This window comes from Rhizobium sp. 05N49, assembly GCF_056396805.1.
In genome coordinates, this window is record NZ_JBFTME010000004.1 from 398421 (window position 1) to 455673 (window position 57253).

Below are 57253 nucleotides of genomic sequence, written 5' to 3' on the forward strand. Positions count from 1 at the left end.
ATGAAAAAGCCGGCCAGATGTATTTCGATGCAGGCCATTTCATCCCGCTCGTCGATGTCGACGACGTTGTAGTTCATCGCGTGGGGCTGAAGGATTTGGGTCTGCGGCCGGTCTTTCCAAGAGGCAGCATCGATTTTTCGAGCGTGAGACGCTGATGGCCGGGGTGACGGCCTCAGACGGAGTTCGTGGCTCTAACTCAGCCTGTGAGGCATGATGGCTGTGAGCAAGGCAGTCCTCTCCATCGCCAATCTCAGTGTCGTCCTGCGGCGAAGCGATCGTGACCACCTTGTGCTCGATGGGATCAATTTCGAGGCGCTCCCGGGCGAGATCATTGCGGTCGTCGGAGAGAGCGGCTCGGGCAAATCTACGCTTGGAGCAACAATTCAGGGTCTTCTGCCGGCCTCTAGCGAGCCGAAGGTCAGCGGCTCGATCGATCTTGCCGGTTTGGAGATAGTTGGAGCAGAGCCGCGGGTTCTTCGTGCGGCACGTCACTCGCTTGTGCGTGCCATTCCCCAGGATCCGATGGGTGCCCTCAACCCGACGATGACGATCCGCCATCAACTCAGGGAATCGGCCGATGGAGACGACAGCTTCATCGGGGATTGGCTTGGCAGGGTCGGACTCGAGAACACGAAAGCCATACTCGACACATTTCCGCATCGCCTGTCTGGTGGACAGCGCCAGCGCGTCCTGATCGCGATGGCATTGATGGCACAGCCAAAAGTTCTGATTGCCGATGAGTCAATTACCTCACTCGACTTACCCTTGCGAAGTAAGGTTCTCGAACTGCTACACAAGATCGCTCGGGAGCAGCAGACTGCAATTCTTTTCATCACCCATAATCTTGTCGCAGCTGCATCGCTCGCGGATCGCGTGCTTGTAATCTATGGCGGGCGGATTCTGGAATTGGGTAGAACGGCAGATGTTTTGACAAATCCCGGCCATCCTTATCTCGCCGGTCTGCTTGCCACTCGATTCGATTTTGACACGGATCGCATGCACCTTCTGCCTACTCTGCCGGTCGAGCGGATGAGGCTTGCCGATCCGGAAAACGTTTGTTGTTATGCCTCCCGTTGCCTCATCGTCCGGGACAAGTGCTTAAACAGCCGGCCCCAACCAACACAGCTTTCTGTCAGCGACCACACGGCGGCGTGCTTCTTCACCGACCTGGTCAAATCCAGTGCAGATCAACTTCGTTCTACGGAAGTCTGGCCGATGGTCACAGCGGCGACGCCCGTGGAAGCGCTGCGGTTGTCCAATGTCAGGAAGAGCTTTACGTCCATCGGCCCCTTTGGTCGCCGCAGATCTCAGCAGGTGCTGGAATCGGTCAATCTTTCGGTCGCGCTTGGTGAGTGCTTGGCCCTCCTTGGGAAAAGCGGCGCCGGCAAATCGACGATTATCAGGCTCGCGGCCGGACTTCTGCTCCCTGATGGTGGAGAGATTTTCCGTATCGACAATGCGCCACAAATTGTCTTTCAGGATGCTGCGGCATCCCTCACGCCTTGGCTTTCCATCGGCGAACAGATCGGCGATCGGTTACGGTATCTGGGTCTTAGCAAGGCAGAGCGCCTTCAAAAGGTTGGCAGGGCGCTAGAAATGGTCGGCCTCGACGAGAGCTTGATGTCTTCACTGCCGGCCGGTCTGTCCATTGGTCAATGCCAGCGTGCCGTCATCGCCCGCGCGATCATCGTGCCGCCGAAACTTCTGCTCTGCGACGAACCGATCAGCGCGCTCGATGTATCGCTTGCTGCGACCACGTTGAACCTTCTCGGCGAGATCAGACGCCGCCTAGACATGGCGGTGCTTTTCGTGACCCATGATCTGGCCGCCGCAAGAATAATCGCCGATCGTATCGCTGTGCTGGATGAAGGTCGGGTGGTGCAGCAGGGTGATCCAGATAAGATCACTGACGGTTTTAATGTACCATCGATGGGCTCCGTTCTCGCAGCGATGCCGAGAACCCAAGCGAGCACAAGCGGACCGGACCTATGAACATTCCCGAGTTCCTTCCCGAGGAACGCTTCGTGCGCTGGCCCGTTGTTCTCGGCCGCACCAGCTGGATCGACCGGATTGGGCTTTTTGGCGTAGTTGCCGTAACGATCATCGCGTTGTTCGCCGCATGGCTCACGCCATTCGACCCGCAGCTCCGTGTCGCGGCGGCCTATCTGCCGCCTTCCGCCGAGCACTGGTTCGGGACAGACGAGATTGGGCGTGATCTCTTCTCGCGTATCGTCATCGGTATCCAATATACATGGCTGCCCGCGCTTGCCCTTGTGCTCATCAGCCTCGTCGTCGGCACATGCGTCGGCATGATACCCCGTCTCATCAGCCGCAGGCTCGACATGCTGGCGCAATGGGTAGCCGAGTTCTTCCTGGTCATGCCATCGACGCTGGTGGCGCTTGCGATAATCGCCACCCTGGGTGGAGGGCTTACTAATACGATGATTGCGATGGGTATCGCGTGGTGGCCCTGGTATGCGCGCATATCCCGCGACGAGCTTCGGCGGCTGAACGGTCGTCCGCATGTCGAGGCTGCAAGAATTGCCGGTATCAGCGGCCCGCGTCTGCTGCTGCGCTACCTTCTCCCGGGCGCACTTCCGGCCCTGCTCGTGGCGGCGACACTGGATGTCGCAACGGCCATTATGACGATGTCGCTCATGTCCTTCATCGGGCTCGGCCAACCGGCCCCGGCGCCTGAGCTCGGGGCGATGACATCGAGGGCGCTTGATAGTCTGTCCATTTATTGGTGGCTGCCAATATTGCCGGCGGCGGCCATTTTTATCATCTGTCTTCTCGCCAATCTTGCGGGAGACGGCCTTCGCACGGCGTTGCGAGGAACCTAGGATATGCTGGTCTACTTTATAAGGCGCCTATCGGGTCTCGTGGTCGTTCTCTTGGCAATGAGCTTTGCCGTGTTCTGCCTGCAGAGCATCATTCCGGCAGATCCCGCGCGCGCTATCGCCGGACCGCTCACGCCGCTTTCGAGTGTGAACGCTCTTCGCCAGCAACTTGGCCTCGATGATCCTATTATCGTCCAGTATGGCCGGTTTCTCTCGCGACTCGCTGAAGGTGATCTCGGGACGTCGACCAGAACCCGTCAGCCCGTGGCCGCCGACATAAGAGAATATCTGCCCGCTTCACTCGAACTGTCACTAGCTGCTCTCTGCATCGGCCTTGTACTGGCAGCTGTCATTGCGGTGATGCCCCGTATCCTGGGCGGCTCTGGAGGGTTGAGATTCCTCTTGATCGCGGCCGGCTCGGTTCCGACGTTCATGTCGGCCTTGCTTTTGGTCTATTTTCTCTGGTTCCGTCTTGGCTGGTTGCCGGGTTCGGGCCGGATGAGCGAGGACGATATAGGCGGCCCGACTGGCTTCAACATGATCGACGCGCTTGTCGGCGGCAGGGGCGACCTCAGCCTGGATGCCGCCAGACATCTGCTCCTGCCGGCCCTGGCTCTGGCGCTGCCGATTGCCGTGGCGGTGGGACGAAGCCTCGACAGTGCGCTGCGCGAAGTGATGCATCAGCCCTACATCGGAACTGCACGGGGAAAGGGTCTTCGGGAGGCGGCGGTCGTCTTGCGCCATGGTCTTCGCAACGCTGCATCTCCGGCATTGGCGATGGTTGGTCTGCAGATCCGGCTTCTGTTCGGCAACCTGCTGATCGTCGAACTCGTGTTCGGGTGGCCGGGCCTTGGGCTTTATATGGTTCAGTCCCTGAGCAGCGCCGATCTTCCAGCCGTGCTAGGAGTCACAGTTGTTCTTGGAACCTTCTACATCCTCGTGAACATCGTCGTCGAAATTTTGCAGACGCTCGCCGATCCGCGTATCGAGCTGTAGCATTCTTGAAACCTATCCCTCCGGCCTAGTTCGCTAGTCCTCAACCCTATGGATTTCCGGGGCGATCAGAGTTCATCTGGATATGGCGATCCCGCTGTTGCATGGGGCGGTCTGATGGATGACGAGATCAGGTTGAAGGAAGGCGTTTTGGCGGTGCCCCGTCACGGTGGTTCCTCCGAGTCCCGTGATCGGTCGCAGGTCTCAGAGACAAATGTCCGCCGCAGGACCGGGCTCAGCAACTGGCAGGTCAAACGCGTCACCGACTATGTCGATGCGAGACTGGAAGGGCCGGTTCGTGTTGAGGATCTGGCGGCTGCGGCAAAGCTGAGCCCTGGCCATTTCCGCCGCGCCTTTTCGATCAGCTTCGGCATGTCACCCTATGCTTTTGTCATGCAGCAGCGGATCGAGCGTGCCCGGACATTGCTGCTCGCCTCCGAGCATGAAATGGGTGATATCGCCTTTGCTTGCGGCTTGTCGGATCATGCGCATTTCAGCCGGTTGTTCCGGCGTTTCGTCGGAACGACACCCAGCCAATGGCGCCAAGATCTTGCGGCGCAAAGCGCCGTTCAAGATGGTATCCGTTAAGCCGGATTACTCCCCCGCCATGATCAACTGATGGCGAGAGCCAGCGTGGTGCGTTTGTCGCCGTTAGTCATGCTGACAGGGCCTCGAGTTCTTTGACTGACGGCCTGATGTGGATTTCGCGCGGCGCCGGCTTGGCGAGAAGGTCGCGCACCGGCAGGCTGAATGTGATCGATGCACCGCCGCGAAGCCCATTCTCGGCCCACAGTCGTCCGCCATGGGATTCGATGATCGATCGGCAAATCGCAAGGCCCATGCCCATCCCATCCTGCTTCGTCGTGTAGAACGCCTCGAAAATCTTCTCGGTGTCGCTGATCCCGGTGCCCAGGTCGCTCACTTCCACTTCGACGGTGTCGCCGTCCCGCAACCTGGACTCGATCTTTAGTGTACGGGCTCTGGGCTCGATATCGTGCATCGCTTCGATGCCATTGCGGATGAGGTTGAGGATCACCTGTTCCATTTGCACATGGTCCGCGCTGGTCGAAGGCAGATAAGGATCGAGATTGACATCGAGCTTCACCTTGTTGGAGGCGAGCCTGTCGGCGATCAGTTCGCAGGCATCGTTGATCAGATTGTTCAGATCGACCGTGGTTCTGGGGTAGGCGGTCTTGCCGAACAGCGCCCTGATGCGGCTGACCACTTCGGCGGCCGCATCGGCATCGCGCACAATCCAGTCGGCGGACCGCAGGGCGCGTTCGAGATTCGGCGGTTCCGCGCTCAGCCAACGGCGGAAGGCATTCGCATTGGCCACCACCGCCTGCAGCGGTTGATTGAGTTCATGCGCAATCGAGACGGAAAGTTCCGACATGCTGGCGGCGCGCAGCGCCCTTGCCAATCTCTCGTCGGATTGGCGCAGCGCCTCCTGCGCACGGACCTCGTCGTCGATGTCGAGATTGACGCCGTACCAGCGAATGATCTTGCCATTCTCGTCGCGCAGGGGTTCGACGCGTGAATCCATCCATCGATACTGCCCGTCCTTATGGCGAAGCCGGCCCTTGTGATTGATGGGCTGACCCGTCGCAATGGCATGTCTGAACGCCTCGGTCACTGCGGCGCGATCCTCGGGATGGACGAGTTCTGCTTCGGCAGCGACCTCTTCCGTCGTCCTCGAATGAATATCGCCTTCGTTGAGCCCTGCCCATTCGGAGAAGCGCTTGTTGAGATAGCAGGGAAGTCCTTCGGGGGTCATGAGCCAGATCAGAGACGGTACCGTATCGACGATGAGGCGTAGTTCCGCCTCCCGCTGGCGCGCTGCTTCATGCGCTTCCATCTCGTCATGGATGTCGAGGCAGACGCCGTACCACTGAATGATCTGGCCATCGGCATCGCGAAGCGGCTCGGCTTTGCCGTCGATCCAGCGATAGACGCCATCGCAGCGCCGCTGCCGATATTTCAGGGCGAAGCGCTCGCCGGTTTTGAAAGCCCGCGAAAGGCTCTCCTGAAACAGCGTCTGGTCTTCGGGGTGGATCGTGTCGATGATCGCTGTCGCGAACCTCCTTGTATCCACGGGATCATTGCCCTCCAGCGAAATCCCGGTCCAGTGCATAAGGGGCTTGTTGATATAGGAGGTTTCGCCGGCCGGGCTGGCGCACCAGATGAGGGCAGGGACTGTGTCGATCATCTGCTGCAGCTGCTCCCGGCTTTCCCGCAGAGCAGCCTCCGCCTTTCGTTGATCGTCGATATCGACCGATGTCGCGAACCACGCCGTAATGTGGCCGTTTTCGTCACGCGATGCGATGGCGGAATCGCGAAGCCATCGGTATGTCCCGTCGGCGCGCCGCACACGCTGCTCTTCGAAGATCGGCTCGCCTGTCCTGAGGCTGTGTTCCCATCGCTGCTTGCATCCCTCGACATCGTCGGGATGCACGAAGAGGCTCCACCATGAATGATTGTCTAGCTTGGCGATCCTGCTCATTTCCTCGGCAGTTACGCCGACAAAGTCGAGCGCCTTCGGATTCAGGAAGCGCAGGCGGCCGTCAGGATAGGCCGACCAGCCAAAGCCCGGAATGTCTTCGATATTGGGCTGGATGTTCTTGTAAACGCGGTCGAAGAGGCTCTGCGGCTTGAAGACGTTGATGAAAAACCAGAGCGCAGTGGCCGAGCAGGCGAACATGACGACCCGCGCGGGTTCATCATTGCCGAAATTGGCGGGGGAGAGAATGACAGTCGCCGTCAACAAGCAGCCGATGAGCAGCACGGCCAGACCTGTGCGCCAGCTTGTATAGAGCCAGATGGCGACCATTGCGACGAGAATGCCGGAGGTGTCTGCGAAAAGCCCTGCCAGCAGGATGCCGCTGCCGCCAATAGCCATGGCCGTGACGATCCGTTCTTTTGACGATGTCAACTGCATGGGAGTCCTCTTTGCTTTGCTGTCGTTGTCTTTTCCCCGACCTGACGCTGGTTGGTAATTTCAGCCATCGTTCATTCGGACATGCGACGGCAGCGCCTGCCAGACATTGAAAAGCTGCGCCACCGAACTGACCTGCATTTTTTTCATCATATTGCTGCGGTGAAGCTTCACCGTAAATTCGCTGATCCCGAGGGAGAAGGCTATCTGTTTGTTGACTTCGCCGGATACGACCAGCTTCAGAACCTGGCGTTCGCGTACCGTGAGGGTTTCAAAAAGGGAAACGTATCGATCGGCTGCAGACAAGGCGTTCCTGCGGCTGATATCTGTTGCGATGGCGCTGGACACGGCATCGAGAAAGGTCTGGTCCCGTACGGGTTTGGTCAGGAAATCCTGCGCCCCAGCCTTCATTGCCTGCACGCTCATCGCAATATCCCCGTGTGCCGTCAGAAAAAGCACCGGTGTGGTGACGCCATTGCGGGTCAAATGATGCTGCAGGTCCAGACCGCTGATGCCGGGCATACGAACATCCAGGACGACGCAACTCGGGCGGTCGGGCAGCTTCGCTTCGAGAAATTCCCGGCCCGATAAAAACGTCATTGCGTCGATGCCGACCGAATTCAGCAGGTTCTCCAGAGCCGCGCAAACGGTCTCATCGTCGTCAACCAAAATCGCGACCGGACTTTTCGACCCCTTGGAGGTGGCCACCCCCATGCATGATCCTCCAACTGCCAGCAGACATGCCGCTTCCCCGAACTGCGTGAGAATACCGTCATCGACGAGAAAATTGAAGGAGGGGGCAACTAAACCAAGTATATATTGCGGAGCACATTTTTATATGTCTGGGTTCTTGCGGCCCAGCATGATGCTATGCAGAGATGCGCCCGGCTTCGGCTAGCGGGACGCAACCTTGAGCGCCGTCGGACGATGCTCGAGTGGCATGGCGAGCGTTTCGCCATTCACGATGAAATATGCGACATTCGGTTCGGCTTGCGACGACGAGGATGTCGCGAGCGGCACATAGATTTTTGCGGACGCCTTGGGCGCCGATGTAGCTCCATAGCCGAGATATGCAAGTATTGCGATTATCAGACCGCCGATGATCACGAGCGGAAGCCTGGGCGTCTCGAGAGGCCTGTACCGAGAGCTTGGGTCATATCTCATCATAACCGCCTTTGATCGATCTTGGTCGTGATCAGCTTACAGGCGGCTCGCGGGCTAAGCAGTTATACGAAGGTGTGCGACGGGGGCAACGAAGGTGTGCCTTGCGATGGTTCTGCGCGGGTGCATCCGCGCGGCTCACCTGACGCAATGGGCGGACTACCTGTTTGCAATGATGAGGGAATTTGACCGACTTGCGGATCAATCTTGCAGCCGAACCTAGCCCCCTGGCGTATTTTGGCGAAGCGGGCCGCATGGTAGTATTGCGGCCACATGACCACGTCGCCAGGTGAAATTTCGGCGTGGCTCTCAGCTGACGGGAACCCCCTCATGAACGCGGCACACCGGAGCAGTGTCTGGCTTGATCGCTGTCCGGCGGTAGGGGAGTTCTGCAAAGCAGTCGTTTGGAGGCGCGGAAAGCCATGATGATCGATCAAGTCAGCACGAGCGACGAGCCGGTTGTCTGTATCGTCGACGACGAAGGCCCTGTCAGGGCTTCTCTCGTGGACCTTTTCGAGTCGGTGGCGATGAAGGCCATCGCATTCGAGAGCGCTTCGGATTTTCTGGAGCGCTGCGATATGAGGCAGGCCGGCTGCATTCTCCTCGACGTGCGGATGCCCGGCATCAGTGGCCTGGACTTTCAGGACCAGCTCGCCGCCGCCGGCAACACCATGCCCATTATCTTCATGTCAGGTCACGGAAGTGTTCCGCTGACCGTAAAGGCAATGAAGGCAGGAGCGACGGATTTCCTGATCAAGCCGTTTGCAGGCAGCGCCGTGATCGCCGCAGTCGGCGAAGCAATCAGGCGAGATGCCGAGAACCGGAAAGAGGCCGCTATCCGCGCCGAGTTGCAAATTTGCGAGGCCAGGCTTACTCCGCGCGAGCGGGAAGTCTTGCATTATGTCGCAGCCGGATTGATGAACAAGCAGATTGCACATGAAATGCAGATCAGCGAAATCATGGTGAAACTGCACCGGGGACGAATGATGAAAAAGATGCAGGCCGGCTCCCTCGCGGAGCTCGTTCGCAAATTTGACATGTTGAAACCGGATCTCAAACTGTATCAGTAACCTGCGTGGCGCCTGGCTCATTGCCCGAAAAAGAAGAATTGTACTTACGCAATGGCAAGTTCCCCCAACAAGACAGTCGCCGTCATTGATGACCATCGCTATCTCAGGGAATCCCTCAAGGATTTGCTCGAGGCGGCCGGCTATGAATGCGAGCTCTATGAGTCAGCCGAGACATTCCTGAGCGAAAAAGGCTATTCGCTTGCTGATTGCATTCTTGCCGATGTCAGAATGCCGGGAATGTCAGGCGTAGAGATGCTCCAGGCATTAGGCAGAATGCCATCCCATCCGCCTGTCATCATCATGACGGCACATGGGGACAAGGAGGTCGAAGCCGCCGTCTCTCAGGCAGGCGCTGTTGCCTTTCTCAAGAAACCCGTCAATGCCGATTTGCTGATGTCGTGGCTGGAGCGCGCGATCAAGGATTATCGCGGAGGCTAGAACACCCCGCAGAAGTGCGCAGGTCCTGCATTCGGAATTGCGTTGTCACGCGTGAGCCGCCTGTTCCATCTCAAACGGCAGGGTAAAAACGAACTTCGCTCCGTGTGGATCGGCCTGCTCCACGCTCAACCGTCCGCCGTGAGATTCGATGATGGAGCGGCTGATCGCCAGCCCCATTCCCATCCCCTGTCCTTTCGTCGTGAAAAAGGGTTCGAATATTCTATCGGGGAATTCGACGCCCGGGCCGCGATCGCTGATCTCGATCTGCACTGCATCCATGGCGCGGCAGGCGCGAATGCGCAGGACGCGGTCGTTGCCGGCAGAATCCATGGCCTCCAGGCCGTTGCGGATCAGATTGATCAGGACCTGTTGAACCTGAACCCGATCGAAGGCGATCGGCGGAAGGTCTCGCTCGAACTCGAGATCCATGCGCACCCGCCGCCGCATCGCCTCCTCGGCCATGAGGTCGCGCGCTTCTCTGACCACGCTATCGAGTGCGGTATAATCTCTCGATGTTTCCGAGCGTTTGAATAAAGCACGGATGCGGCCGACGACTTCGACGGCGGAATGAGCGCTTGCCGAGATACGTTCGACCGCTTTCTGCGCCCGTTCTATATTGGGTGGTTCCGCTGAGAGCCAGCGCTGGCCGACATCCGAGCTTGATATGACGGCCGCGAGAGGCTGGCTGATCTCATGAGCGATCGAAGCGGAAAGCTCGGCCAGGCTTGCTGCCTGGCTTGCACGCGCAAGGTTCAGCTGGGCAAGGCTCAAGGCCTCCTGCACGCGAACCTGATCCTCGACATCGATCGATAGGCCGTACCATTCCACGACTGCGCCGTTCTTATCGCGAAGGGGCTCGAAGCGGCCTTCCGTCCAATGGAACGTACCGTCCGGCCCGCGCCGTCTGTATCGCATCATGAAAGCCTCGCCAGCCTGGATGCAATGCCTGATCCTGCGCTTCACTTCCGGCCCATCCTCGGGATGGAGAAGCTCCTGCGCTGCCCGTGCAAACTCCTCGAAATTTGCTTTGAAAAGTCCGAGTTCCTGCATGTAGCGTCTGCTGACATAGGAGAGCTCTCCCGCAGGCGTCCAGCTGCAGATGTGTACCGGCAAGGCATCGATGAGCCGTTGAAGATGCCGTTCACTTCGCTGCAGCGCCTCTTCGGCGTGGACCTGATCGTCGATATCATGGCAGAGGCCATACCACTGGCTGATGCGCCCATGCCGGTCATGTATCGAATCCGCGCGGCTCGACATCCAGTGATAGACGCCATCATGGCGGCGCAGGCGGTATCGCGTGGAAAAGCTTTTGCCGGTGGCGAAGCAATATCGGAGCGCATCCCTGAAGCCCGCGGCATCATCGGGATGGATCGCCATCTCGATCATTGCTTCGAGCCGGCTCATGCCTGGCTTATGGATATCGGCGATATCCCGGCCGAGGTAATCGATCATCTGCTTGTTAAAAAAGATTGGCTCGCCGTCTGCCGTTAGCCGCCAGATGTGAGATGGCACCCTATCGACGAGTTCGGCAAGCGCCCGTTCTCGTTTGCGCAATGCCCTGGCGCTCCGGCTGACGATCATCCCCCGCTCCCGGCGACACATTCGCGTCTCAACAGGCTGAAATGCCCTGCACAGGATTTATCCCACGATACAGTGGAAGACGGAAGCAATTCATACGGGAACGTATCTTGGCATCAGATCGCTTCGATCCGCCCAATGGTTGTCCCGTCGATGACGAGTGGGCGCTCTCATCTGCAGCCGGGTTTCAAGGCAGATGACCGCCCGCGCTGTTCATTTGTCTGTTCTGGGCACAGTTCCTTGTCCTTGCGCACGGCTAATGGAGACCGATGCGACAGCTTATTTCCTGGGTCTCAACAAGGAGAATTAGGATGCTAGATCTAAAGGATAAAGTGGCTGTCATCACCGGTGGCAATAGCGGGATTGGCAAGGCGACGGCGCTCCTTTTCGCCAAGGAGGGAGCGAAAGTCGTCATCACCGGACGTCGTCAGGATGTTATTGACGACGCGGTTCGCGAGATTGGCCACGGAGCGATCGGAATTTGTGGCGATGTTGCCAGCATCGATTTCCATCGCCGGCTCGCGGCTGAGGTTACGGAGCGCTTTGGCGCAATCGATATCTATATGGCCAATGCCGGCATTATCAATCTCGCGGCGTCAGAGGCGGTCAGTGAGGCCGAATACGACCAGCACTTTGCGGTCAATACGCGCGGCGTCTTCTTCGGTGTTCAGACCATCGCTCCGCATATGCGCGATGGCGGAAATATTATCGTCACGAGTTCTCTGGCCGGGACAAAGGTTCTGCCGAACCACACTGTCTATGCCGGCACCAAGGCTGCGCTCGCCGCATTTGCCCGCAATTGGGCGATTGAATTCAAATCGCGCCGGATCCGTGTCAACATTCTTAGCCCCGGTCCGGTCGAAACCGAGATCCTGGGAAAACTCGGCGTCAGTGAAAGCAACCGCCCGCAATTCGAGCAGCAGATGGCTGACCTGATACCGGCAGGACGTCTCGGGCGCCCCGAAGAACTGGCTCAGGCCGCGCTCTTCCTCGCTTCGGCTGGTACCTTCGTGAACGGAATCGAACTTCACGTCGATGGAGGCATGTGCGTGGCCTGACACTGGCGCGTGAGATTTCGTGTGGCCGGATCGCGTGCCGGCCGCGCGAGCGTTCGCTCGGATTAGTCCCATTACGCCTGCGGCCCGCGGTGGAGGACAACGTGCGCTCCGACGCAAAATCAGACATTGGTCGGATTTATCGAACGACGGCTGTATGGCCGACGCGGTCAGGATCGGGCCTCACAATGCCGGTAGCTCCCAGGCAAACCGGTTTTGAGGGCGACCCGTGGGCGACTCTTCAGTCGTTACCGCACGAAAAGCCCTAGAACGGAGGTTTGGATTGCTACGGAGCGCGGCCAATACAATGATAGCGCCGCTCACGTCGGCTATCGCAGCGCCCGGTGGTCCGAAACATTCTCCCATCCATTTGCTCGCGATTAGTTGAACAAAAAAGACTCGACACCTGAATAATTGCGCCATATTAACTTGTGCACAATCAAAAAGAGGAAGCCACTTATGCATAAAATCCTGAAATCCGTATTCGCACTCGGCGCACTGGCAGCTCTTGCCGTCCCTGCTGCCGCTGAATCTGCAAAGCCGACGGTGGTACTCGTGCACGGCGCGTTTGCCGATGCTTCGAGCTGGAACGATGTTATCGCTCGCCTCGAAAAGGACGGTTATCCGGTTGTCGCGGTCGCCAATCCGCTGCGCAGCGTGAAGTCGGATGGTGATTATGTCGGTCGTGTCGTCGCAGGGATAAAGACGCCGGTGGTTCTCGTCGGTCATTCCTATGGCGGTTCGGTCATCAGCGAGGCCGCGACAGAGGCGAAAAATGTCGAGGCACTGGTCTATGTCGCTGCCTTCGCCCCCCAGAAGGGCGAGTCTGCTGCCGATCTCTCGGGCAAGTTCCCAGGCAGCACCCTGGCACCGACGCTTGCCGAGCCCGTTGCATTGGAAAATGGCGGAAAGGATCTGTATATCCAGCAGGACAAGTTTCATGAGCAGTTCGCTGCCGATGTGCCGGCAAAGACCGCCAAGCTGATGGCAGCAACTCAGCGTCCGATCACCGAGGCGGCCTTGACGGAGGCAGCCCCCGGCGCGGCGTGGCAGACCATTCCGTCCTGGTTCATCTACGGCGACGCGGACAAGAACATTCCCGCCAAGGCTCTTGGCTGGATGGCTGAGCGTGCCCATTCCAAGGAAACCGTCGTCGTGAAGGGTGCATCCCACGTCGTAATGGTTTCTCATCCTGACAAGGTTGCGAAGATCATCGAAGACGCGGCTTCCGCCAAGTAAGGCTCAATCTTCGAGTTGTTCCCGAATGGGCTCCGTCCTCGTTGGCGGAGCCCAAATGTTATTGCGGTAGGGGCACAGCTCTAAACAATCTGAAATTGTGCATCGCCGGCAGATGATGAATGGCCTTTTTCTGCAAGCTGATTGCCAGCAGGTAGTTTCTCGCCTGTCTCAAGAGGTGGTCGGCTGCGTTCCAGTCGCTCTCACGTTCGGCTCCCCAACCTTGGTTTGGGAGGTAAGCCTCGGACTTGGATGGTAATTTTGAGGCCCGCTTATCCAAGGAGGTTGCGATGCAGGTCACGAAATTCATTGTCTACGCAATGGTCGGCTTCAACATATTGCTTGCCGGCTGGCTGGCGCTGTACATGCTCTACGATCCCGAAAGCTGGTATTATTTTATTCCCGGCGTCACCGATACAGGGATGTACAACCAGCACTTCATTCGCGATATCGGCATCATCCAGGGCTTTATAGCGCTTGCATTTGCCTTTGGGGCCTGGAAGCCTGGCCGGCGGGTCGAGATGTGGGCCGGGGCGACCCTCTGGCTCATCGCCCATGCAACGTTTCATCTTTGGGAAGTCGCTGTCGGCATCTGCTCTTCGTCGGTGATCCTGCGCGACTTCCCGGCGGTGAGCCTGCCCGCGATCTTCGGGATCATTGCAACACTTTGGGCAATTCAGCAGGCCACAGGCTCCGCGAGCCGGCAAGGAGTTGCAGGCATTCGGGCATAGAGCGGGTGCTCAACCCATAAAAGGAGGCGCTTTGCGGCGCCTCCTTCTTTCGTCTGCGACGGCTAGCATCTGCGTAAGCGCTAAGCCGCCATCATCGATCGGGAAAGCCAGTCGTGGAACGTCACGGTTCCGGCAAGGGCATCGGCTCTCGGAAGGAGTGTCGTTTCGGCAAGTTCCACACCGAAGAACGGCGCTGTCGGATCGATCGCAATCGAGCGTGGATCTTCCGTCGCCGTCAGGATCTCGCGCGCCATTTGGTCCAGTTGTACAGGGTCCGGGCCGGCGATCTCGATGATGTCATTGCGGGGCGTGCCGATCATGATCCTTGATATCAAGGTCGAAGCCTCGTCCGCCGCAATCGGTCTGACCAGAGAGGGGGGCAGCCGGAAACCATTCCCATCGGCTGCCAAATCGATGATGCCGTTGAAGAATTCGAAGAACTGGGCGGACCTGATAATGGTATGAGGTAGCCCAGAGGCCCGTATGAGATTTTCCTGCACCATCTTTGCGCGGAAATAGTCGTTTTCCACCAGCCGGTCCGTGGCGACTACGGACAGGGCAAGATAGTGCCCGATGCCAGCATCCTTCGCTGCCGCCAGCAGATTTTTGCCTGCCTGCTTGAAGAAGCCGAGCGCGTTTGAATCACCGAATGATCCGTAATTGGTGACATCGATCAGCACGTCCGCGTCGACAAGCGCCGCCCTCAGCCCTTGGCCGGTATAGGCGTCGACGCCGGTACTGGTCGACACGCCACTGACGGTTTGACCCGCTCGTTCCAATTCACGAACGATCTTGGATCCCATCATCCCGCTCGCACCAACAACCAAAATCTTCATCTCACACCCTCGGGATAGTGACCGACATGCTGAAAGGATAGCCGTTTCCGGGGGCGGATCGATAAAACGAAGTTTTGGGTTGACCGGAAGCAGGGGCGACGGGTGTTCGCTCGAACCTCATGTTCCCGCGATTAATGTCATTTACCCAGCGTAAGATCCGAACCCGAACCAAGGTTTGGCAAACCAATGTTAGGGATGCCTGGCATGGCATCGGCCAGTATCTGAGTATCCGTGAGCCGTGTTAACCGGGCACGATGGGGATGATGAACGCAGGGCTTTTTCCGGTTTCTTCCTGCGGCTAACGAAATGGCAGCCGAGCGTCCAACCCATCCGGCTTATGTCCTCGAGCAGGCAAAACCGGCAGCGTTTGCTGCCGGTTTTGTTCCGCTTTGACGACGACGCATACCCGCAACAGGCGATGGTAAACCAAGGTGTATCGTCCGCCGGCGCATATCCTATGCTATCGATTGGCGTCTCATTGAGCAGGCTCGCATCATGCCGGCCGGCTGTAGCCTGTTTTGATCTGGCGGCTGGCGTGTTTGGTGACTGAGAGCCGACAAGGGGCAAAGCAGAGGGATACGGGCGCATTCAAGGGTCGGAATCTCTCAGATGCCAGAGAGGTAATTCGATGCAAAACGCTCAGGTGAAAACGGACAAGAGCGCCGAGCCGGTCGTTTACGTCATCGACGATGACGCGGAGATGCGCAGTGCCCTCGTGGATCTTTTCACGGTCACGAACAAGCGCGCATCAGCTTTCCCAAACGGTCTGGAATTTCTCAAAGGGGCTGATGTCAATGCGCCAGGCTGTATCGTCGTCGACATGCGAATGCCAGGGGGCTCGGGGCTTGATCTTCAAAGCCAGCTTCTGGCGCTCGGCAGTAAACTGCCGCTCATATTCCTCACGGCCCACGCGGATGTTCCGACCAGTGTAAGGGCAATGAAGGCGGGGGCGACCGACTTCATCACGAAACCCTTCATCAACCAGGTTCTTCTCGACGCCGTGGATCACGCCATCAGGATAGATGACGAACGCCGCAAGTCGAATGAGGAATTGAAACGCGTCCAGGCGCTTGCCGACAGCCTGACACCCAGGGAGCAGGAGGTCATGCATGCGGTGGCAAGCGGTTTGATGAACAAGCAGGTCGCCTATCAGCTTGGTATCAGCGAAATGACGGTCAAGCTTCACCGCATGAGCCTCATGCGCAAGATGCAGTGCCGCTCTCTGGCAGATCTCGTGCGCAAGGTCGAACAGCTTCAGCGGGGTTAATGCCTGAGCCGTTCCGCGCCCGAAGCAATCGAACTCCGGAAAGACCGGCTTGCCTCGATCTCTGTGTAAACTCGCGATGGCCGCATAGCGCTGCCCGTCTGGCCGGGTATTCCCGGCTGAACTTCTGGTCGGTTACATGGGGCGCGGTCCGATCCCCAACGTATGTTTGGGTATGCGCCCAACCACAATCGCTTAGGCTTAGATCCTGGCAGCCGGCTCAAGGCTGCCGTCTCTTCCACAGGAATCCAGGACCGAAGCGATGACGCAACCCATTCATTCTACGGAGAGATCGTCAGAGCCTCCCACCGTGCTCACGGGGTTGTGGCAGCTGGCGCAGTGGCCGGTCCGGACAAAGTCGATCTGACCTGGCTACCGCCCCGCCTCGCTTGCGCGGCGGGAGGTTCATTCAACTCTTTGGTACAGCAAAAAAGGAGCAGATTATGAAAATCGTCGTTATCGGCGGAACCGGCTTGATCGGTTCGAAGCTCGTCAAACGCCTGCAGGCCAAGGGCCACGAGACTATTGCCGCCTCTCCCGCATCCGGCGTCAATACGATTACCGGCGAGGGGCTTGCCGACGTTCTCAAGGGAGCACAGGTCGTGGTCGACCTCTCCAACTCCCCGTCCTTCGAAGACAAGGCAGTGATGGAATTCTTCCAGACCGCGGGTCGCAACATTGCGTCTGCCGAAGCGGCTGCAGGCGTGAAGCATCATGTCGCACTGTCCGTCGTCGGCACGGAACGCCTTCCGGAGAGCGGATACATGCGCGCCAAGCTTGCCCAGGAGAAGATCATCAAGGAATCCGGGATTCCTTATTCCCTGGTTCACTCGACGCAGTTTTTCGAATTCATGTTCGGCATCGCTCAATCCGGCGTGCAGGGCGACAAGGTTCACCTTTCACCGGCGATGATGCAGCCGATCTTCTCGGACGATGTTGCCGACGCGCTTGTCGATGTCGTTCTCGGTAATCCGTTGAACGCCACCGTCGAAATCGCCGGTCCGGAACCGATCAAGATTGCGGATGCCGTCACCCGCTATATGCGGCAGATCGGCGACAAGCGCGAAGTGGTTGCCGATGATCAGACCCGTTATTTCGGTGCTCTGCTGAAGGAAGGCTCCCTTATGCCCGGTAATCAGGTACGGATCGGCAAGACGCGGTACTCCGAATGGGTCAAGACGGCTACCCCACCTCCGGGTCACTGACCGGGCATCAAAATCTGCGTTGAAATAATCAAAGCCCCGGAAGGGGCTTTGATCGTTTTGGGTGGTGAATTGCCGATCGACAATTCCCGAAGCTCATCGCAATGCTATTCGAAAAAGGGGGCGCCTCAGCAGCGCCCCAAATCATCAGGCCTTGAAGAAGCTGAGCAGATCGGCATTGACGATGTCGGCATGCGTCGTCGCCATGCCATGGGGCAGGCCCTTGTAAATCTTCAAGGTCGCGTTCTTCAGCAACTTTGCGGAGAGCGGAGCGGAATCGGCGACAGGGACGATCTGGTCATCGTCGCCGTGCATGACGAGGACAGGCACTTCGATCGATTTCAGGTCTTCGGTAAAGTCCGTTTCCGAGAACGCCTTGATGCCGTCGTAATGGGCCCTTGCTCCACCGGCCATGCCCTGCCGCCACCAATTCTGGACGATGGGCTGCGAGACTTGAGCACCTGGGCGATTGAAGCCGTAGAACGGGCCGCTGGCCAGATCGATATAGAACTGCGACCTGTTGGCTGCCAGTGCCGTGCGAAGGCCGTCAAAGACCTCAATCGGCAGGCCGCCCGGATTGGCGGCCGTCTTGACCATAATCGGCGGGACGGCCCCGATGAGAACGAGCTTGGCGACACGCCCCTTTCCGTGACGTGCGACATAGTGGGTTGCTTCGCCGCCGCCCGTCGAATGGCCGACGTGGATTGCGTTGCGGAGGTCGAGATGCTGGACAACGGCCGCAGCGTCGGCGGCATAATGGTCCATGTCGTGACCGTCGCTGACCTGGGTCGAGCGGCCGTGTCCGCGGCGGTCATGCGCAATGACGCGATAACCCTTGCCGAGGAAGAAAAGCATCTGGTTGTCCCAGTCATCAGCGCTCAGCGGCCAGCCGTGGTGGAAGACGATCGGCTGAGCGTCCTTCGGACCCCAGTCCTTATAGAAGATCTGGACGCCGTCTTTGGTCGTGACGTATTCGGTGCTCATGGTGTGTTCTTCCTTTGAGTTCTTTGGCTCATCAGCCATTGCGGATGCAGAAAATCTCAAGGTTGCGGCAGCGACTGCAAATGTAATCGCCCCCGCCATCGTATCTCGGCGCGTTGGCCGAAAGTGTTGCGGATCCATATAGTTCTCCTTGTTTCGAGATGCTTGGTAGGTGCCGCGAACTGGTTGCTTTGGGAGGAGTAGTGTCGCCGAACCAAGCTTGGAGAAGCTATATTTTATGGGGATTGTGAGAAGCTATACTTCCGTTTCATCAATGGCCATTCGGACGCCCGAATGTCTGCCTTGGGCACCAAGGGATCTGAAGAGCGGCGATTCAGGAACACCGTAAACCCGCAGATTTTCGGGTGAAACCCAAACGGACGTTTGATCGTCCGACAGGCGCGCTTCGACTATGAGCGGGGAGGGGCGCCATTGAAGACAACTCATCGCAAGTCATTGTCATATTCGGCTGGGCTGTGCTCCGTTCCCGTGCCGGACGGAGAAGCCCATGCAGCATGTTCTCGTTGCCGATAGCGATCACTCTGCGCGCAGTCTCATCCGTGATTTTCTCATGCAACAGTCGTTTCGCGTTACTGCCGTCAGCGCTGGCGATGAATTGCAAAGTGCGCTTTCCAGGGACGTGATCGATGCGTTCGTCGTCGATCTTAACCTTAAGGGAGAGGACGCCCTCGAGATCGTGCAGCAATTGGCAACACTCTCGGCGGCGCCTGTCATCATCACCAGTGCCGATCGCACCGAGGAAGCCGACAAGGTCTTGGGATTTGAGCTTGGCGCAAGCGATTACATCACCAAGCCATTCGGCCTGCGAGAGTTCCTGGCACGGCTGAAGGCGGCCATGAGGGTGAGGTCCGCGCCCGATGCCGGGCGGGAACGCCGTACTTACATGTTTGGCGACTGGATGCTCTCCATGCGTCAGCGAATACTTACGCGGCCGGGCGTTGGCGAGACGCAACTGACCGCCGCCGAATTCAATCTTTTGGTCGCGTTCCTGAACGCACCGAAACAAGTCCTGTCCCGTGAGCGGCTGCTTGCGGCAAGTCGCGTCCACTCGGAAGAGGTCTTCGATCGAAGTATCGACGCGCTGGTTCTGCGCCTGCGACGCAAACTGGAAACGGAGCCGTCAAAACCAAGCCTGATCAAGACGGCGCGTGGAGCCGGCTATATTCTGGATTGCAATGTGATGGTGGACGAGGGGCTGCGGCTCAAACGATAGACCCTGATCTTTACCGACGGGCGTCAGCCTCCGACCGGCGGAAGGCGAAGAGCGTGAACCTCGACCGGTTCTTCGAAACCTCTGAGGTTGTAGAAACCCAGGCATTCCGTCTGGTCCGAACATCCCGCCATCCGAACGAAATCGGCCGACATCAGGGCCGGGCGCTGCAGTTCTTTCGTCAAGGCTTCAAGGCGAGAGGCGATATTCACGGCGGGGCCGATCACGGTGAAATCCAACCTCTTTTTCGAGCCGATATTGCCGTACATCACCTCTCCGAGATGAATGCCCGTGCCGTAGCGGACTTCGTATCCGAATGCCGCTCCCTGGAAGCGTTTGATCGCCTCTTGCGCCTCGATGACAGCCTGAAGGAGACCGGTGCAGGCATCGGCCTTCTCCAGCGGAAATACAGCCAGCAATCCATCCCCCATGAACTTGAGGATTTCTCCGCCGTGTCTTTCGATCGGATCGGCGATGGCATCGAAATATTGATTCAGAATGGAAATGACCTCATCGCGTGGCCGGCGATTGGAGAGCTTGGTGAAGTTTCGGAGATCGCAGATCATGATGGCGGCATTCACCGAGGTCCCGCTACCCCGCGTCGTCGCTCCATCCAGGATCTGTTCCCCGGCATGCGGGCCGACATAGGTCTGCAGAAGTGTCAGCGCCAGTTGGTTCTTGAGGCGAATTTCGCTGACCAGTGAAAACAGCGGAAGGATCTCGCGGAAGAGCGCCATTTCCTCATCGGTAAATCCGCCCGGTTCGCTCGTCGAAAACGTCGCAAGGTGTCGTTTGCCCTGCGTATGGTCGATCGGCCAGGCGATGTAATCGGTGTGGCCCTCCTGCTTCAGCTCTTCGAAGACGGAAAATTGATGCGGCCCGTGGATCTGGAGCCGCTGGCGGATCTCGACGCCGCTTTTGATGACGGCGCGAAACGGACTTCTGAGAAAAGCGTCGGTCGCCTCGACATCGTAACCGATCGTCGTGATATCCGCTTCGCGGTGATTCTTGACCCAAACGACTCGCGTTCCGAGCCACTGGGGATGATGAACGCGAAGATGGAGGCTGGCGCGGCTGAGAGCAACGCCGCAGGAAGCAAGACGGTCGCAGAGTTGCAGAAATATGGGCTCGATCTGCAACTCGTCTCTAACGCCTGAAATCAGCCAGTTCGCGAGGGAATGACGGTTGGCACTGTCGAGATTATGCATTTTTCGTCTCGTTAACCGCGGACTCTATGTTTGGCCAGAAGCACGGCGCTCCGACCCGGCATTGTGCTCAACGCGATGGCTCTTATTGCGGTGCAAGCGGTCAGCATATCAGGTTTGGTGTCAAGCCCACTCTTGTTTTAATAGTCAGATGGGCTGACGGGCGACTATGCTATGCGCCGAGGACTTATTGCCAAAGGCCCGATCATGCTTCGCCTTTATGACAGCGGATTTTACGAAAGCGCGTTGAAAGTCCGGATTCTGCTAAACGGCGGGAATGACCGCCCGAACTCAGAGGCGTCGATCTTGAGGCGGGTTCCAAGATGCCTTTAGCCGTCTTTCTGAGAAGCTGCCGTCGGCCATAGACCGACAGGAGCGAGTTCAAAACCTATCTTTCCCGATCAGCCTGTCTCTGCCCGCAAGCGACGGCTGGTGGCTGTATTCCCTTGTATATTTTGCCGATGAGAAAACCGGATGCCGCAGGAAATCGCTTCGTTCGTCGTCTTGCTGAATGTCCTGGGCATAGCAGGCATCGTCGTATGGCATCTGCAGGGACGGTCCCGGCCATACGCGCGCCTGATCGTGCAGATCGCCTTCTTTACCGCGATGACGATTGTTCTTCTGCTGGCAGGGATTGTCCCGTTTCGCTTCGACCCACCGCATCTGGAAAGCATGAGTGCGCTCGTTGTCTCTGCGAAGATATTCTGGTGGGTGCATCTCTCATGGGCCGTCATCGGCTTTCTGCGCATCTACATCGTGCTGGATGGGAGGCCACGGGAGGCGAGGCTCATTCAGGACCTTTTGATTGCGGTCGTTTATCTCGGTGTCGCCTTGTCGGTCATGGCTTTCGTCTTTGGCGTTCCGATCGGGACGTTGCTGGCGACATCAGGCGTCATTGCCGTCATCCTTGGTCTTGCCTTGCAGAATACGCTGGGGGATGTGTTCTCCGGGATCGCGCTGACGCTGGGGCGCCCCTATGTCATCGGCGATTGGATCGTTCTCAGCGACGGCACGGAAGGACGGATCGTTGCCAGCAACTGGCGCTCGACGCATCTGCTGACAGCCGCTCACAATATCGTCGTCTTGCCGAACAGCGTGCTTGCCAAGCTTGGGCTGACCAATATCAGCAGGCCGGATGAAAATCATCAGATTACGCTGTCGATCCGGATTGTGCCGACACGCATGCCGCACGTCATCCGCGGCGTCATGCAAACGGTGCTGGATAGCTGCAACTCCATCATCAAGGATCCGCCGCCGGCCGTTTCACTTGTCGGCATCGACGCCAGTGCGGTTGATGTGGAACTGTATTTTCAAGTCACCAGTCCACTGAAGCGAGGTGTCGCCCGCAGTGAGGTCATCGACCTCGTATACCGACACTGCAAGTCCAGCGGACTTCAGCTTGCGATGCCGCTCAGCAAGGTCATCACGGCGACTGAGGTCATTGCACAGAATGCATCGGCCTCCAGCACGGGCCCGGCGCAAAGCCTCATCGAAGCGATCCCCATTTTCTCGGTGCTTACAGAGGAGGAGACAACAGCGCTCGCGGTATCAGCGACCAGGCGCATTTTTTCTCCCGGTGATGAGATCGCAAAAGAAGGGGACTCTCTTGCGAGCCTGATGATCATCCGGGCCGGGATCGTTTCGATGAGAAGAGACGGCGAGGAGGCGGCGCGCCTGGCGCCCGGCGATTTTTTTGGCGAAGGTGGCTTCCTCGCCGGAATTGGCGAGAGCCATGCGCTTCAGGCGGTAACACGGGTGACCGTTTATGAAATCAGCAAGGAAGCTTTTGCACCACTTCTGGGCGGTCGCCCCGAGCTCGCGGAGGATCTTGCAGCAAATCTCGCCTATCGGGAGGCGTTGAGCGGGAACATGGGCAATCATGCCATGCAGCATGATCGCCGGCGGTCCTACCTGCTGCAAGCCATTCGATCGGTATTCCGCAATCATGCACATGGGTGACCATCGCGCCGTGGGTAATTTGCTAGGTGAGGCAGCGGGATTGGTAGCGTTTGTCCGAACCGTCGAAACCGGATCCTTCAGCGCGGCGGCGCGCAGCCTGCGGACAACGCCGTCGGGCGTATCGAAAAGCGTTTCCCGGCTGGAAAGCCTGCTCGGGCTCAAGCTCTTTCGTCGCTCGACACGTCTCCTTACGCTGACACCGGATGGAGAGACCTTCTTCGGAAACATTGCGCCACTTCTCCGGCAGATCGAGGAATCTTCGGATGTCTTTCAAGCGGATCGCGGCGCGACCGGTCATTTGCGTGTGAGCCTGCCAAGCGAGCTTGCGAGGCTTCTCATGCCGCCCATCTTCACACGCTTCCTGCCGCAGCATCCCGGCATAACGCTCGATCTCGGGACGACGGATCGGCATGTGGACTTGATCCGCGAAAACTACGACATCGCGTTTCGCGTCGGTAAGGTCACGGGAAGCGACTTGATGATGCGCACGCTGGTGCATCTGGAGATGGTACTGGTCGCATCGCCTGCGTTTATCGAGACATGGGGACAGGTGAGTTCGGTGGAGAGGTTGCGTGAAATACCCTTCGCGCGCTACGCGATCGACGGCCGTACATATCCCGTTCGCCTTGGCGATGGCTCGACAATGATGCCGACAGGAGAGGTGGATCTCGACACAGCGACAGCGATCCGGATCGCGGCCTTGAGCGGTGTGGGCGTCGCTTATCTGATGAAATGCATCGTTCAGGAGGAGCTGGATAGAGGGGAATTGATCCAGCTTCTGCCCGAGCTCGAACTGGAGATGATGCCGTTCCAGGCTGTCCACGCATTTGGCAGGATGCCGACTTACCGCCTGCAGCTCTTTTCGGATTTCATCGAGACCGAAATGCGTAAGCACGCACCCTGATAAGCACGGTCGTGCGACCAATGCAGATCCGGCAGCCACGCCCGAAATCTCGGACAGGGTTGGGTTACCAACAAGGCCGCTCATACCGTTGGATCTATCCCCAACCGATGGTTAGCTACCGTTTTTCCTCGCGCTTGGTACTCATTCCGTGACCGCCTGCCTCGGCGGTCTGTTCCCCAAATGAACGATTTTGAAGGACGAGGATGACATGACGCAAAGACTGAATTACGCCCAGCTTTCACCAGAGCTCGTCAAAAAGCTCTCCGCCTTCAGCATGGAATTGAAGGAGAGCTCCATCGAGCAGACGACCAGGGATCTGGTCGAAATCCGCGCGTCCCAGATCAATGGCTGCAGCTTCTGCGTGGACATGCATTCCAAGGAAGCAAAGATCCATGGCGAACGTGAACTCCGTCTCTATCACGTCGCCGCCTGGCGTGAATCGACGCTGTTCAGCCCGCGCGAGCGCGCCGCCCTTGCGTGGACGGAAGCGGTCACCAAGCTTTCCGACACCGGCGTTCCGGACGAGCTTTATGAGAAGGTCCGCGGCCAGCTTTCCGAGAAGGAAGTATCCGACCTGACCTTCCAGATCATGGCCATCAACGCATGGAACCGGATCAGCATTGCGGTCAAGGCCGTTCCGGGCACCGCGGACAAGCTTTACGGCCTGGACAAGGCCGGTCTGCAATAAAAACGATGACCGATATTACGGCCGCATGGGAATGCGGCTGCAGCGAGCGGCTTCCTTTGGTCACAAAGAGCCGACAATTTTTGCAGCGTAGTGCGTTGCGTGGAGGCCATGCCGGTGCTGCCTAAAGCTGGTTATTCATGTCGCTGTCGTGCGATACTCGAACCGGGTCACACGGAAGCTTTTTTCCAGCGATGCAGCAACTTGATCCGCGCTTGGAACACCTCGGACGGACTTCCACCTGATCTCGTAGATCAGTTGGCGATGCCCGCCCTCGATATCCCTCAGCCCCGTGAAGATCGCCTCGGAAAGTTCAGGAGTTGCCGCCTTCACATCGGGAAATCCTGAAACGTTTTCCAGTCTGATCGATACGGTGCCCTTCTGGTCGCCTGATATCCATCGGTCGACATGCTTCAGCGGCGAAAGGATGAGGACGGCAAGGATGGTGACAACGGAGCCCACGGCAATCTGACCGCCGCCGAAACACAGGCCAATTGCCGTTATCAGCCACAGAGTCGCCGCGGTGGTGACACCGGTTGCGATGTCGCCGCGTCGAAGGATTGCGCCTCCGCCGATGAAGCCCACGCCGGTGAGGACGCCGAGTGGGAAGCGCAGGATATCCATCGATCCGTTTGCGCTTTGGCTCGTTGCCAGGAGGATATTTGCCTGGATCATCGAAAGGCAGGCGGCAAGACCAACGAGAATGGTGGTGCGCAATCCGGCGGCATGTCCGCCTCGCTCCCTGTCGAGACCGATAAATGCGCCAGCGACGATCGTTGCTGCCAGACGAAGTGCGATATCCGTCCAGTTCGGCGTTACGGGCATCAGGTCGATGAGATCCAATTCAGCCGCTCCCGTGCTCTATTTCCGAAGGTTTCAAGCGTGGGAAGCTAGAGCGCGGCCGGGGGCGGGCCAGTGGAGCAGCGGAAATCAGCCTTTGACTCCTGCTCGTGCCGGATCGACATGCTGATGCAGGCTTGCGGCCGAGTGACGAATGACCTCTGAAATCTGCAGCAGTTGTTTGACCAAGGGTGTCGAATTGCGCCAGATGATGCCGATCGTTCTCAACGGCTGAGGCGTGCGAAATCGGGAAATGGAGACATCCGCCGAGCGTGTCTCCACGGGCACGGCCATTTCAGGGATCAGGGTGACGCCGATGCCGGCGCTGACCATCTGTACGAGCGTCGAAAGCGAGCTGCCCTCCATGATCTCCCGAGGGCGAGTCGATTCGATGCCGCAAAAGGACAAGGCCTGATCCCGGAAGCAATGTCCCTCTTCCAGGAGAAGCAGGCGCATTTCGCGCAGCGCCTCGGGTTCCGGCACCGGCTTGCCCTCGTCTTCGCGGTGGCGAACCAGCACGAATTCTTCCTCGAATAGTTTGATCTCGGTAAGAGACGGCTGGGACACTGGCAATGCGACGACTGCCAGATCCAGCTCGCCTTGCGCCACTTCGTGAACCAGTCTGGTCGTCAAGGTTTCGCGCACCTGTATTTCGATATTGTCGAAGGTCCTGTTCAGATCGCTGATGATCGCCGGCAGCAAATAGGGGGCGATGGTCGGGATGATGCCGATTCTCAGCCGCGTCAGCAGTCTGTCCTGCGAGGCGCGGGCAAGATCTCCGAGCTCGTCGACAGCTCTCAGAATGTCGCGCACACGCATCGCAAAGAGCTGTCCGAAGGCGGTCAGCCTGACTTCACGCGCGCCGCGCTCGAAGAGATCTCCGCCGAGTTCTTCCTCCAGCTCCTTGATCTGCATGGACAAAGCGGGTTGCGAAATGGCGCAGGCGTCGGCCGCATGCCGGAAGCGGCCATGGCGTGCCAGCGCTTCAAAATAACGTAGCTGTTTGAGCGTCAGGTTGGTCATAAGATGAACTTATCGCAGCTATCAGTAAATCCAACTTAAAATTATCACACGCTTCCGATAAAAGGGAGGAGAGGGAGGATGCATGCTCGCCCGCTCGATCAGCAGCAAGGCGTCAAGCATGCAATCAGGCCCAATAGTTTAACGGACAGGCTGTCTCTGGATGGCTGCCTGGAGCAACAGGAGAAAACTATGGACCACAAACCTGACAGCGCGGGCAAATGTCCCGTCGATCATTCGGGAGCAAGCGCCAGACGCAATCGCGACTGGTGGCCGAGCCAGCTCGACCTGCAGATGCTTCACCATCACTCCGGTCTTTCGGATCCGATGGGCAAGGATTTTGACTATGCCGAAGAGTTCAAGAAGCTCGATCTCGATGCGGTGAAGAAGGATCTTCACGCGCTGATGACCGACTCACAGGACTGGTGGCCGGCAGACTTCGGCCACTACGGCGGTCTCTTCATCCGCATGGCCTGGCACAGCGCCGGCACCTATCGCATCACCGACGGCCGCGGTGGCGCCGGTCAGGGTCAGCAGCGCTTTGCGCCGCTCAACTCCTGGCCTGATAACGTCAATCTCGACAAGGCCCGCCGCCTGCTCTGGCCGATCAAGCAGAAATACGGCAACAGCATTTCCTGGGCCGACCTCTTGATCCTCACCGGCAACGTCGCGCTCGAATCCATGGGCTTCAAGACCTTTGGTTTTGCTGGCGGCCGTGCCGACGTCTGGGAGCCGGAAGAGCTCTACTGGGGTCCGGAAGGCACCTGGCTTGGCGACGAGCGCTACAGCGGCGAACGCGAGCTCGCGGAGCCACTCGGCGCCGTGCAGATGGGCCTGATCTACGTCAACCCGGAAGGCCCGAACGGCACGCCCGATCCGCTCGCATCGGCTCGCGACATCCGCGAGACCTTCGCCCGCATGGCGATGAACGACGAAGAGACGGTGGCACTGATCGCCGGCGGTCATACCTTCGGCAAGACCCACGGCGCGGGCGACCCGTCGTTTGTCGGCGTCGATCCTGAAGGTGGCGAACTCGAGGCGCAGGGCCTCGGGTGGGCGAGCAAGTTCAACAGCGGTGTCGGCCGCGATGCCATCGGCAGCGGCCTGGAAGTCACCTGGACGACGACCCCCACCAGGTGGAGCAATAATTTCTTCTGGAACCTGTTCGGTTATGAATGGGAATTGGAAAAAAGCCCGGGCGGTGCTCATCAGTGGGTCGCAAAGGGCGCTGGCGCCACCATCCCGGATGCCTTCGATTCTTCGAAGAAGCACCTGCCGCGAATGCTTACCTCCGACCTCGCGCTGCGCGTCGACCCGATCTACGAGGCGATCTCGCGCCGCTTCCTCGAAAACCCGGATCAGTTCGCAGACGCCTTTGCCCGCGCCTGGTTCAAGCTTACCCACCGCGATATGGGCCCGAAGGTTCGTTATCTCGGCAAGGAAGTTCCGGCAGAAAACCTGATCTGGCAGGACGTCATCCCGGCCGTCGATCACGCGCTCATCGACGACAAGGACATTGCTGAACTCAAGGCCAAGGTCGTTGCGTCCGGCCTGTCCGTTCAGGAACTCGTCTCGACCGCATGGGCATCCGCTTCGAGCTTCCGCGGTTCCGACAAGCGTGGCGGCGCCAATGGCGCGCGCATTCGTCTTGCCCCGCAGAAGGACTGGGAAGTCAACGAGCCGGCACAGCTCGCCAAGGTTCTCGGCACCCTCGAAGGCATCCAAAAGGACTTCAATGCAGCTCAGACCAGCGGCAAGAAGGTCTCTCTCGCCGACCTGATCGTGCTTGCCGGTGCGGCCGGTGTCGAAAAGGCTGCCAAGGCAGGTGGCCAGGACATCGTCGTGCCGTTTGCGCCGGGTCGCATGGATGCATCGCAGGAGCAGACCGATGCCGCTTCCTTCGCGGCTCTCGAACCGCGTGCCGACGGTTTCCGCAACTATGTGAACAGCAAGCGCCTGCAGTTCATGAAGCCGGAAGAAGCCCTTGTCGACCGTGCCCAGCTGCTGACGCTGACCGCGCCTGAAATGACGGTTCTCGTCGGCGGCCTGCGTGTGCTGACGGCCGGAAAGCCGGAGCATGGTGTCTTCACCGCGCATCCGGAAGCGCTGACGAACGACTTCTTCGTCAACCTGCTCGACATGGGCACCGTCTGGGCACCGCTCGCCGGCAAGGACGGCGTTTATGAAGGCCGCGACCGCAAGACCAACGTGGTCAAGTGGACCGGTACCCGCATCGACCTGATCTTCGGCTCGCATTCGCAGCTGCGCGCGCTCGCTGAAGTCTATGGCCAGTCCGATGCCAAGGCGAAGTTCGTCAAGGATTTCGTTGCTGCATGGAACAAGGTCATGAACGCTGATCGCTTCGATCTCGTCTGATCATGAATCTACCCCGGACGCGGCGACCGCCGCGTCCGGGGTAATGCGTGGGCAGTCTTCGCCCGCCATGCGCTGCATTCTTAGCAGGTTTCCTTTCGACATTTCCTTGCCTTGACGGACCGCGCTGTGATTTCGCAGCCGCGTGCTATCGGATCATGCTGTACGAACCAAACCCGTCATTGAAGCGTTCCTGCAAGACAACTTGTTTCGCTGGAAGGAAAGACGATGGGTGAGAAGCTCAGGAAGGGCGACAAGGTATCCTGGAATACGAGCCAGGGCGAAACGGTCGGCAGCGTGGTCAAGAAGCAGACGGCGCCAACGAAAATCAAAGGGCACGAGGTAAAAGCCTCGAAGTCGGATCCGCAATATATTGTCGAGAGCGAAAAGTCCGGCAAAAGAGCGGCTCACAAACCCGAGCAATTGCGCAGAAAGTGATTGAACCTGCCGTTCTGCTTTTGGCACGATGCGTTTGCGGCCGCGAAGTCGAAACCAATGAAAGAGGCCCGAGCGGAAACGCTGCGGGCCTATTAATTTTTTCTGAACTCGATCTGTGAAATAATAGGCTTCTCACTTTTTTGTAACATTGAGATTTTCGGACGCGGTAAGTCTCTGTAAATAAAGTGGAAGTTATGCGCATCAGCACCATCACCAACTGGGCCTATGGCATTACCGTGATCCTCACGGCGCTTTCGGCTGCCGCCTTTATCATGTCGTCGCGTAGTGCAGAGGATGAGCGGCGTGCGGTTGAGGAGCATCTTGTTCTCGATACGCTGACCGAACAGCTCGAGGTGGGTGCCGAACTCTCCAGCGATGAGGCTAGGCTCTATGTCATGCGCGGCGAACAGCGCCACCTCGATGCCTTCAAGGCGGACGCGGAAACCGAACGGCGGCGCGAGACGGCGGCCGAGCAGATCGCGGCGAGAGACATATCCGCCGTGGAGCGGAATATTATCGAGGGCATGAACAAGCAGGCTGAGGCACTTGACGCCGTGGAAGCCGCCGCGATCGATGCTTTCCAGAAGGGTGACAGACAGGCAGCGCAGCAAACGCTTTTCGGTTCCGAGCATGAGCGGTTGCAGACGGCACTGATGGAGTCGGCCGGGCATCTGCGCGACGTCACGGCGACACGCACGGGAGCGGCGCTCGATGACGCGCGCCGGCGCAGCGACCAATGGAACCTTGTCGCCAAGATCATGCTGGCGATGACAGGCCTGCTTTTTCTTGCCGTGCTCTACTTTATCCTTCGCCGTCGCGTGGCTATGCCTCTGGTGCGCATGACCGGCATCGTCAGCCGACTTGCCAAGCAGGATTATGCGGTCGAGGTCCCTGACGATCATCGCCGTGATGAGATCGGCGAAATGAACGAAGCGATCCAGATCTTTCGTGAAAACGGGCTTGAGCGTGAGCGTCTGGACGCGGAGCGACGCGCTGATCAGCATACCAAGGATCTCATCCTGCAGATGATGCACCGCCTTCAGGCCTGTGAAAATCAATATGAACTGGCCGATGTCGTCGCGCGCTTCGCGCCGCAGATCTTTCCGGGTATTGCCGGAAGTCTTTATATCCTCGACGAGGACAAATCCGTTCTTGCGCAAACCGGCACATGGCTGGAGCCTGTGAATGCGCAGGCGGCTTTTCCCGCCAGTGCGTGCTGGGGCCTGCGGCGCGGCCGCCCGCACATGAGCGGCACCGGCGATGGAGATGTGCCCTGCCAGCATGTGGAAGGAAGCGGTGTTGCCTCCTCCTGTTTCCCGTTGACGGCGCAGGGTGACATGATTGGTCTTCTCTATCTGGAGGAGCGCCACGGGCAAATACCGGCGCTGGACAGTGTTCGCCTCTATCTGGAACTGATCGCCGAAAATGTGGGCTTGGCGGTCGCCAACCTGCAGTTTCGTGAAAAGCTGACAGATCTCGCCATCCGCGACCCGCTAACGGCGCTTTTCAACCGCCGTTTCCTGGACGAAACGTTGCACCGACATGGGCGCGACAAGGGCCAGGAGCCGCTCGCATGCCTGATGATCGACATCGATCACTTCAAGCGTTTCAACGACCAGTTCGGCCACGATGCGGGCGACATGGTCATGCAGTATGTCGGGCAGGTTCTGCGCAGCGCTGTGGCCGATATCGGCAACGCATTCCGCTTCGGTGGCGAGGAATTCACAATTCTGCTGCCGGACTGTAGCGAGGAGGATGGTTTCGACTTAGCTGAAAAGCTGCGCGCGCAGATCGGTGGAGCGGCACTTTCACATTCAGGTCAGATCATCGGTGCGGTGTCGGTATCCATCGGAGTGGCGGCATCACCTGCAGAAGGCGTGGTCGATACGCTGGTCAGCCGCGCCGACGCGGCCCTTCTCGACGCCAAGGCCAAGGGCCGCAACAAAACTGTTCTTGCAAGCAGTTTGCGCAGGCCAACGCAGGAAACGTTGCGCGCCTGATATCAACAAAGAAGCGAGAGGCGATCAGCCGCCGACGACGCCGTGTGGCGCCAATTCGACGATCTCGCGGGCTGCGCCGTAATCGCGCTCATGGGCCGAGCGGTAGCGGTGTTCGGTGCGGCCGGTCAGATCACGATAGTAACGGTCGGTCATGCCGTCGGCATAGGTGCCGGTGTCAGCATCGAAGTCTTCGGTCGACGGCTTCATCGAGAAAAATTTGAACATCTTCACGGTCCTCCACAGCGTGCTATCAACATCCGGACGTATCGTTCGGTTCCTTCTCCCAGATCATTATAACGAAAAAATTAACCATGTTTAAACAAACGGCATGTGTTTGAGCCCATGCCGCATGATTGCTTAAGATTTTCATGCCTGGTGAAGGAGCAGCGCCAGCAGTTCCTGCAATGAAACGCCGCCGAGCGATTGACCTTCCTGTGATATGACAGTGGCGGACGAGACGTCGGCGCGGGACATTTCGCGCAATGCCCCTTCGATATCCATATCTTCGCAAAGCTGCAGCTGGCTTTCGACCGGAATTTGCTTCGCGACGGCACCGATCTTGATGACCCGGCCCCGATTGACCTCCTTTACGAAGGCGGCGATGTAATCATTGGCGGGGTTGAGGACGATTTCAGCCGCCGAACCCTGCTGGATCACCTCGCCGTCACGCAGGATGGCGATTTTCTCCCCGAGCCGGAGCGCTTCATCGAGATCGTGGGTAATGAAGACGACCGTTTTCTTCAGGTCCTTCTGCAGATCGAGAAGGACGGTCTGCATATCGACGCGGATCAGCGGGTCGAGGGCCGAATAGGCCTCGTCCATCAGGAGAATTTCGGCATCGTTGGTTAGGGCCCGCGCCAGGCCGACACGCTGCTGCATGCCGCCCGAGAGCTGGTTCGGATAGTGGCCACCGAAGCCCTCCAGGCCGACGCGCTTGATCCAGGCATTGGCCCGCTCCTCGCGCTCCGCCTTGGCGACACCCTGGATCTCCAGGCCATAGACAGTGTTCTGCAGCACGTTGCGGTGCGGCAGCAGACCGAAACGCTGGAAGACCATGGCCGTCCTACGGCGGCGGAATTCGCGAAGCTGCAAGGCGTCCATGCGGCAGACATCTTCGCCGCCATAGAGGACTTCGCCCGAAGTCGGGTCGATCAGTCGGTTGATGTGACGGATCAGCGTCGATTTGCCGGAGCCGGAAAGCCCCATGATCACGGTGATCTTGCCGCCGGGAATGGTGATGTTGATGTCCTTCAGCCCGAGCACATGACCGTGCTCCCTGTTGAGCTCGGTCTTCGACATGCCCTTGCTGACGGCGTCCACATAGTCACGGCCGCGCGGACCGAAGATCTTGAAGAGGCTCCGGATCTCGATCGAATTACTACCCATGCACGATCTCCCGGTGCTTCTGGAGCCGTAGGCCATAGGCCTGGCTGATTCGGTCGAAAATGATGGCAATGCCGACGATTGCGAGGCCGTTGAAGACGCCGAGGGTGAAGTACTGGTTGGAGATGGCTTTGAGAACCGGCTGCCCAAGCCCCTGAACACCGATCATGGAGGCAATGACCACCATGGCGAGCGCCATCATGATCGTCTGGTTGATGCCGGCCATGATGGTTGGCAGCGCCAGCGGCAGCTGGACGTTGCGAAGCTTCTGCCAGCTCGACGAACCGAAGGCGTCGGCGGCCTCCAGCACATTCTCGTCCACCATGCGGATGCCGAGATTGGTGAGGCGGATCATCGGCGGCAGCGCGTAGATGACAACGGCGATGACGCCAGGTACGCGACCGATGCCGAGAAGCATGACGACGGGAATCAGGTAGACGAAGCTCGGCATGGTCTGCATGACGTCGAGGATCGGATTGACGATTTTCTGCATCGCATTCGAGCGCGCCATCATGATGCCAAGCGGGAGACCGATGACGATCGAAAGCACGGTGCAGACGAAGATCATCGACACGGTCTTCATCGTATCCTGCCACATGTCGAAATAGCCGATGACAAGAAGCGTTAGAACACAGCCAATGACGACCTTCCAGCTGCGGCTGGCAAACCAGGCAATTGCGGCAAAAGCGATGAGAATGATTGGCCAGGGTGTGCCGGTCAGCAGCCGCTCTGCCCAGATGAGAAAGCTTTGCAGCGGGCTGAACGCAGCCTCGATGCTGTCGCCATAGGCGCGGGTGAAGGCGCGAAATCCTTCGTCGACGCTCTTCTTCAGCTCGCGCAGCACGTCGTCATTCATTGTCGGAAATTTCCAGAGCCAATCCATACCGGTCCCCAAATAGATAGTGGCGGCGGCCGATTGTTGTTTTGGCCGTCGCGCCGAAGGATTGTCTGGGCAGCGCCGAGGCTGCCCATGTCATGTCCGAGTGCTTAGAGCGAAGCCTTGATCTTTTCGGCGGCTTCCGGCGAGACCCAGTCTTTCCAGAGGGGCTCGTTGTTCTTCAAGAAGTATTTGGCGCCGTCTTCGCCTGTCGCCTGGTTATCGGTCATCCAGGCGATCAGCTTGTTGACGGTGTCATTGGTCCAGGCGCGCTTCTTCAGGTAATCGATGGCAGGTCCGCCGCGATCGGCAAAGCTCTTGCTGATCAGCGTCTGCACATCGTCGGACGGCCAGGCATTCGGCTTGGGATCGGCGCAATCGGCAATAGAAGTACAACGCTTCCATTCGGCCGCATCATATTCCGTTCCGTATCCAAGCTTGACCATCTCGTATTTGCCAAGCAGCGAGGTCGGTGCCCAGTAATAGCCGACCCAGGCCTGCTTGCCTTCGTAGGCCTTGGCGATAGAGCCATCGAGACCTGCGGCAGAACCGGTGTCAACGAGCGTAAAGCCTGCCTTCTCCGCATCATAGGCCTTGAAGAGCTGCGCGGTAACGACAGTGCCGCCCCAGCCCTGCGGGCCGTTGAAGACGGCGCCCTTGCTCTTGTCTTCCGGCGCCGGGAAGAGTTCGGGATGTTTCAGGAGATCAGGAATGGTCTTGATGTCCGGATGGGCGTCGGCGATGTATTTGGGAATCCACCAGCCCTGTATCGCGCCGTCAGAGAGGATCTTGGCGCCCTGGACGACCTTGCCACCTTCAAGGCCGCGCTTGACCAGCTCCGGCTGCAGGCTGACCCAGGCTTCCGGCGCAACGTCCGGCTCTCCCTTTTCCGCCATGGAGGTGAGCGTCGGGACGGTGTCGCCGCTGACGATTTCTGCCGAACAGCCATAACCTTCCTCGAGGATCAACTTATCGAGGCTTGCAGCCACTTCTGCCGACTGCCAGTTCATGCTTGCGATGGTGATATTGCCGCAATCGGCGGCAAAGGCGCTGCCGCCCGCGAGCATGGCGCCAGCTGCGAGAATGGTGGATGCCAAAAGTACTTTCATTTTTTTGTTCCCTCTGGTCGCGGTGCATCCTGAACCCGGGCGCCGGCGGCACCGCACGCCGACCCCTGCATTGAGCCTGCTTTAGGGCTGCAACAGCCATTCTGGTTACGTCAAAAAATGGCGCATTAGAGCCGTCTTTCAATGCTGTCTTAAATACGGCGTCGCTTACGGAATGTCGGGTTGACGCGATCGCGCTATGGTTGTTGCCGTAGCAGCGGCATACCATCGGGCTGCATAATGAGTTGTGGCTTTCGAGCATCCAGGATGGGCAGCATTGGTGGCTGCCCTCATCCCGCGCCAACCCTTCCACGACGCAATTTTCGAAAACGAAGGATGCGCTTGTCAGAAGTTGGATACTAATATATTACTTCCTTCATCAGGCCGAAGGGAGGCGGTTATCGATGGCTTTAGATACCCAATGTTCAAATCTTGCCGGTGAAGGGACGCGATGAATTCGCCCACCGGAATCACGCGCAAGAAACGCTCCCTTCAAGGCGTCACGGTGCTCTCGCATCAGCGCGCAGCTGCACCGCGAGCGGCGACGCTGGTCTACAATGCGCTTCTCGATGACATCGTGTCGTTGCGCCGCAAGCCGATGGAGCTGTTGAACGAGAAGGAGCTCGAAGCGCAGTTCGGCGTCAGCCGCACGCCGATCCGCGAGGCGATCATCCGTCTTGCCGATGACGGTCTGGTGGACGTCTTCCCGCAGTCGGGCACGTTCGTTTCCCGTATTCCGCGGCGGGCGCTTTACGAGGCGATGCTCGTGCGCAAGGCGCTGGAGGATACAACGGTTTCGATCGCGGTCGAGAAGATGACGCCGGCGGGTCTAAGGGCGCTGGAGCGCAATCTTGCTGATCTCGATGCCTGTCACCGTGAAGGTGATGTCGCAGCCTTCCATATCATCGACAATGATTTCCACCAGCTCATCAGCACTATCGCCGGCTTCCCCGGCATCTGGGCAATTATCCAGCAGGTCAAGGTTCACAGCGATCGTTACCGCCTGCTGACGCTGCCGCAGCAAGGCCGCCTGACGCGCGTCATCGACGAACATGCAGCCGTGATCGATTGCATGCGGACGGGTGACAAGGATGGCGCAAAGGCCGCCATGGAGTTCCATCTCGGCAAGCTGCTGCACGAGGTCGAACAGGCCGAGATGCTCGACCCAGCCTATTTCATTGAGGATGCCCCGCAGATGGTGGCCTCCGGAGGAGAGAAGGATAATTCCAATGCAGATTGACGTGCGACACGCCTCCCATCCCGAAGCTGTCAAGGGTTTCGATACGGAAACCCTGCGGCGTCACTTCCTGGTCGAGACGGTGTTTGTGCCTGGCGACATCCGGCTCACCTATTCCCACTATGATCGCATGGTGATCGGCGGCGCTGCGCCGCTCGGGGCGGCTCTCGCGCTGACCGCGCCGAAGGCGATTGGCCAGGAAACGTTTCTGGCCGAGCGCGAGCTCGGCGTGTTGAATGTCGGCGGCGCCGGTCGCGTGATCGTCGATGGCACCAGCTACGCTCTGGCGAAGTACGATTGCCTCTATGTTGGCAGGGGTGCGGTCGATGTCAGCTTCGAAAGCGCCGATGCCGGCAATCCGGCGAAATTCTACCTCGTTTCGACGCCCGCTCATGCCGGCCATCCGACGGTGCTTTTGACGCGTGACAAGGCGCGGCACCTTACGCCGGGCGAGGCGGCAACCGCCAACAAGCGTTCGATCTATCAATATATCCACCCGGAGGTCTGCCAGTCCTGCCAGCTGACCATGGGCTTCACCAGCCTCGAGACCGGTAGCATCTGGAATACCATGCCGAGCCACACGCATGACCGGCGCATGGAAGCCTATCTCTATTTCGATCTCGATGCCGACCAGCGCGTCTTCCACTTCATGGGCGAGCCGCAGCAGACGCGTCACATGCTCGTCGCCAACGAGCAGGCGATCATCTCACCGCCCTGGTCGATCCATTCCGGTGCCGGAACGAAGAACTACAGCTTCATCTGGGCAATGGCCGGCGACAACAAGAGCTTTACCGATATGGACCATATCGCAATCGGCGATCTGAGGTGACGGCGATGCAGGCCCTTTTCGATCTCTCGGGAAAAACGGCCGTCGTTACCGGTGCCAATACCGGCATCGGGCAGGGCATTGCCGTAGCGCTTGCCGAAGCGGGTGCCTCGATCGTCGCCGTCGGCCGCTCGTCTATGGACGAGACGGAAGCACTGGTCGCCAAGGCGGGTGCAAAATTCCACGTCATCAAAGCCGATCTCGGCACGATCGAGCCGGTCAAGCCGATCGTTGCGGAAGCGCTGGAGCGCTTTGGAGCCCTCGATATCCTCGTCAACAATGCCGGCATCATCCGCCGCGCCGACGCGATCGATTTTACCGAGGAAGACTGGGATGCGGTGATGAATGTCAACCTGAAGACAGCCTTCTTTCTGTCTCAGGCTGCTGCTCGTCACATGCTTGAAAAGGGGCGTGGCAAGATCATCAACATCGCCTCGCTGCTTTCCTTTCAGGGCGGTATTCGCATCCCGTCCTACACGGCCTCGAAGAGCGGCCTCGCCGGTCTGACGCGGCTGCTTGCCTGCGAATGGGCGGGCAAGGGCGTCAACGTCAATGCCATCGCACCCGGCTATTTCGTCACCAATAACACGACAGCGCTACGCGAAGATGCCGACCGCAATGCGAGCATTCTTGCCCGCATCCCGGCGGGCCGCTGGGGAGAGCCCGGCGATATCGGTGGCGCGGCGGTATTCCTGGCGTCGGCGGCATCGGACTATGTGCACGGAACGGTCCTGCCGGTTGATGGAGGCTGGCTGGCGCGCTGACGCGACAGCCGAGAGGAGACATGACGCATCCCTGCGGGGAGGCGAGGTTGCGCCAGTGGAGTTGGCGTGGCCGGAACGGAGGAGGACATGCAGTACCAGTTCGATTTTTCGGCCTTGCTGCCCTATTGGAGCGATTTCCTGTCGGGCGCGCTCGTCACGATCGAGATCACCGTCTTTTCGGTGGTCATCGGTCTCGTGATCGGCGTTGCTTGCGCGATCGCCCGTCGCTCGACTATCGGGCCGCTGCGCGCCCTCGTCAGTATCTATGTCGAGACAGTGCGTAACACGCCGTTCATCGTGCAGATCTTCTTCATATTCTTCGGACTGTCGTCGGTCGGCATCCGCCTGCCGATCATTGCCGCCGCTGTCTTCGCCATGGTCATCAATGTCGGTGCCTATACGGCCGAGATCATCCGTGCAGGCATGGATTCCATCCATCCAAGCCAGATCGAGGCAGCCGAGGCGCTCGGCCTGTCGAAGCTGCAGATCTACCGTGACATCATTCTCCTGCCGGCGATCGAGCGCGTCTATCCCGCGCTTTCCAGCCAGTTCATCCTGATGATGCTGTCCACCTCGATCGCTTCGCAGATCTCGGCCGAGGAGCTGACGGGCGTCGCCAACAACATCCAGTCGAACACGTTCCGATCACTGGAAACCTATATGGTCGTCGCGGTCCTCTACATCGCCATTACCTATCTGATGCGGGCAGGCTTCTATGGCCTCGGTCTCATCGCCTTTCCGCGCCGCCGCCGGCTCGGCACGTCGCTCTAGGGGTTGCCATGCTCGGTGGATTTTCCTTCAATCACCTCATCTATCTGCTGGATGGCCTCGTCTGGACGGTGGTGCTGTCTGCACTCGCCTTCGTGCTGGGCGGCATCGCCGGCTTCTTCGTGATGCTTTGCCGCATTTCGCGCTTCCTCTGGCTGCGGCGCGCTGCCCTCATCTATATCCAGATCGTTCAGGGCACGCCGCTGCTCATCCAGATGTTCATCCTCTATTTCGGCCTGGGGGTGATCAATATCTCGGTGCCGCCGCTGGTGGCGGCCGGCCTCGGCATGATGATCTATTCGAGCTCCTATCTCGGCGAGATCTGGCGCGGTTCGGTGGAGTCGATCTCGCGTACCCAGTTCGAGGCGGCCGAATGTCTCGGCCTGACGCGCTGGCAGGCGCTACGTGACGTGATCCTGCCGCAGGCGCTGAGGATCGCCACGCCGCCGACGGTCGGTTTTCTCGTCCAGCTCGTCAAGAATACCTCGCTCGCCTCGGTCGTCGGCTTCCTGGAGCTGACACGTGCGGCGCAGGTCATCAACAATTCCCTGTTCCAGCCCTTCCTGGTGTTCGGCATCGCAGCGCTTCTCTATTTCGCTGTGTGCTACCCGCTGTCGGTCTGGAGCCGCTCTCTCGAGAGGAAGCTCAATGTCGGTCGCCGTTAAACTCACCAATGTCGTCAAGCGCTTCGGCGCTCTGGAAGTGCTGAAGGGCGTCTCATTCGAGATCAATGCCGGCGAGGTGGTGGCGCTGATCGGCCAGTCCGGCTCCGGCAAAAGCACCGCACTTCGCTGCATCAACCGGCTGGAGACGATCCAGGACGGCTCGATCGAAGTGTGCGGCCACCGCGTGGAAGATCCGAAGCTCGATCTCCGGACACTGCGCCGGGATATCGGCATGGTGTTCCAGAGCTACAACCTCTTCCCGCATATGACGGTTGCCGAAAACATCATGCTGGCGCTGCGCCGCGTGAAGGGCATGCGCAAGGACCAGGCCTTCGAGATCGCGAGGCAGGTGCTCGCCAAGGTCGGTCTCTCGGAAAAGATCGATGCCTATCCGGAGCAATTGTCGGGCGGCCAGCAGCAGCGCGTGGCAATCGCCCGTTCGCTCGCCATGCAGCCGAAGGTGATGCTCTTCGATGAGGTAACGTCTGCTCTCGACCCGAAGCTGACAGGCGAGGTGCTGCGCGTGATGGAAGATCTCGCCCGCGGCGGCATGACGATGATCGTCGTCACCCACGAGATGGGCTTTGCCAAGCGCGCTGCCAACCGCGTCATCTACATGCATACCGGCAAGGTCTGGGAGACGGGTGGCGCCGATATCCTGAGCAATCCGCAGACACCGGAGCTCAAGGAATTCATGGCTGCAGAGCTTTAGACCCCGGTACTTGCGGGAGGGAATTGCCTGCGCCGGATGAACCGGTGCGGGTTTTACAGGAGGCCCGACAAAGAGCGGGCAGAGGCAATCAGGTAGAGGAGACTTGGAGTATGCCGAAGACAATGATTTCGAAACTGGCACTGTTGGCCGGCGCAGGCTTGCTGGCGCTGGCAAGTGTTGCCCATGCCGACGTGCTCGACAATATCAAGAAGGCGGGCAAGGTGCGCATCGCGGTCGCGATGGGCATTCCGGAATATTCCTTCGTCGATGAAAACCTCAAGCCCACCGGCTCGGACGTCGAAACCGCGAAGCTGATCGCCAAAGATCTCGGCGTCGAACTGGAACTGGTGGAAATCACCAACGCTGCGCGCGTTCCCTCGGTCCAGACAGGCAAGGCCGACATGGTCGTCTCTTCGCTTGGCATTACCGAGGAACGCAAGAAGGCGATCGATTATTCCGTTCCCTATGCGACGCTGGCACTCGTCGTCGCAGCTCAGCCGAGCGTTGAGATCAAGAACTATGCCGATCTCGATGGCAAGCGCATCGGCGTTACCCGCGCGACCACCAACGACCAGGACATCACCGCCAATGCGAAGGGCGCCGATATCGTTCGCTTCGAGGATGACGCTACGCTGATCACCTCGGTTGTCTCCGGCCAGGTCGATATCCTCTCCAGCCAGTCGGCTGTCATCAACGGCATCAACAAGAAGATGGCCGATCATCCGCTGCAGGTGAAGTTTACGCAGAAGGAGACCAATCTCGGCATCGGTATTCCAAAGGGTGAAGCTGGTCTCAAGACCTGGCTCGACCAATGGGTCAAGACCAATTTCGACAACAAGGTGCTGCGCGACATCTATCGCAAGTACCACAATGCCGAACTGCCCGACGATCTGACCTCGCGTTGATCGAATAGCGGCGCCGATGCCTTCATGGCGCCGGTCTTCGACTATCCTTGATTTCTGCCGATTTTGTCGCCGCGGCCCATGTGCCGCGGCGTTCGATTTTATGCGCCTGAATATCCGGCTTCTGCTACGCCGTCCTTCCATCGATAGCTGTGGCGACTTTGTTCTCTGTAAAACGTTGACGATTTATCGATAATTTCTTAGTGATATTGGAAACGAACGGCGGAGGCGATTTTGTCGGGCATTGCAGCTGGTAGCTGGGACTTCTGGATCGACCGTGGGGGCACCTTCACCGATATCATCGGGCGCGACCCGTTCGGTGCACTCCACGCCCGCAAAGTGCTGTCTGAAAACCCGGAAGCCTATCGCGATGCGGCTGTGCACGGCATTCGCCTGCATCTCGGCCTGACGGCGGATGAGCCGATTCCGTCCGGGCTGATTGGCGAGATCCGCATGGGCACAACCGTTGCCACCAATGCGCTTCTGGAGCGCAAGGGCGAACCTCTGGCGCTTGTGACGACGAAGGGTTTTCGCGATGCGCTGCGCATCGGCTATCAGGAACGCAAGAAGATCTTTGCGACGGAGATCGTCAAGCCGGAAGCGCTCTATCAGGATGTGGTCGAGCTCGAAGAGCGTGTTCTCGCCGACGGTACCGTCGAGACAAAACTCGACGAAGCCGCGACCGAAGCAGCACTCCGCGATCTGCGAGGCAAGGGTTACCGCGCCGTCGCCATCGTCTTCATGCACGCCTACAAATATCCCGCACACGAGGCAGCGGCCGCGCGCATCGCGCGCGCCATCGGCTTCGAGCAGGTTTCTGTCAGCCATGAAGTCTCGCCGCTGATCAAACTGGTCGGTCGCGGCGATACGACTGTTGTCGATGCCTATCTTTCGCCGGTGCTCGGCCGCTATGTGCATCAGGTCTCCGATGAGCTCGACGTCGCGAGAACCGGCGCCCGCGTCATGTTCATGATGTCTTCGGGCGGGCTTACGGCCGCCGATATGTTTCAGGGCAAGGACGCGATCCTGTCCGGCCCTGCCGGCGGTGTGGTCGGTCTCGCCAAGACCGGCGAGCAGGCAGGTTTCGGCCACGTGATCGGCTTCGACATGGGCGGCACCTCGACTGACGTCGCGCATTTCGACGGCGAATATGAGCGTGCTTTCGAAACGGAAGTGGCGGGTGTGCGCGTTCGTGCACCGATGATGCTGATCCATACGGTGGCGGCCGGTGGCGGCTCTATCCTGCATTTCGAAAGCGGCCGTTTCCGCGTCGGGCCTGATTCCGCAGGCGCTTTCCCAGGCCCCGCCTGCTACCGTAATGGCGGGCCGCTTGCGGTGACCGATGCCAACGTCATGGCCGGCAAGTTGCCGCCCGATTTCTTCCCGACGATCTTCGGCCCGAACCAGGACCAGCCGCTCGATATCGAGACGGTGCGGCAGAAATTCGCCGCGCTTGCAGCGGAGATCGGTGACGGACGCAGCCCGGAAGAGGTAGCCGACGGCTTCATCCGCATCGCCGTTGCCAATATGGTCGAGGCGATCAAGAAGATTTCCGTCCAGCGCGGTTATGACGTGACGCGTTACGCATTGAACTGCTTTGGCGGTGCCGGCGGCCAGCATGCCTGCCTGGTGGCCGATGCGCTCGGTATGAAGAGCATACTTCTTCATCCGATGTCCGGCCTGCTCTCGGCCTATGGCATGGGCCTTGCCGATATCCGCTCCACCCGCCAGAAGGCGCTCGGCGTGCCGCTCGATGCGGCCGCACCGGCAGCGATGACAGCGCTTGGCAGAGAATTGCAGGGCGAGTGCCTGCCGGAGCTGGTGGCGCAGGGCGTCGAGGCCGGCAAGATCAAGACGGTGTTGCGTGCCCATATCCGCTATGCTGGCACCGATACGCTGCTCGCCGTCGAGGCATTGTTCCCGCAGGATGACGACGCGGCGCGCCTGCGCAGGGAATTCGAGATCCTGCATAAGCGCCGCTTCGGCTTCATCGCCGAGGACAAGCCATTGGTCGTGGAAGCCGTCGAGGTGGAATGCATCGGCGGCGCGGCCGCCGAAATTGACGTTGATCGTGGCGAAGCGGCTGAGGGCGAGGCATTGCCCATCCGACGCACCCTGTTCCATTCGCAGGGCGAAAGCCATGACGCGGCGGTTGTCATGCGCGATGGCATTCAGCCCGGCCAGACCGTGACCGGACCGGCCATCATCATTGAGCCGAACCAGACCATCATCGTGGAAGACGGCTGGCAGGCGAAGCTGACGGCGCACGATCATATCGTGCTCACCCGCATCAAGGCGCTGCCGGAGCGCACGGCGATCGGAACCAAGGCTGATCCGGTCATGCTGGAGATCTTCAACAATCTTTTCATGTCGATTGCCGAGCAGATGGGCGTCACGCTGCAGAACACCGCCTATTCCGTCAACATCAAGGAACGGCTGGACTTCTCCTGCGCGGTCTTCGATGCGGACGGCAATCTCGTCGCCAATGCGCCTCATATGCCGGTTCATCTCGGTTCCATGGACGCGTCTGTCGCCACTGCCATCCGCGAAAATCCGGTCATTCATCCGGGCGACGTCTTCCTGATCAATGCGCCCTACAATGGCGGCACGCATCTGCCCGATCTCACGGTCTGTACGCCCGTTTTCGACGATGCCGGCACACACATCCGTTTCTGGGTGGCGAGCCGCGGGCACCATGCCGATATCGGCGGTATCTCCCCGGGCTCGATGTCGCCTCTCGCGACGCATATCGAGGAGGAAGGCGTCTACATCGACAATTTCAAGCTGCTCGATCGTGGCAAATTCCGCGAAGACGCTCTTGCGGATTTGCTTACTGGTGCGCGTTATCCAGTGCGCACGCTGGCGCAGAACGTCAACGACCTGAAGGCGCAGGTTGCCGCCAATGAGAAGGGCGTGGCGGAACTGAAGAAGATGATCGCGCTCTTCGGCGAGGACGTGGTCGATGCCTATATGGGCCATGTGCAGGATAACGCCGCCGAAAGCGTGCGCCGTGTGCTCGACCGCCTGCCGGATGGCGAATTTTCCTATGAGATGGATCAGGGCTGCAAGATCGTCGTCAGGATTTCCATCGATCGGGAAAAACGCGAAGCAACCGTCGATTTTACCGGCACGTCAGCGCAGCGCTCCGACAATTTCAACGCGCCGGCGCCGGTGACGCGCGCTGCCGTGCTCTATGTTTTCCGGGTGCTGGTCGAAGCCGATATTCCGATGAATGCCGGCTGCTTGCGGCCGATCCGCATCGTCATTCCCGATGGCACCATGCTGACGCCCGTTTATCCGGCAGCCGTCGTTGCCGGCAATGTCGAAGTCAGCCAGGCCGTTACCAATTGCCTGATCGGTGCCGTCGGCGCCATGGCCGCGGCCCAGGGCACGATGAACAACCTGACCTTCGGCAACGACAAGTACCAATATTACGAAACCATCTGCTCCGGCGCGCCGGCAGGCCCGGGCTTCAACGGTGCGGATGCCGTGCACACGCATATGACCAATTCGCGCCTCACCGATCCGGAAATCCTGGAGAGCCGTTTCCCCGTTGTGCTCGAGGATTTCCATATCCGGCCAAATTCCGGTGGCCGCGGTCAGTGGCATTCCGGCAACGGCACGCAGCGAACGATCCGCACGCTCGAGAAGCTGGAATTTGCCGTTCTCTCCGGTCATCGCCGCGTGGCACCGTTCGGGCTGAAAGGTGGCGAAGACGGGCAGACCGGCCGCAACTGCGTTCGCCGAAACGACGGTACGATTGATGAACTGATCGGTGCTGCCCACACGGTGTTGGAAGCGGGTGAGGCCTTTACTGTCGTGACGCCAACTGGCGGCGGGTACGGACCGAGAGATGCCTGAGCAATTGGGATGGAAGTGCGTTCAATGGAAAAATCGAAAGAACAAAAGGCGCCCCGCGATCTGATCGTCTCGTCGGCTCATCTGGCACTCGGCAGCTCGCCGGCTCTTTCGGAGCTCGAATACGGATCGGTCCTCTTTTCTCACGCGTTTAATCGCTGGATGGTGCGCTGCATGGCTGCCGCCGGGGTGCCCAGTCTGTCGCCCGTCGAGATCCTCATCATTCACTCGGTTCGCCATCGCGGCCGGCCGAAGACGTTGTCCGACCTCTGCCTCGTGCTCGATATCGAAGACACTCATGTCGCCAACTACGCGGTAAAAAAGCTTGATGCGGCCGGCCTCGTCAAAACCGGAAAATCCGGCAAGGAAAAAGTCATCCAGGTCACCGACAAAGGCCTGGAGGCGCTGACGCGATATTCGGAAATCCGCGAGCGGCTTCTGGTCGAGGCGACGAAAGTGTCGGGACTATCGCAGGAGGATTTGTCCGGTATCGCCTCCCACCTGAGAGCGCTCTCGGGCTATTACGAGCAGGCGGCAAGATCAGCGGCGACCTTATGATCGAAACCGCCGAAAGCGGAGGCGCCGCCATTCTCCCGGCTCTCTAACGGGGCCGGATATCCGCTCCCTTGTGAAAAGCGTGCTTCGCCTTGAAAGGCGGAGCACGCTAGCAAGGTCGGGGCTTAGTTCTTGACCGTGTCTTCCAGGAAGAAGCGGCCGAGCGGGTTCTGGTAGAAGTTATCGATGTTCTTGCGTGCGACGTTGATGTAGGGGCTGTAGTAGAGATCGATCCAGTTGACGTCGTCCTTGGCGGTCTTCTGCAGATCGATATACATCTGCTCGCGCTTTTTCGGATCGAGTTCCAGGCGGGCCTTGGCGACCAGCTCCTTCACGACATCGTTCTTGTAGTTCGTCATGTAGTTGTTGTTGGAATCGTGGCCGAGCACGAAGGTCGTCTTCTGGTCCGGGTCGAGAATGTCGTTGGTCCAGTAGTTGACCGAGATATCGTAATCGCCGGCAACCGTCATGTCCCATTCCTGGCTCGGGTCGACCTTCTGGAGGTTAGCAGTGATGCCGGCCTTGGCGAGCTGCTGTTGCACCAGTACGGCGGTCTGCTCGTCCACCTCGTCACCGGCGCGGATCAGGTAGTTCAGTGTCAGGTTGGTGACGCCGGCGTCGGCCAGCATCTTCTTGGCCTTTTCTGGGTCATAGGGGCGCTGCAGATTGTCGGCGTAATGATAGAGCGCGCCCTTCGGAACGTAGGAATTGGCGACCGTGCCCTGGCCGAAGGTGACGGCATCGACGATTGCCTTCTTGTCGATTGCGATGTCGAGCGCCTGGCGTACTTCCTTCTTGGCGAGATCGCCATGGGCATGGTTGATCAGCAGATGGTCCTCACGGGTCGAAGGATCGGCCAATACGTTGAGGTTGGCGTCCTTCTTCAACTCCTCGACGCGCGAAAAGGGCACGAAGATCGCCGCGTCGAGCTGGCCTGCCTGTACGTTCAGCATGCGGGTATTGTCGTCAGGCACCGAGATCCACTCGACGCCGTCGAGCTTTACCCGGTCTGCCTGCCAGAAATTCGGGTTCTTCTTAAGGATGATGCGGTCGCCGCGGCGCCATTCCTCTACGGTGAAGGCGCCTGACGAAATGGGCTTTTCAGCGTAGGCGTCGGCCCCCATGGATTCGATGCCGGCCTTGGAAATGACGGATGCATTCGGCAGTGCCAGCGTCGACAGGAGGGGCGCGGAAGGGTTCTTGAGCTTGATCGTCAGCGTATGCGGATCGCTTGCGACGGCCGTGTCGATCACCTTATAGGAATCGCTCCAGAGCGAGCCTTGATCGTCGCGGATGCGCAGCAGGCTGAAGGCGGCATCTTCCGCCGTCAGCGGCGAGCCGTCGGAGAATTTCGCATCGCGGATCTTGAAGACATAGGTCAGTCCGTCGTCGGACGCCGTCCAGCTCTCTGCCAGGCCGGGCTCCAGCTTGGTGCCGGTCTTGTCGACGCGGATCAGCACGTCATAGACGTTGGAGAAGACCCAGTTGTCGATGTTCTGCGCCGTTTTGATCGGGTCGAATGTCGTCGAATCCTCGCGACGGCCGATGGTGAGCACACCGGCGGCTTCGGCATAGGATGCACTGAGCGTCAGGCCCGCAAGAAGCGCTGCAAGCCCGATTGATTTCCATCTGGTGATCATGCGTTCGTTCCCTTCGTTGTTATGGCATGCGTTTGACGGGTAGTGCCGGCATCGATTGCAGCTCGTCTTCCAGGCTGGCGCTGCTCAGAAGCGGCTTGTCCGGATCGATATCGGGAATGGCGGCGATCAGCGCCGCGGTATAGGGATGTTTCGGCCGCGCAAAGACCTCTTTCGAGAGGCCTTCTTCGACGATCTCGCCACGATACATGACGACCACGCGTTCGCAGAGATTGCGCACGATCGCCAGATCATGGGCGATGAACATCAGCGTCAGGTTCATTCTTGCGGTTAGTTCGCGGAAAAGCGCGATGATCTGTGCCTGGATCGTGACGTCGAGGGCCGCAACACATTCGTCAGCAATGATGAGCTTCGGATCGACAGCGAGCGCCCGGGCAATCCCGGCGCGCTGGCACTGACCACCGCTCATGCTGCGGGGTTTGCGATTTGCAAACTCTCGCTCCAGCCCGACAAGATCGAGTAATTCGCCGATCCTCTCCGGAATGGCCGATGCCGGCACCTTGCCCTGCACCTTCAGCACCTCGGCAAGCATCTGCCCGATCGTGAGGCGCGGATTGAGTGCGTTATAAGGGTCCTGAAAGACCATGGCCGTCTCGCGCCGCAGCTTTGCGAGACCGGCGGCCCGCTGCTGCGCGAGATCGATCCCTCCGAAGGACACATGGCCTGAGGAGATCGGCGTCAGCCCTAGCACGGCGCGTGCGAGTGTGCTCTTGCCGCTGCCGGATTCGCCGACGATGCCTATGGTTTCGCCCGGCATGACCTGCAGGCTGACACCGGAAACGGCGCTTACCGTATTGGCACTGCTCTTGAACAGGCTGCCACCAACCTTGAAACGCACATGCAGGTCGTCGATCTCGAGAAGCGGCTTGGTCGATGCTGCCGAAGACGCGAGCAGCGGCTCCGGCATTTGCGCCTCGTCCGGCATGGAGGGATGGCTGTTGATCAGATTGATGGTGTAGGCGTCCTGCGGCCGGGAGAGGATCGTCCGTTTCGGCCCCTGTTCAAGCAGCTTGCCGTTGCGCATGACGGCGATGCGGTCGCAGGTCTGGGCGACGATGCCGAGATCGTGGGTGATGAGGATGATCGACAGGCCGCGCTTTTCTCGGATCTCCAGCAAGAGTTTCAGGATCTGCGCCTGGATCGTCACGTCGAGTGCCGTCGTCGGCTCGTCGGCGATCAGGATCTTCGGGTCGCAGGAGAGCGCCACGCCGATCATGGCGCGCTGGCGCATGCCGCCGGAAAACTCGTGCGGATAACTGTCATATTGGCGAACGGGATCGGGAAAGCCAACCTGCGTCAGGATCTCGATCGCCGCCGCTCGTGTTTCCTTGGCGCCGAGCCCTTGATGATAGCGGATGCCCTCGGAAATCTGGTCGCCAATGCGCATGACCGGATCGAGGTGGCTCGTCGGGTTCTGGAAGATCATGCCGATCTCGCTGCCCCGAACTTCCAGCATCTCGGCTTCGCTTGCCGTCGTCAGATCACGCCCTTCGAGCAGGACGGCGCCGCCCTCGATCTTGATCAGAGAGGAGGGCAGCAGCCGGACGAGCGAGCGGCAGAGCAGGCTCTTTCCCGAGCCGCTCTCACCAACCAGGCCGAGGATTTCGCCCTTGGCGAGATCAAGCGAAACATGGTCGATCAGCGTCCGCGCGCCGCTATCGAGATGAACCCTGACTGTCAGGTCACGGACGGAAAGGACCGAAGCGCTCATTCGTGAACTCCGAGAAGTTCGCCGAGCGCATCACCCAGCATGCTGAAGCCGAAGGCGAGGCAGACGATGGATAGGCCTGGGAAAAGCGTGATCCACCATGCCGTTGTGATGAAGCTCTGCCCTTCCGCGACCATGACGCCCCACTCGGCGAGCGGCGGCTGCACACCGAGGCCGAGATAGCTGACGGCCGCGCCGCTGAGCAGCACCAGTGTGGCATCAGACATGGAAAAGACGATGGAGCCGGCAATGGCGTTCGGCAGAAGGTGGCGGAACATGATCCTGAAACGGCTGAAGCCGAGGCTGACGGCTGCGACCGCGTAGTCACTGCTTTTCAGGACCAGCATCTGGGCGCGGATGAGGCGTGCATAGGAGACCCAGCCGACCAGCGCCATGGCAACGTAGAAACTGCTGAGGCCCGGGCCGAGAATGGCGATGATCGACAGCATCAAGACAAGAAACGGGAAGGCGAGAATGATATCGACGAGGCGCATGAAAACCGCATCGACGATGCCGCCGAAGAAGCCGGCGATGGTGCCGACCGTCGTGCCGATCAGGAACGGGAAGATGACACCGATGACGGCGATCTGCAGGTCGATGCGGGCACCCCATATGACGCGCGAAAGTATGTCGCGGCCGAAATTGTCTGTGCCGAAGAGATGGGCGAAGGAGGGCGGCTGTAGCCGCACATCGGCATTCTGCAGGATCGGATCATACGGTGCGACCAATGGAGCGGCGATCGCCAGAAGCAGGAAGAACAGGAGAATGCCGGCGCCGACGACGAGTGTCAGCCGGCGGCCGAGGAAACGGCGCCAGGCGACCGGAGATGGAGCGAAGGCCTCGACGCTCATAGCTTCACCCTCGGATCGACAGCGACGGTGACGATATCGGCAATGAAATTGACGAGCACGGTGGCGCAGGCAAATGTCATCGCTACACCCTGAACGACCATATAGTCGCGCGAGAAAATGGCGCGCACCAGCAATTGCCCCATACCGGGAAGAGCAAAGACGCTTTCCACGACGACGGTGCCGCCGATCAGCCAGCCAATGTTGACGGCCAGAAGATTGATTGTCGGTACCAGCGAATTCGGCAGGACGTGGCGCCAGAAGACGACACTCTCAGGCATGCCGCGGGCGCGAGCGGCTGTCGCTACATCCGATTTCAGGGATTCGATCATCGCGGAGCGCAGGCTGCGGGTCAGCACCGTCGAGAGCGACAACGCAACGGTCAACGCCGGCAGGATGAGATGAGAGAGCTTGTCGGTAAATGTCGTGCCGTAGCCGGAGACGGGCAGGACGCCGAGTTCGACGCTGAAAAAAATGATCAGCATCAGGCCGAGCCAGAAAGGCGGAAAGCCGATCCCGAATGTGGAGATGACGCGTACTGCATGATCAGGCGCGCGGCCAGCGTTGCGAGCTGCAATCGCCGACATCGGCACGGCGATCAGGATCGACAGGATGACGCTTGTCAGTACCAGCGCGATCGTCGGCTCGATGCGCGTGGCGATCAGCGGAAATACGTCGATCTTGTAGAGGATCGACTTGCCCATCTCGCCATTCGCGAGGTTCTTGAGGAAGTAAAAGTATTGCAGCCACATGGGCTGATCGAGGCCGTATTGGGCGCGGATATTGGCAAGAGCCGTCGGTGTTGCCCGCGTGCCGAGAATGTTGCGGGCGGGATCGCCGGGGATCAATCGCACCAGGATGAAGGTGATGACGCTGATGCCGAAGATAACGGGCAGAAACTGGACCGGCCGGGTCAGTATGAATTTATAGCGATGCATGGCGGCGCTCGCCCCCTTGTCTCCGGCGGGTTCCGATCACCTGATCTTGCATCAGCTTGCCCTGTGCCGCGATAGAAAATCGACCAGTGCGGGATAATAGTCGTGCGGGTTTTCGTAGAACGGCATGTGGCTGGCGTTTGCGAAAACCTTGAGTTCGGCATTTGGCAACGCAAGCTTCATGCGCAGCGCGCAGGCCGGCGTCAACTCGTCATGTTCGCCCGTCGTAATCAATACCGGCGCCTTCACCCGCGGCAGGTCGGGAATACGGTTCCAGTCCTTCAGATTGCCGATATAGAGAAATTCGTTCGGCCCCTGCATGGTCTCATAGGGACCCATGTTCCAGTCATCCAATGAGCGGCGCACCGGCGCCGGCCAATCCGGCAGGCGGCAGACGTGGCGATAGTTCAGGATGGTCACGGCCGCGAGATATTCGGGATGATTGTAGGTTCCCTGCGCCTCATGCTTCTGCATCATCGCCACCGTCTCAGGCCCGAGGGCGGCCCGGAGCCGCTCCAGCTCCAAGATCAGATGCGGCATATCGGCGACGGTATCTTCGAGGATCAGCGTCTGCAGGTTTTCCGGATAGGTCAGTGCATAGTCGATCGCGAGCCAGCCGCCCCAGGAGTGGCCGAGCATATGGACTTTACCGAGACCCAGCGCCTTTCGCACCGTCTCGGTTTCTTCGACATAGCGGCCGATGGTCCAGAGCGATGCGTCGGTCGGCCGGTCGGAGGCGCCGGTGCCGAGCTGGTCGAAGGCGACAACGCGGTAACCCTTGTCGATGAGACAGGAATGAGCCTCGCGCAGATAGTCGCAGGGCAGACCCGGGCCGCCGTTCAGGCAGAAAACAGTCTCGCTGCCGGTTCCGAAGCTGTAGGCAATCACCTTGTAGCCGTCGACTTCAATCTCATGTCGCGCCTCAGGCTCGATTTCACGCCACATTCACCGCTCCGGCAGAAGATTTCGCTTGCTCAATAATTGGGCATGGCTAAATTTTTATCCGAAACGACGCTCTTCGCCAGCTATAAGAAGTGATAGGGTGGGGAACCACCGGGAGTCCGCCATGCTTGACGAAATCGGAACGATCAGACGGCAGTTCTCAGCCCATCAGACGCTGGACGGGCGTATCGATCAGGTTTTCGCGGCAATGAAAGAGATCGGTTTCGAGGCCCTGATCTACGACTACACGCCGGTGCCTTATGACATCGACGGAGGGATCATGATTCCGTCGATGTTAAAGCTGCGCAATATCTCCGAAGATATGCGCGAATACTGGTTCGACCGCGGCTATTTCCGCATCGATCCGGTGCAACAGGTGGCCTTGCGCACCTCGGCGCCCTTCTTCTGGAACTATGACAGGGACGCCGACACTCTGATCAACCGCTTCATGAGTGACGACACGGCGCCGGTGACGCGTTTCCTCAACGAGCGCGACATGTCGACGGGCGTGACGGTTCCCGTCCATATGCCGCGCGGCGATTATGCGACTGTGACCGGCATCCGTTTCGGCGTTGACAGCGATTTCGAGCACCACGCACTACGTTATATCGCCGATTTCAATCTGCTGGCCCATGTCTTCCATGAGGCCGCCTATTCGCTTTTCGATGCTGAGGCGCTGCGGGTCGGCAAGGTCCGTTTGACAGAGCGGGAGCGGGAATGCCTGCGCCATTCGGCAGAGGGACTTTCGGCCAAGGAAATTTCGCGCATCATCAATCGTTCCGTGCCGACGGTCGTCATGCATCTCAATGCGGCGGCCAAGAAGCTCGGCGCCCGCAACCGCACGCAGGCAGTGGTGCGCGCCACCCATTACCGGCTGCTGGAAGACCGCCCATCCTATAACTTCTAATAGCTGCCTTCGGCTTTTCGGCCACGTTATGCTTTTCCATCATTGCGCTAGAGGATGGAGATATAAGTGGCCGCAGTTTCGACGAAGGAAGGTTTTCTGCCGTTTCGCGAATATCAGACCTGGTATCGCATCACCGGTTCGCTCGATTCCGGCATGTTGCCGCTTGTCGTTGCCCATGGCGGCCCCGGCTGCACGCATGATTATGTCGATTCCTTCAAGGGTATTGCGGAGCTCGATGGCCGCGCTGTCATCCACTACGATCAGCTTGGCAACGGCAATTCCACGCGACTAACCGACAAGGGACCGGATTTCTGGACGCCGGCGCTCTTCCTCGAAGAACTCGATGCGCTTCTGAAACATCTCGGCATTCAGGATCGGTATGCCTTCCTCGGCCAGTCCTGGGGCGGCATGCTCGGTGCCGAACATGCGGTGCGCCGGCCAAAGGGCCTGAAGGCGCTCGTCATCGCCAATTCGCCGGCCAACATGCATACCTGGGTGGCCGAAGCGAACCGCTTGCGTCGAGAGCTGCCGCAGGCGGTGCAGGACACGCTTCTGAAACACGAGGAAGCCGGAACCATCACCGATCCGGACTATATTGCCGCGTCGCGCGTCTTTTATGACCGGCATGTCTGCCGGGTTTCTCCCTGGCCGCCGGAAGTCGCGCGCACTTTTGCGATCATGGACGAGGACAATACCGTCTACCGCAACATGAACGGTCCGACTGAATTTCACGTCATCGGCACGATGAAGGACTGGACGATCGAAGATCGGTTGCCGCTCATCGAGGCGCCGACGCTTCTGATTTCTGGCAAATATGACGAGGCGACTCCGCTCGTCGTCAAACCCTATGTCGATCATGTGCAGGGTTGCGAATGGGTGCTCTTCGAGAATTCCAGCCACATGCCGCATGTCGAGGAACGCGAGCTTTGCCTGGACGTTGTTTCTGCCTTCCTTACAAGGCACGATTGATCGCGCCTGCGGCCGGCGCCGACGGCCGCACCTCCTCTACCGTTCGAACGGCTCGCCGAGCGAAGCGACGCCGTTTAGCTTCAACAGGCGGCGGTCCGCGGAGATGATGCCGAGGACGACGATCGTTACCATATAGGGCAGGCACGCCAGCAACTGCGAGGGCACGTCGAGCCCAGTCGCCTGCGCGGCTAGCCCCATCAGCGATACGGCACCGAAGAGACACGCGCCGAGGAATATCCGGCCTGTCAGCCAGGTTCCGAAGACGACGAGCGCAATAGCGATCCAGCCGCGGCCGGCAATCATTCCATCCGCCCAGAGCGGCGTATAGATCGTTGACGCATAGGCGCCGGCAAAGCCCGCCATCATTCCGCCGAATGCCACGGCGGCGAAGCGGACGGCGATGACAGGGTAGCCGATCGCATGGGCTGCTTTCGGGTTTTCACCGACGGCGCGAATGACCAGTCCAACCTTCGCATAGGCGAAAGTCGCCCAGATCGCGACCGTCACCAGAAGCGAGAGCCAGACAACGATATCCTGTGTGAAGAGGCCGCCGACGACCGGGATATCGGAAAGGCCCGGAATTGTGATTTTCGGCAGCGCCTTGACTGTCAGGCTTTCATAGCTCTTGCCGAAGAGTGCCGACAGGCCCTGGCCGAGAATGCCGATCGCAAGCCCGGTCGCGACCTGGTTCGCGTTGAAGCCGAGGATGATGCCGGCAAAGATCAGTGACAGCAGACTGCCGCCGAGCCCGGCCGCGACAAATGCGAGGATGTGGCCGCCACCATGATAGACGATGATGAAGGCAATGACGGCGCCGAATGCCATCAATCCCTCGACGCCGAGATTGAGAACCCCGGCGCGTTCAACGACCAGTTCACCGAGGGCCGCCAGCAGAAAGGGTGTCGCAGCCGCCAGCATGCCGGCCAGGATGAACTCGATCGCATTCATGATGGGCTCCGGATGGCGGCGGGGGGCCAGGCAAGGCGATAGCGGACGAAGGCAACAGCAATCAGATAGATGAGCAGCAGACTGCCCTGGAAGACACGGACGGCAGCAATCGGCAGGTTGGCCGAGACCATGGCATTGTCGCCGCCGATGTAGAGTGCGGCCATGACGATAGAGGATATGACGATGCCGATCGGATGCAGGCCGCCGAGATAGGCGACGATGATTGCCGCATAGCCGTAGCCGGTCGAGATCGAGCGCTGCAACTGGCCGAGCGGGCCGGCGACTTCGGCTGAACCCGCCAGCCCAGCGGCTGCGCCACCGATCAGCAGCGACAGCCAGATTGCCCAGCTCTCTTTGAAACCGGCATAGCTTGCAGCGCGTGGCGCCAGTCCCCCGACTTGTAACCTGTAGCCGATGAAGCTCTTCTGCATGAAGATCCATGCTGCAACCGACAGGATACCGGCGAGGATGAGCGAGACGTTGACGCGCGTTCCTTCAAACAGGATCGGGACCATGGCGTCATACTGGAACATCACCGACTGCGGGAAGTTGAAGCCATTCGGATCCTTCCAGGGGCCGAGCAGCAGATAATTGAGAAGCTGCGCGGCGACGAAACTCAGCATCAGCGAGACCAGGATTTCGTTGGCATTGAGCCGGACGCGCCAGAAGGCAGTTAGCGATGCCCAGAGCGCGCCGCCGATCATGCCGAGCAGCAGCATTGCCGGCCAGATCCACTGGCCGGTGGCGTCCGGCCACCAGATCGGAATGGCAGAGGCAAAGATCGCTCCCAGCACGAATTGCCCCTCGGCGCCGATATTGAAGACTTTGGCGCGAAAGCCGATCGCAAGCCCCTGCGCGATGAGCAGCAGCGGCCCGGTCTTCAGGAGCACCTCCGAAAACGACGCCCAGGAATAGAAGGGCTCGATCAGCATCGCATAGATGACTGCGGCCGGGTCACGCCCCATGACGACATAAAGGCCGAGATTGAGGATGATCGTGACGGCGAGCGCGATCGGCGGGGCGAGCAGCGTAGCGGCAAGCGAGGCGCGTTCCCGGCGGACAAGGGTTGGCAAGGCGGCAAACACGGGTCTGCTCATGCAATCGCTTTCTCGCGCTGTGACTGGGCGCCGATCATGTATCGGCCGATGTCCTCGGGCTTCGTATCGCGTGTGACGAGCGGCGGGCTCAGCGTGCCGTGGTGAAGGACCTGGATGAAGTCGCTGAGCTCGAACAATTCTTCGAGCTCCTCGGAAATGACGAGGATTGCCATGCCTTCGTTGCGCAGCGAGATAAGCCGCTTGCGGATTGCCGAGGCAGCACCGATATCGACGCCCCAGGTAGGTTGGGCGAGGAAGAGCAGCTTCGGCGCCAGCATGATTTCGCGCCCGACGATGAACTTCTGCAAGTTGCCGCCGGAGAGCGAGCCGGCCTCTGCCTCGGGACCGCGCGTGCGTACGTCGTAGTCACGGATGCATTCGTTGGTGAACGCGGTCGCCTGTGCCTTGTCGAGCAGGCCGCGTTTGACGAGACTGAGGGGATGGGCGGTTAGCAGGCTATTGAGGGTGAGCGACATTTCGGGGACCGCGCCACGGCCGAGCCGATCCTCCGGCACGAAGGCAAATCCGAGCTGCCGGCGGGCTGCCGGCTCGAGCATGCCGACATCCTTGCCCATCATGAAGATCTGGTCGCGTTGGTGGCGCGGCACGGTCGTTTCGCCGGAGATCAGCGCGGCGAGCTCGCTTTGGCCGTTGCCGGAAATCCCGGCAATGCCGAGGATTTCTCCGGCGCGGACGACAAGGCTGATCTGGGAGAGCGGCACGGCAAAGGGATCATCCGGCCTGTAATCGAGCCCTATCAGTTCCAGCCGCTTCTCGCCTTCGTCAAGCGGCAGCGCCGGCATGGGTTCCGGCATGTCACGGCCGATCATCATACGGGCAAGGTCATGGGCATCATGCTCGCGCGGATCGACATGACCGGTCACGCGTCCGCCGCGCAGGATCGTCGCGCGGTCGCAGAGCGACTGGATTTCTTCCAGCTTGTGGGAAATGAAAAGGATGGAAACGCCGCCGTCGCGCAGCCGGCGCAGGGTCTCGAAAAGCTTCTCCACGGCCTGCGGCGGCAGGACCGATGTTGGCTCGTCGAGGATCAGCAGCTTCGGATTGGTCATCAGGCAGCGGATGATTTCCACGCGTTGTCGCTCGCCGACCGAAAGCGAGTGCACATGGGCGAGCGGATCGACCTCCAGGCCGAATTCGTGTCCGAGCTTGCGGATACGCTCCGCAAGTTCGGCTTTGTTGCCGGCGACGATCAGGCGGATATTCTCGACGACCGTCAGGCTCTCGAACAGCGAGAAATGCTGAAAGACCATGCCGATGCCGGCACGCCTTGCCTCTGCGGGAGAGGCAAGGCTGAGGTTCTGCCCGTTCCAGGCAACAGTTCCGCTGTCCGGCTGCTCGACGCCATAGATCAGCTTCATCAGAGTCGATTTGCCGGCCCCGTTTTCTCCGAGGATGGCATGGATCGAGCGGGGAGCGACGTCAAGGTCGATCTGCTGGTTGGCATGGACCTGGCCGTAGCTCTTGGAAATACCGCGTAGCGACAGGAGCGGGCTTTCCATGGCTTATTTCGGCAACGGCGTCTTGACACCCTTGACGTGCCAATCCATCGCGACGATCTGCGCGTCCGTCAGCGTGGCGCCAGAGGCGACACCCTCACTGTCATCCGCCTTGGCGATTGGGCCCGTAAACGGCGAGAAGCTGCCGCTGGCGATCTTGGCCTCGATTTCCTTGATCTTGCTCATCGTGTCGGCTGGGATGGCCGGGTTCCAGTCGACAACCTCGACCACCTTGTCGGCAACGCCGAGGAAGGCGTTGGCGCCCTTGAAGGTGCCGGCGAGATGAGCATCGACGGACGCCTTGAAGAAGGGCGACCAGTCAGTGGCGACGCAGCCGAGATAGGTCTTCTCGGCATATTTCTTCATCGAGGAGTTCAGATTGAAGGCATAGATACCGGCTTCCTCGCAGGCGGAGATGACCGAAGGCGTATCCTGCGCATTCGAGAAGATGACGTCGCAACCCTGCGAGATCAGAGCCTTGGCGGCTTCCTGCTCCTTGGCCGGATCGAACCAGGAGTTGACCCAGACGACGGAGACTTCGATGTCGGGTTTGACGGCCTGCGCGCCGAGCGTGAAGGCATTGATCGAGGTGATCAGTTCGGGAATGGCAAAGGCCGAAACCGAGCCGAGCTTGCCGGTCTTGGAGACGGCCGCCGCCGCCATTCCGAGCAGATAGGTGCCCTGGAAATATTTGGCAGCGAAGGGCGAGAAGTTCGGCGCGACCTGGAAGCCCGAGGCATGCAGGACGGTGACCTTTGGATTGCGGCGGGCGATCTGCAGTGCACCGTTCTGATAGCCGAAGGAGCCGGCGATCAGGAAATGGTTTCCGTCTGCGACCGTCTTGTTCATGATGCGATCGGCATCCGGGCCCTCGGCGATGTTTTCGATGATCGTGACCTTCACCTTGTCGCCATAGGCGGCCTTGATCGGATCGATGCCGGCGGCAAGCGCGTGACCCCAGCCGACATCGCCGATCGGCGAGGGTACGACGAGAGCGATGCCGAGCGGTTCGTCGGCAGCAAATGCAAAGCGGCCGGCAAAGGCCGTGGCAAGGCCAGCAGCCGCGGCGCTCTTCATCAGCGTTCTGCGGGTCAGATTG

At 59.5% G+C, this 57253-nt stretch carries 51 protein-coding genes (2 of these 51 only partly in view); 30 read left to right on the forward strand and 21 right to left on the reverse strand.

The window, feature by feature from the left end; genetic code table 11:
• The 5 genes from AC1DF8_RS11475 to AC1DF8_RS11495 all read left to right on the forward strand — a co-directional run.
• Positions 1–155, forward strand: the end of a protein-coding gene (locus AC1DF8_RS11475; RefSeq protein ID WP_478153602.1) for an ABC transporter substrate-binding protein. 1399 nt of this gene lie to the left of the window's left edge; only the last 155 of its 1554 coding nucleotides appear in the window; the start codon falls outside the window, past its left edge; it ends in the stop codon at positions 153–155.
• Positions 156–213: 58 nt separating this feature from the next.
• A complete protein-coding gene (locus AC1DF8_RS11480; RefSeq protein ID WP_478153715.1) occupies positions 214–1992 on the forward strand; it encodes an ABC transporter ATP-binding protein in 1779 nt (592 codons plus the stop codon).
• Complete coding sequence (locus AC1DF8_RS11485; RefSeq protein WP_478153604.1) at positions 1989–2843, forward strand: ABC transporter permease; 855 nt, start codon at positions 1989–1991, stop codon at positions 2841–2843. Before AC1DF8_RS11480 ends, AC1DF8_RS11485 begins: the two co-directional genes overlap by 4 nt.
• Positions 2844–2846: 3 nt before the next feature.
• Entirely contained in the window at positions 2847–3836 is a 990-nt protein-coding gene (locus AC1DF8_RS11490) for an ABC transporter permease (protein ID WP_478153606.1), read from the forward strand.
• 114 nt (positions 3837–3950) lie between these two features.
• Entirely contained in the window at positions 3951–4421 is a 471-nt protein-coding gene (locus AC1DF8_RS11495) for a helix-turn-helix domain-containing protein (protein ID WP_478153608.1), read from the forward strand.
• Positions 4422–4488: 67 nt separating this feature from the next.
• Here the strand turns inward: AC1DF8_RS11495 and AC1DF8_RS11500 are convergent, their stop codons facing one another.
• Both AC1DF8_RS11500 and AC1DF8_RS11505 read right to left on the reverse strand, forming a co-directional pair.
• Positions 4489–6768 carry a PAS domain-containing protein gene (locus AC1DF8_RS11500; RefSeq protein WP_478153610.1) on the reverse strand — a complete coding sequence of 760 codons (2280 nt, stop codon included), beginning with the start codon at positions 6766–6768 and terminating at the stop codon, positions 4489–4491.
• 60 nt (positions 6769–6828) lie between these two features.
• On the reverse strand, positions 6829–7479 hold the full coding sequence (locus tag AC1DF8_RS11505; protein ID WP_112546294.1) for a response regulator transcription factor: 651 nt from the start codon (positions 7477–7479) through the stop codon (positions 6829–6831).
• Between the two features lie 872 nt (positions 7480–8351).
• On the opposite strand from AC1DF8_RS11505, the gene AC1DF8_RS11510 reads away from it, so the two are divergent.
• Both AC1DF8_RS11510 and AC1DF8_RS11515 read left to right on the forward strand, forming a co-directional pair.
• Entirely contained in the window at positions 8352–8996 is a 645-nt protein-coding gene (locus AC1DF8_RS11510) for a response regulator transcription factor (RefSeq protein WP_478153612.1), read from the forward strand.
• A 51-nt stretch (positions 8997–9047) separates the two neighbouring features.
• Positions 9048–9434: a response regulator transcription factor gene (locus AC1DF8_RS11515; RefSeq protein ID WP_478153614.1), complete on the forward strand. Its 387-nt coding sequence runs from the start codon at positions 9048–9050 to the stop codon at positions 9432–9434.
• A 45-nt stretch (positions 9435–9479) separates the two neighbouring features.
• Here AC1DF8_RS11515 and AC1DF8_RS11520 read toward each other — a convergent pair whose 3' ends face one another.
• A complete protein-coding gene (locus AC1DF8_RS11520; protein ID WP_162729951.1) occupies positions 9480–11015 on the reverse strand; it encodes a PAS domain-containing protein in 1536 nt (511 codons plus the stop codon).
• A 308-nt stretch (positions 11016–11323) separates the two neighbouring features.
• Between AC1DF8_RS11520 and AC1DF8_RS11525 the strand changes: the two genes are divergently transcribed.
• The 3 genes from AC1DF8_RS11525 to AC1DF8_RS11535 all read left to right on the forward strand — a co-directional run bounded on the left by AC1DF8_RS11525 (position 11324) and on the right by AC1DF8_RS11535 (position 14034).
• Entirely contained in the window at positions 11324–12070 is a 747-nt protein-coding gene (locus AC1DF8_RS11525) for a glucose 1-dehydrogenase (RefSeq protein WP_112969109.1), read from the forward strand.
• A 456-nt stretch (positions 12071–12526) separates the two neighbouring features.
• Complete coding sequence (locus tag AC1DF8_RS11530; protein WP_478153617.1) at positions 12527–13306, forward strand: alpha/beta fold hydrolase; 780 nt, start codon at positions 12527–12529, stop codon at positions 13304–13306.
• A 245-nt stretch (positions 13307–13551) separates the two neighbouring features.
• A complete protein-coding gene (locus AC1DF8_RS11535; RefSeq protein ID WP_478153619.1) occupies positions 13552–14034 on the forward strand; it encodes a hypothetical protein in 483 nt (160 codons plus the stop codon).
• Positions 14035–14114: 80 nt separating this feature from the next.
• Here the strand turns inward: AC1DF8_RS11535 and AC1DF8_RS11540 are convergent, their stop codons facing one another.
• Complete coding sequence (locus AC1DF8_RS11540; RefSeq protein ID WP_478153621.1) at positions 14115–14870, reverse strand: SDR family oxidoreductase; 756 nt, start codon at positions 14868–14870, stop codon at positions 14115–14117.
• Positions 14871–15498: 628 nt separating this feature from the next.
• Here AC1DF8_RS11540 and AC1DF8_RS11545 point away from each other — a divergent pair.
• The gene (locus AC1DF8_RS11545) at positions 15499–16137 is read left to right on the forward strand and encodes a response regulator transcription factor (protein ID WP_112969113.1); all 639 of its coding nucleotides are present in this window, start codon (positions 15499–15501) and stop codon (positions 16135–16137) included.
• Positions 16138–16577: 440 nt separating this feature from the next.
• The gene (locus tag AC1DF8_RS11550) at positions 16578–17339 is read left to right on the forward strand and encodes an SDR family oxidoreductase (protein WP_112546303.1); all 762 of its coding nucleotides are present in this window, start codon (positions 16578–16580) and stop codon (positions 17337–17339) included.
• A 144-nt stretch (positions 17340–17483) separates the two neighbouring features.
• On the opposite strand, the gene AC1DF8_RS11555 is transcribed toward AC1DF8_RS11550, so the two are convergent.
• Positions 17484–18320 carry an alpha/beta fold hydrolase gene (locus AC1DF8_RS11555; protein WP_478153624.1) on the reverse strand — a complete coding sequence of 279 codons (837 nt, stop codon included), beginning with the start codon at positions 18318–18320 and terminating at the stop codon, positions 17484–17486.
• 505 nt (positions 18321–18825) lie between these two features.
• Here AC1DF8_RS11555 and AC1DF8_RS11560 point away from each other — a divergent pair.
• Entirely contained in the window at positions 18826–19551 is a 726-nt protein-coding gene (locus tag AC1DF8_RS11560; protein WP_478153626.1) for a winged helix-turn-helix domain-containing protein, read from the forward strand.
• A gap of 23 nt (positions 19552–19574) precedes the next feature.
• Here AC1DF8_RS11560 and AC1DF8_RS11565 read toward each other — a convergent pair whose 3' ends face one another.
• Complete coding sequence (locus AC1DF8_RS11565) at positions 19575–20756, reverse strand: adenylate/guanylate cyclase domain-containing protein (RefSeq protein WP_478153628.1); 1182 nt, start codon at positions 20754–20756, stop codon at positions 19575–19577.
• 471 nt (positions 20757–21227) lie between these two features.
• Between AC1DF8_RS11565 and AC1DF8_RS11570 the strand changes: the two genes are divergently transcribed.
• From AC1DF8_RS11570 to AC1DF8_RS11580, 3 genes are all read left to right on the forward strand, one after another.
• On the forward strand, positions 21228–22712 hold the full coding sequence (locus AC1DF8_RS11570) for a cyclic nucleotide-binding domain-containing protein (protein WP_478153630.1): 1485 nt from the start codon (positions 21228–21230) through the stop codon (positions 22710–22712).
• 10 nt (positions 22713–22722) lie between these two features.
• Positions 22723–23616, forward strand: coding sequence for a LysR family transcriptional regulator (locus AC1DF8_RS11575; protein WP_478153632.1), 894 nt, complete (start codon positions 22723–22725; stop codon positions 23614–23616).
• Between the two features lie 208 nt (positions 23617–23824).
• Positions 23825–24304, forward strand: a complete 480-nt coding sequence (locus tag AC1DF8_RS11580; RefSeq protein WP_113014387.1) for a carboxymuconolactone decarboxylase family protein — start codon at positions 23825–23827, stop codon at positions 24302–24304.
• Between the two features lie 135 nt (positions 24305–24439).
• On the opposite strand, the gene AC1DF8_RS11585 is transcribed toward AC1DF8_RS11580, so the two are convergent.
• Complete coding sequence (locus AC1DF8_RS11585) at positions 24440–25126, reverse strand: MgtC/SapB family protein (protein WP_478153716.1); 687 nt, start codon at positions 25124–25126, stop codon at positions 24440–24442.
• A 105-nt stretch (positions 25127–25231) separates the two neighbouring features.
• Positions 25232–26164 (reverse strand): hydrogen peroxide-inducible genes activator, encoded by a 933-nt coding sequence (locus AC1DF8_RS11590; protein WP_112969117.1) that lies wholly within the window; start codon positions 26162–26164, stop codon positions 25232–25234.
• Positions 26165–26353: 189 nt separating this feature from the next.
• Here AC1DF8_RS11590 and katG point away from each other — a divergent pair, with 189 nt between their 5' ends.
• The 3 genes from katG to AC1DF8_RS11605 all read left to right on the forward strand — a co-directional run bounded on the left by katG (position 26354) and on the right by AC1DF8_RS11605 (position 30972).
• On the forward strand, positions 26354–28537 hold the full coding sequence (gene katG / locus AC1DF8_RS11595; RefSeq protein ID WP_478153635.1) for a catalase/peroxidase HPI: 2184 nt from the start codon (positions 26354–26356) through the stop codon (positions 28535–28537).
• A gap of 225 nt (positions 28538–28762) precedes the next feature.
• The gene (locus tag AC1DF8_RS11600; RefSeq protein ID WP_478153637.1) at positions 28763–28972 is read left to right on the forward strand and encodes a hypervirulence associated TUDOR domain-containing protein; all 210 of its coding nucleotides are present in this window, start codon (positions 28763–28765) and stop codon (positions 28970–28972) included.
• Positions 28973–29166: 194 nt separating this feature from the next.
• Positions 29167–30972, forward strand: a complete 1806-nt coding sequence (locus tag AC1DF8_RS11605) for a diguanylate cyclase (RefSeq protein WP_478153639.1) — start codon at positions 29167–29169, stop codon at positions 30970–30972.
• A gap of 24 nt (positions 30973–30996) precedes the next feature.
• Here AC1DF8_RS11605 and AC1DF8_RS11610 read toward each other — a convergent pair whose 3' ends face one another.
• The 4 genes from AC1DF8_RS11610 to AC1DF8_RS11625 all read right to left on the reverse strand — a co-directional run bounded on the left by AC1DF8_RS11610 (position 30997) and on the right by AC1DF8_RS11625 (position 34341).
• Complete coding sequence (locus AC1DF8_RS11610; protein ID WP_246715548.1) at positions 30997–31197, reverse strand: hypothetical protein; 201 nt, start codon at positions 31195–31197, stop codon at positions 30997–30999.
• Between the two features lie 141 nt (positions 31198–31338).
• On the reverse strand, positions 31339–32358 hold the full coding sequence (locus tag AC1DF8_RS11615; RefSeq protein ID WP_478153641.1) for a quaternary amine ABC transporter ATP-binding protein: 1020 nt from the start codon (positions 32356–32358) through the stop codon (positions 31339–31341).
• Positions 32351–33238, reverse strand: coding sequence for an ABC transporter permease (locus AC1DF8_RS11620; RefSeq protein ID WP_183886366.1), 888 nt, complete (start codon positions 33236–33238; stop codon positions 32351–32353). Before AC1DF8_RS11620 ends, AC1DF8_RS11615 begins: the two co-directional genes overlap by 8 nt.
• Positions 33239–33342: 104 nt before the next feature.
• Positions 33343–34341, reverse strand: a complete 999-nt coding sequence (locus tag AC1DF8_RS11625; RefSeq protein ID WP_112546314.1) for an ABC transporter substrate-binding protein — start codon at positions 34339–34341, stop codon at positions 33343–33345.
• Between the two features lie 448 nt (positions 34342–34789).
• Between AC1DF8_RS11625 and AC1DF8_RS11630 the strand changes: the two genes are divergently transcribed.
• The 9 genes from AC1DF8_RS11630 to AC1DF8_RS11670 all read left to right on the forward strand — a co-directional run bounded on the left by AC1DF8_RS11630 (position 34790) and on the right by AC1DF8_RS11670 (position 44628).
• Complete coding sequence (locus tag AC1DF8_RS11630; protein WP_183886365.1) at positions 34790–35578, forward strand: GntR family transcriptional regulator; 789 nt, start codon at positions 34790–34792, stop codon at positions 35576–35578.
• Positions 35568–36404 carry a 5-dehydro-4-deoxy-D-glucuronate isomerase gene (gene kduI / locus AC1DF8_RS11635; protein WP_183886364.1) on the forward strand — a complete coding sequence of 279 codons (837 nt, stop codon included), beginning with the start codon at positions 35568–35570 and terminating at the stop codon, positions 36402–36404. Before AC1DF8_RS11630 ends, kduI begins: the two co-directional genes overlap by 11 nt.
• Before the next feature lie 5 nt (positions 36405–36409).
• Positions 36410–37165 (forward strand): 2-dehydro-3-deoxy-D-gluconate 5-dehydrogenase KduD, encoded by a 756-nt coding sequence (kduD, locus tag AC1DF8_RS11640; RefSeq protein ID WP_183886363.1) that lies wholly within the window; start codon positions 36410–36412, stop codon positions 37163–37165.
• Positions 37166–37252: 87 nt separating this feature from the next.
• Positions 37253–37936 carry an amino acid ABC transporter permease gene (locus tag AC1DF8_RS11645; RefSeq protein ID WP_112546318.1) on the forward strand — a complete coding sequence of 228 codons (684 nt, stop codon included), beginning with the start codon at positions 37253–37255 and terminating at the stop codon, positions 37934–37936.
• Positions 37937–37944: 8 nt separating this feature from the next.
• Complete coding sequence (locus AC1DF8_RS11650; RefSeq protein WP_112546319.1) at positions 37945–38598, forward strand: amino acid ABC transporter permease; 654 nt, start codon at positions 37945–37947, stop codon at positions 38596–38598.
• Entirely contained in the window at positions 38582–39310 is a 729-nt protein-coding gene (locus AC1DF8_RS11655; RefSeq protein WP_113014378.1) for an amino acid ABC transporter ATP-binding protein, read from the forward strand. Before AC1DF8_RS11650 ends, AC1DF8_RS11655 begins: the two co-directional genes overlap by 17 nt.
• Before the next feature lie 110 nt (positions 39311–39420).
• The gene (locus tag AC1DF8_RS11660; RefSeq protein ID WP_112546321.1) at positions 39421–40215 is read left to right on the forward strand and encodes a transporter substrate-binding domain-containing protein; all 795 of its coding nucleotides are present in this window, start codon (positions 39421–39423) and stop codon (positions 40213–40215) included.
• 231 nt (positions 40216–40446) lie between these two features.
• Entirely contained in the window at positions 40447–44073 is a 3627-nt protein-coding gene (locus AC1DF8_RS11665) for a hydantoinase B/oxoprolinase family protein (RefSeq protein WP_478153646.1), read from the forward strand.
• 24 nt (positions 44074–44097) lie between these two features.
• Positions 44098–44628: a winged helix DNA-binding protein gene (locus AC1DF8_RS11670; protein WP_113145328.1), complete on the forward strand. Its 531-nt coding sequence runs from the start codon at positions 44098–44100 to the stop codon at positions 44626–44628.
• A gap of 122 nt (positions 44629–44750) precedes the next feature.
• Here AC1DF8_RS11670 and AC1DF8_RS11675 read toward each other — a convergent pair whose 3' ends face one another.
• From AC1DF8_RS11675 to AC1DF8_RS11695, 5 genes are read right to left on the reverse strand one after another with little or no spacing between them, the layout of a single operon-like run.
• Positions 44751–46265, reverse strand: coding sequence for an ABC transporter substrate-binding protein (locus tag AC1DF8_RS11675; protein WP_478153649.1), 1515 nt, complete (start codon positions 46263–46265; stop codon positions 44751–44753).
• A gap of 19 nt (positions 46266–46284) precedes the next feature.
• Complete coding sequence (locus AC1DF8_RS11680; protein ID WP_478153651.1) at positions 46285–47994, reverse strand: dipeptide ABC transporter ATP-binding protein; 1710 nt, start codon at positions 47992–47994, stop codon at positions 46285–46287.
• Positions 47991–48842 (reverse strand): ABC transporter permease, encoded by an 852-nt coding sequence (locus tag AC1DF8_RS11685; protein WP_478153653.1) that lies wholly within the window; start codon positions 48840–48842, stop codon positions 47991–47993. The genes AC1DF8_RS11680 and AC1DF8_RS11685 overlap by 4 nt, the downstream gene beginning before the upstream one ends.
• Positions 48839–49777, reverse strand: a complete 939-nt coding sequence (locus AC1DF8_RS11690; protein ID WP_112969131.1) for an ABC transporter permease — start codon at positions 49775–49777, stop codon at positions 48839–48841. The genes AC1DF8_RS11685 and AC1DF8_RS11690 overlap by 4 nt, the downstream gene beginning before the upstream one ends.
• 51 nt (positions 49778–49828) lie before the next feature.
• Entirely contained in the window at positions 49829–50719 is an 891-nt protein-coding gene (locus tag AC1DF8_RS11695) for a proline iminopeptidase-family hydrolase (protein WP_112546326.1), read from the reverse strand.
• Between the two features lie 121 nt (positions 50720–50840).
• On the opposite strand from AC1DF8_RS11695, the gene AC1DF8_RS11700 reads away from it, so the two are divergent.
• Both AC1DF8_RS11700 and AC1DF8_RS11705 read left to right on the forward strand, forming a co-directional pair.
• Positions 50841–51623, forward strand: a complete 783-nt coding sequence (locus tag AC1DF8_RS11700) for a helix-turn-helix transcriptional regulator (RefSeq protein WP_112546327.1) — start codon at positions 50841–50843, stop codon at positions 51621–51623.
• Between the two features lie 66 nt (positions 51624–51689).
• On the forward strand, positions 51690–52592 hold the full coding sequence (locus tag AC1DF8_RS11705; RefSeq protein ID WP_478153656.1) for a proline iminopeptidase-family hydrolase: 903 nt from the start codon (positions 51690–51692) through the stop codon (positions 52590–52592).
• A gap of 36 nt (positions 52593–52628) precedes the next feature.
• Here the strand turns inward: AC1DF8_RS11705 and AC1DF8_RS11710 are convergent, their stop codons facing one another.
• The 4 genes in view from AC1DF8_RS11710 to AC1DF8_RS11725 are tightly spaced (at most 3 nt apart) and all read right to left on the reverse strand, a layout consistent with a single transcriptional unit that may run on beyond the window.
• Entirely contained in the window at positions 52629–53540 is a 912-nt protein-coding gene (locus AC1DF8_RS11710) for an ABC transporter permease (protein WP_478153658.1), read from the reverse strand.
• On the reverse strand, positions 53537–54637 hold the full coding sequence (locus tag AC1DF8_RS11715) for an ABC transporter permease (protein WP_112546330.1): 1101 nt from the start codon (positions 54635–54637) through the stop codon (positions 53537–53539). The genes AC1DF8_RS11710 and AC1DF8_RS11715 overlap by 4 nt, the downstream gene beginning before the upstream one ends.
• Positions 54634–56157 carry an ABC transporter ATP-binding protein gene (locus tag AC1DF8_RS11720; protein ID WP_478153660.1) on the reverse strand — a complete coding sequence of 508 codons (1524 nt, stop codon included), beginning with the start codon at positions 56155–56157 and terminating at the stop codon, positions 54634–54636. The genes AC1DF8_RS11715 and AC1DF8_RS11720 overlap by 4 nt, the downstream gene beginning before the upstream one ends.
• A gap of 3 nt (positions 56158–56160) precedes the next feature.
• A protein-coding gene (locus AC1DF8_RS11725; protein ID WP_478153662.1) for a BMP family ABC transporter substrate-binding protein crosses the window boundary here: on the reverse strand, positions 56161–57253 show its 3' portion. The gene runs 8 nt beyond the window's last position; the window shows 1093 of its 1101 coding nt (coding positions 9–1101); the start codon falls outside the window, past its right edge; the stop codon is at positions 56161–56163.

Coding starts and splice junctions, on each gene's coding strand:
- AC1DF8_RS11715 (WP_112546330.1), bottom strand. CDS start 54,637: ATGAGCAGACCCGTGTTTGCCGCCTTGCCAACCCTTGTCCGCCGGGAA.
- AC1DF8_RS11485 (WP_478153604.1), top strand. CDS start 1,989: ATGAACATTCCCGAGTTCCTTCCCGAGGAACGCTTCGTGCGCTGGCCC.
- AC1DF8_RS11690 (WP_112969131.1), bottom strand. CDS start 49,777: ATGCATCGCTATAAATTCATACTGACCCGGCCGGTCCAGTTTCTGCCC.
- AC1DF8_RS11680 (WP_478153651.1), bottom strand. CDS start 47,994: ATGAGCGCTTCGGTCCTTTCCGTCCGTGACCTGACAGTCAGGGTTCAT.
- katG (WP_478153635.1), top strand. CDS start 26,354: ATGGACCACAAACCTGACAGCGCGGGCAAATGTCCCGTCGATCATTCG.
- AC1DF8_RS11495 (WP_478153608.1), top strand. CDS start 3,951: ATGGATGACGAGATCAGGTTGAAGGAAGGCGTTTTGGCGGTGCCCCGT.
- AC1DF8_RS11695 (WP_112546326.1), bottom strand. CDS start 50,719: ATGTGGCGTGAAATCGAGCCTGAGGCGCGACATGAGATTGAAGTCGAC.
- AC1DF8_RS11720 (WP_478153660.1), bottom strand. CDS start 56,157: ATGGAAAGCCCGCTCCTGTCGCTACGCGGTATTTCCAAGAGCTACGGC.
- AC1DF8_RS11550 (WP_112546303.1), top strand. CDS start 16,578: ATGAAAATCGTCGTTATCGGCGGAACCGGCTTGATCGGTTCGAAGCTC.
- AC1DF8_RS11510 (WP_478153612.1), top strand. CDS start 8,352: ATGATCGATCAAGTCAGCACGAGCGACGAGCCGGTTGTCTGTATCGTC.
- AC1DF8_RS11630 (WP_183886365.1), top strand. CDS start 34,790: ATGAATTCGCCCACCGGAATCACGCGCAAGAAACGCTCCCTTCAAGGC.
- AC1DF8_RS11590 (WP_112969117.1), bottom strand. CDS start 26,164: ATGACCAACCTGACGCTCAAACAGCTACGTTATTTTGAAGCGCTGGCA.
- kduD (WP_183886363.1), top strand. CDS start 36,410: ATGCAGGCCCTTTTCGATCTCTCGGGAAAAACGGCCGTCGTTACCGGT.
- AC1DF8_RS11685 (WP_478153653.1), bottom strand. CDS start 48,842: ATGAGCGTCGAGGCCTTCGCTCCATCTCCGGTCGCCTGGCGCCGTTTC.
- AC1DF8_RS11540 (WP_478153621.1), bottom strand. CDS start 14,870: ATGAAGATTTTGGTTGTTGGTGCGAGCGGGATGATGGGATCCAAGATC.
- AC1DF8_RS11490 (WP_478153606.1), top strand. CDS start 2,847: ATGCTGGTCTACTTTATAAGGCGCCTATCGGGTCTCGTGGTCGTTCTC.
- AC1DF8_RS11545 (WP_112969113.1), top strand. CDS start 15,499: ATGCAAAACGCTCAGGTGAAAACGGACAAGAGCGCCGAGCCGGTCGTT.
- AC1DF8_RS11565 (WP_478153628.1), bottom strand. CDS start 20,756: ATGCATAATCTCGACAGTGCCAACCGTCATTCCCTCGCGAACTGGCTG.
- AC1DF8_RS11670 (WP_113145328.1), top strand. CDS start 44,098: ATGGAAAAATCGAAAGAACAAAAGGCGCCCCGCGATCTGATCGTCTCG.
- AC1DF8_RS11560 (WP_478153626.1), top strand. CDS start 18,826: ATGCAGCATGTTCTCGTTGCCGATAGCGATCACTCTGCGCGCAGTCTC.
- AC1DF8_RS11500 (WP_478153610.1), bottom strand. CDS start 6,768: ATGCAGTTGACATCGTCAAAAGAACGGATCGTCACGGCCATGGCTATT.
- AC1DF8_RS11515 (WP_478153614.1), top strand. CDS start 9,048: ATGGCAAGTTCCCCCAACAAGACAGTCGCCGTCATTGATGACCATCGC.
- AC1DF8_RS11600 (WP_478153637.1), top strand. CDS start 28,763: ATGGGTGAGAAGCTCAGGAAGGGCGACAAGGTATCCTGGAATACGAGC.
- AC1DF8_RS11520 (WP_162729951.1), bottom strand. CDS start 11,015: ATGATCGTCAGCCGGAGCGCCAGGGCATTGCGCAAACGAGAACGGGCG.
- AC1DF8_RS11700 (WP_112546327.1), top strand. CDS start 50,841: ATGCTTGACGAAATCGGAACGATCAGACGGCAGTTCTCAGCCCATCAG.
- AC1DF8_RS11585 (WP_478153716.1), bottom strand. CDS start 25,126: ATGCCCGTAACGCCGAACTGGACGGATATCGCACTTCGTCTGGCAGCA.
- AC1DF8_RS11625 (WP_112546314.1), bottom strand. CDS start 34,341: ATGAAAGTACTTTTGGCATCCACCATTCTCGCAGCTGGCGCCATGCTC.
- AC1DF8_RS11710 (WP_478153658.1), bottom strand. CDS start 53,540: ATGAATGCGATCGAGTTCATCCTGGCCGGCATGCTGGCGGCTGCGACA.
- AC1DF8_RS11645 (WP_112546318.1), top strand. CDS start 37,253: ATGCAGTACCAGTTCGATTTTTCGGCCTTGCTGCCCTATTGGAGCGAT.
- AC1DF8_RS11525 (WP_112969109.1), top strand. CDS start 11,324: ATGCTAGATCTAAAGGATAAAGTGGCTGTCATCACCGGTGGCAATAGC.
- AC1DF8_RS11605 (WP_478153639.1), top strand. CDS start 29,167: ATGCGCATCAGCACCATCACCAACTGGGCCTATGGCATTACCGTGATC.
- AC1DF8_RS11615 (WP_478153641.1), bottom strand. CDS start 32,358: ATGGGTAGTAATTCGATCGAGATCCGGAGCCTCTTCAAGATCTTCGGT.
- AC1DF8_RS11660 (WP_112546321.1), top strand. CDS start 39,421: ATGCCGAAGACAATGATTTCGAAACTGGCACTGTTGGCCGGCGCAGGC.
- kduI (WP_183886364.1), top strand. CDS start 35,568: ATGCAGATTGACGTGCGACACGCCTCCCATCCCGAAGCTGTCAAGGGT.
- AC1DF8_RS11655 (WP_113014378.1), top strand. CDS start 38,582: ATGTCGGTCGCCGTTAAACTCACCAATGTCGTCAAGCGCTTCGGCGCT.
- AC1DF8_RS11570 (WP_478153630.1), top strand. CDS start 21,228: ATGCCGCAGGAAATCGCTTCGTTCGTCGTCTTGCTGAATGTCCTGGGC.
- AC1DF8_RS11530 (WP_478153617.1), top strand. CDS start 12,527: ATGCATAAAATCCTGAAATCCGTATTCGCACTCGGCGCACTGGCAGCT.
- AC1DF8_RS11650 (WP_112546319.1), top strand. CDS start 37,945: ATGCTCGGTGGATTTTCCTTCAATCACCTCATCTATCTGCTGGATGGC.
- AC1DF8_RS11555 (WP_478153624.1), bottom strand. CDS start 18,320: ATGAGCACCGAATACGTCACGACCAAAGACGGCGTCCAGATCTTCTAT.
- AC1DF8_RS11505 (WP_112546294.1), bottom strand. CDS start 7,479: ATGGGGGTGGCCACCTCCAAGGGGTCGAAAAGTCCGGTCGCGATTTTG.
- AC1DF8_RS11610 (WP_246715548.1), bottom strand. CDS start 31,197: ATGTTCAAATTTTTCTCGATGAAGCCGTCGACCGAAGACTTCGATGCT.
- AC1DF8_RS11675 (WP_478153649.1), bottom strand. CDS start 46,265: ATGATCACCAGATGGAAATCAATCGGGCTTGCAGCGCTTCTTGCGGGC.
- AC1DF8_RS11620 (WP_183886366.1), bottom strand. CDS start 33,238: ATGGATTGGCTCTGGAAATTTCCGACAATGAATGACGACGTGCTGCGC.
- AC1DF8_RS11480 (WP_478153715.1), top strand. CDS start 214: ATGGCTGTGAGCAAGGCAGTCCTCTCCATCGCCAATCTCAGTGTCGTC.
- AC1DF8_RS11580 (WP_113014387.1), top strand. CDS start 23,825: ATGACGCAAAGACTGAATTACGCCCAGCTTTCACCAGAGCTCGTCAAA.